Source organism: Vicinamibacterales bacterium, assembly GCA_036504215.1.
GTDB lineage: Bacteria > Acidobacteriota > Vicinamibacteria > Vicinamibacterales > Fen-181 > FEN-299.
Genome location: DASXVO010000018.1, coordinates 1 through 57,671, shown reverse-complemented (window position 1 = coordinate 57,671; position 57,671 = coordinate 1). Strand labels below are relative to the sequence as shown.

Here is a 57,671-nt window from a genome sequence, read left to right as displayed (position 1 = left end):
CAAGTAGGTGAGGTGCAGCCGCGCCTGGAGATCCATGAGCAGGTTGATGACCTGCGCCTGCACCGACACGTCGAGTGCGGAGACTGGTTCGTCCGCGACGACGAGAGAGGGATTGAGCGCGAGGGCGCGGGCGAGCCCGATGCGCTGACGCTGGCCGCCGCTGAATTCGTGCGGGTAGCGATCGAGGTGCGACGGGTCGAGGCCCACGAGGTGGAACAACTCGGCCACCCGCTCGCGCCGTTCCGCGCGCGTGCCCAGCTTGTGGATGATCAGCGGTTCCTCGACGATCGACCGGACCCGCATCCGCGGGTTGAGCGACGAGTAGGGATCCTGAAAGACGATCTGCATCTCGCGGCGCGTCCGCCGCAGGTCTCTACGGGAGAGTGCGAGCACGTCCCGGTCCTGGAACCGCACGGCGCCAGACGTCGGCTCGATCAACCGAAGGACACAGCGTCCGGTCGTCGTCTTGCCGCTGCCCGATTCGCCCACCAGCCCGAACGTCTCGCCGGCCTCGACGGTGAAGCTCACACGATCGACGGCCCGGACGATGCCCGCCCGACTCCACAGCCCGCGGCTGCGGCTGAACTCCTTCACGAGGTCACGAACATCGAGCAAGGGCATGGGCGGGCTCACGGGGCGTAATACGTTGCGCCACTGCGCCTGATACAGCGAACCGCGTGGTCGGGGCCGATGTCGCTCGACACCGGAGGCGCCTCCTCGCAGGCTGGGATTCGATCGGCGCACCGCGGCGCAAACGCGCATCCGGGAGGCAACCGATCGAGCGGCGGCACGGTTCCCTCGATGGCGGTCAGTCGCTGACCGGTCGTCGGGCGCGGGATCGACGCGAGCAACGCCCTTGTGTACGGGTGCGCGGGCGACCGAAATATCGTCCTGACCGGGCCCTGTTCCACGAGGCGCCCCGCATACATGACGGCCACGCGGTCGGCCATGCCGGCGATGACGCCGAGATCGTGGGTGATGAGCAGGAGCGACAGGTCGAATGCGGCGCGCATCTCGCGGAGCAAATCGAGGATTTGCGCCTGGATGGTCACGTCCAGCGCGGTCGTCGGCTCGTCGGCAATCACGAGCGACGGCCGGCAGGAGAGCGCCATGGCAATCAGGACGCGCTGGCGCATGCCCCCTGACAGTTGATGCGGATAGTCGCGCACCCTTCGCTCCGGATCCGGCACGCGCACGGCCTCGAGCAGCTCGACGGCGCGTCGCCTGGCCCCGGCCCGGGTTGCACGCCCGTGCACGAGCATGGCCTCGGCGATCTGATCGCCGATGGTGAAGACCGGGTTCAGCGCCGTCATTGGTTCCTGGAAGATCAGGGCGATGCGCGCCCCCCGCACCGTGCGCATCTCGCGTTCGGCCAGGTCCATCAGGTTGCGGCCCTCGAAGACGATCTTCCCCGACGCGATCCGGCCCGGAGGCTGGACGAGCCGGAGAATCGAGAGGGCCGTGACCGACTTCCCGCTGCCCGACTCCCCGACCAGACCGAGCGTCTCGCCCTTGCGCACTTCGAAGCTCACGTCGTCCACGGCGCGAAGCGGGCGGCCGTCCACATCGAAGACGGTGGTGAGGCGATCGACGGCGAGCAGCGGCGATGGCGCTGAGGTCATGGCACTACAGGTGGGGACAATTCTACCCGCCTTCGCGGCTACGCCGCTACGGCGGGGCAGGCCCGCGGACTCGGCGACGCTGCTACGGCGGGGCAGGCCGGCAGACTCGGCGACGCTGCCCCCAGTAGCCATCCTGCAGCCATGGGTGTAGGATGGCTACATCCTATGACCAAGGCCGGTCGCTACCAGAACCGCATCGAGCTGCTCCAGGGCACGCTCGACTTCCTCATCCTCCAGACGCTCCAGTGGGGACGTCAACATGGCTATGGCATCAGCCAGGCCATCCGGATCAACTCCGGTGACGTCCTGGGCGTGGAGACCGGCTCGCTGTACCCGGCTCTGCACCGGCTCGAGCGCCGCGGCTGGATTGCCGCGGAGTGGCGAGTCTCCGACAACAACCAGCGCGTCAGGACCTACGGCCTGACCGTGGCCGGCAAGAAGCAGTTGGCGACCGAGCGATCCCGCTGGACGCAACTCACCGAGGCCGTCGCCGGCATCATGGACCCGACCAGGCGAGCGAGCGAAGCATGACGCCCCTGTTCCGGCGTCGTCGCCGAGACGATGAGCTCGACGAGGAGATGCGGACGCACCTGCAGATGGCGACGCGCGAGCGGATCGAGCGCGGTGAGTCGCCCGAGAAGGCGGCTGCGGCCGCGCGGCGCGAGTTCGGCAACGTCGATCTCGTCCGGGAGGTGACCCGCGATATGTGGGGATGGCGCTGGCTCGATCAGTTCAAGCGCGACGTGCGCCATGCCTTGCGGACGATGCGTCGGAGCCCGGGATACACGGCCATCGTGATCGTGACGCTGGCGCTGGGCATCGGCGCCAACACGGCGATCTTCACGATCGTGAACGCCGTGCTCCTCGAACCGCTGCCTTTCCGAGATCCGGACCGGCTCGTCATGATGTGGGAGGAGACCGCCCGGCGGCCCGGCAAGCCAAACACCGTGGGACCCGCCAATTTCCTCCGCTGGCGCGACCGGGCAACCGCCTTCGAGCAGATGGCCGCGCTCTACGACACGCGCATGAGCCTCGCGGGTGTTGGCGAGGCCGAGGAACTGGTGGTCCAGGTCGTCACGCCAGAGTTCTTCCCGACGCTCGGCGTCGGACCCGCTCTCGGCCGGGTCTTCGCGCGAGGTGAAGGGGCCGACCAGACGCCCGCGCCGGATCGGGTGACGATCCTCAGCCATCAACTCTGGCTACGGCGGTTCGGTGGCAGCGCAGCTGTGGTCGGGCGCGCCATTCGGCTCGGCGGCCGTCTGGCGACCGTGGTCGGCGTGATGCCGCCCGATGCCCGCCTCTTCGTCCCGGCCGGTTCGCTGGTCGGCAAGCCCCCCGATGCCTGGTTGCCCTTCCAGTTCGCTGAAGAACAGCGGAAGCCGAGCGGTCGGTATCTGACAGCCGTCGGCCGACTGAAGGGCGGTGTCCCGCTCGAGCAGGCCCAGTCGCAGATGGACACGATCGCCTCGGGCCTGAGGGCCGAGTGGCCCGATTTCGACACGGGCTGGACGGCGCGGCTCGTCCCGCTCCACACGGAACTCGCGGGCGACATTCGCCCGGCGCTGCTCGTCCTGCTCGGCGCGGTGGCCTTCGTCCTGCTGATTGCCTGCGCCAACGTGGCCAACCTCCTGCTCGCGCGCGGCGCAGCCCGCCACCGGGAATTCGCCATCAGGACGGCGCTCGGCGCGGGCCGCGGGCAGATGGTGCGTCAGTTGCTCACCGAGACGCTGGTGCTGGCGCTCCTCGGCGCAGCCGGCGGGCTCGTCGTCGCCCGATGGGGGACGGCGTTTCTCGTCGCGCTCAGCCCGGTCGACCTCGTCGGTCTCGGCCGGGTTCGCATCAACCTGACCGTCCTGGGCTTCACGGCCGCAGCCTGTATCGCCACGGTCGCGATCTGCGGCTTCGCGCCGGCGATCGACGCCGCACGGTCGTACGGGCGGGGCGCGCTCGGAACCGGCGCCAGGCAGGCTGGATCGACGAGAGAGAACCGCCGTCTGCGTCACCTGTTCGTCGTCGCGGAGGTGGCGCTCGCGGTCGTCGTGCTCGTCGGAGCCATCCTGCTGATCCGCAGTTTCTGGACACTGAGCGGCGTCGAGCCGGGATTCGACCAGAAGGACGTCGTCACGATGCGCGTATCGCTGCCCTCTTCGAAGTACGGGGAGGCCGGCCAACGCCTGCGGTTCTTCCAGTCTGCGGTCGATCGGGCGTCCGCCCTGCCCGGTGTGCGCGCCGCAGGCGTGGTCAGCTTCCTGCCGTTTGCCGGACTCGGGGCCGCCACGAACTTCACCATCGAAGGGCGGCCGGCGCCGCCGCCGGGACAGGACCTCGTCACCGAGGTCCGTGTGTGCGACAACGGGTACTTCGAAGCGATGCGAATCCCACTCCTCCGCGGACGACTGTTCGAGCACCGCGAGATGCAGGAGGCGTCGAACGTCGTCATTATCAACAGCGCACTCGCCAGACAGTACTTCCCAGGCGAGGATCCGCTCGGGAAACGGCTGGTCATCAACATGACCGATCCCCTGGTACCGACCAGGATCGTCGGCGTGGCGGGTGATGTGAGACAGGCCGATCTGGCGACCGAGATTCGTCCGATGGCGTACTGGCCGCATCCGCAACTGCCCTACAGCGCAATGACGCTCACCGTGCGAACCGCCGGCGAACCGCTGACGATCGCGCCGATGGTCGAGCACGAGGTTCGCGTGCTCGACCCCGATCAGCCCGTGTCGGATGTCCGGAGCATGGAGCAGTGGATCGCGCGCTCGCTGCAGCGTGCGCGGTTCACGTGGATGATCCTCACGGTGTTTGCGGGGCTGGCGCTCTTCCTGACCTCCATTGGCATCTACGGGGTGATGTCGTACTCGGTCAGACAGCGGGCCGCGGAGATGGGCGTCCGCCTGGCGCTCGGCGCCCATGGCCGGCAGATCGTGAGAATGGTCGTGGGCACGGGGCTCCAGTTGACCGTCAGCGGTCTGGCCGTCGGCGCACCGCTGGCCCTCGTCCTCACGCAGGCGATCGACGCGCTCCTGTTCGGGGTCACGCCGACCGACCCGGTGGCGCTGACCTCGGCCATTGGCGTGGTCGGTACCGTGGCGCTTGCCGCGAGCTACATCCCGGCTCGACGAGCCGCCCGCACGAATCCCGTTGAGGTACTGCGCCAGGAGTGAGCCGGAGACACTCGACCGCCAGGCGGGTCGTGATGGACTGGCAGCCCTGCTCATCTTTGCGACTTCGCGGGACTGCGACGCGGCCTGCCCGACGACGCCTCATCGCGTGTTCACTGGACCGTTCAGCCGGGCGCCGATCCAGCCCGCCTGCGCGCCCATGCGCATGCTTGTGCCCTCGGTTCCGCGGTCGCCGGCTGGTGTCCTGCCAACGGCCGTTGCGCGCAGCACGAGTCGCTTGACGCCCGCGATGCTCACACGAACCGGAATCGGCGTGCTCCCCTTGCTCAATGAGTCGCTCGCCCACAGCTCTCGTCCATCGCCGATGACCACGAAGCGCAGGCTGCCTTCGAAACCGTCATCGACTGCCGCCTCTGCGACGACGCCGTTGTACAACCCCTTCACGTCGTACTCGACGTCGTTTCCCGCACGCGCCGGAACGACCGCTTCGTAGCGCTTGCCCGCGGCCAAGAGCGCGCCGCCACCCATCGCCTCGCGGCCGACGTCCGTCGCCGCTTTCGTCTCGAGCGACGCCAGATGATCCGGCGCATGCGCTTCCTCCAATGCAATCGGACGGGTGCGAACCGAAGGCCCCGCCATTCTGGTGGAAGCCGCTTCGCCAGGCACTTCGTCTCGCTTTGGCCGGGACTCGCTCGGCATCCCCGCGAATGTCTCGGTCGGGCGCTCCGCGGGCCGCGCGTCGAGATCAGGGAAGAGCGCATCAGGCATGCGCGACACAGTAGTGCGAAAGGGATCCGCGCGCGAGGTGTAGAACGCCTGCCGGATGGTCGTGGGCGACTCCTGCCTGGAGATACACCCTCAGCGGCTGTCACGAAGATCCTCTTCGTGAGGCGCAGCCTTCGCCTCGAAGCGCGCCGGATTTGCGGCCCCGCGACGACGAGGCTGGCGTCACTCAAACAGGTTGATTGGCGAGACAGAGACCGCGATAGACGCGTCCGTGCACGAACCCACACTCACCGATAGCGCGGGATCAGGCGGCTTCGTGTTCGGCCGTTCGTCGTGAGAGCCTGCAACAAGATCCTGGCCGGCGCGAACCACTCGAGGTCGTCGCCCGACTCGTTCGACTCGCACGTGTCCTCAGCCCATCCCAGGACACTGGGCAACAGGTCAGGACTATCCCCCAATGCTCTGCCCGTGGGGGTGCATCAACGGTAGCCGAACAGGGGCGGGAACAGGACAACCACCAGCGCCGCCCATGCGCAGTACACGGGCAGATACGTGATCTGCCATCGCTCCAGTGCGGCAAACGAACCCCGGCGACGCAGGAAGCGGGCATAGAGCCACGCCGACCACGCCAGGTTGACGAGCAGAATGAGATTCTCGCCAAGAGCCGCCACTCGGTTGGGAGTGAAGCCAAACTCGGAGATGCGGGCTGCGATCGCCGCGAGCGCCACCCCATCGACCACGAGTGCGCTGACCACGAGCAGCAGCTGCAAGCCGTCGAAGAGGTCGGGCGGTGCCTGCGGGTCGCGCGCAGACGCGGCGTAGAGCACCAGCCCGACGACCACCGCCAGCAGCAGATCGAAGCCGATCAGTACCTCCCGCTTTACGTTGATGGGGCTGCCTGTCCACGCCATCGTCGCCAGAAACGCCAGTAGCAGCACGGTGAACAGCGGCGCGAACAGCCTGGTCAGCACCGGTGCCATGTTCTCGATGACACTCTGTTTCGCCTCCACGAGCCAGGACCCGATGATGACGGCCCCCGCCGCCCCGCACGGGATCAGCCAGCCCCCGACGAACCACCCGGCGTTCATCTCGATGGCCTTGAACATCGTCATCGTAAAGCCGGTGAGGACGCCCCCACCGAGCGCGATGAGCACGTAGTAGATCGCCAGCTCGCCCGAGAACCGGACGAAGTTCATGCGTCCACCGTCGGCGAACCAGCGGCCTCGGACGTACGCGAAGCCCACGGCCATCCAGAGGGCGATTGGCAGGTGCAGACTGGTCAGCACCTCAGTGTGACTGCCCTTGGGGAAGGGGAAGACGTTGGCGAAAACAGCACCGGCCGCGAAGGGCAGCGCGAGCCAGAGGCCGCCCGCAACGCTCAACCCACGCTTCCACACGAAGTAGATCGTCAGCAGCGGCAAGACGAACAGACTGGCGTTGCGGAAGTAGAACGGTTCTCCACCACTGTCGATCCGAAGACCGAACAGCGCCGGCACCTTGACGGCCAACGCCGCGGCGACGGCGAGACTCAGGACGACGAGCGTCTCGGCGTATGAGGCGTTCGCCGGCTCATCATCGCCGGGCGCGATGACCAACTGCTTCCACAGCCGCTCGGAATGCGCGCGCGCGAACTCGCGTGACAGCGCATCGAGGCTGCCCATGCGCTTGACCGCGATCAGGAACGCTTCATCTCCTGCCAGGCCGGCGTCGGTGAGCGCCACCAGCTGGTCGCGCAGATGTCCCTCGAGCTCCTCCACGTCGGGACCGTGAACGGCCTGCCGGCGGCGTAAGTACTCCCGCCACTGCGCGATTTGTTCCTCGATCGGTTGATCGGAGAAGGTCGTCATACCGTGCACACCTGCATCCAGATACCCCGCAGGGTACCGTCCACGGCCTTCCACTGCTGCCGCTGGGCGGCGAGCTGCGCTCGGCCTTCTCTAGTGATTCGGTAGTACTTGCGCCTGCGGCCGTTCTCGGGCGCGGACCACTTCGCCGCGACATGACCTTGGCGCTCGAGCCGGTGCAGCACCGGATAGAGCATGCCGTCGGTCCACTGCAGGTGGCCGCCTGACAACTCGGCCACCCGCTTGATGATGGCGTAGCCGTAACTGTCGCCTTCGGCAAGGATGGCGAGCACGAGCGGCGTGGCGGAAGCAGCAACCAGGTCCTTGCTCACGTTCATACGTAGAAGTCTTATACATTGTTGTTCTATGTATGTCAACAGTCCAGGCTCTGACGCGTATCGCCGATCCCGGCTCCGTCACTGGGCTGGTCGCGAAATCGGGTCAGGAGCCGATCGGTGTCCCTGCCGAGCATTCCATCTGCCTCGATGGACCGAGACCAGCAGCTTCGTCCAGCTGCGGCCCACGACTGCAGGCGCGGTGGAGTGGCGTCTCCGCGCAGGATCGGCACGCCCATCGTGGTGAAGAAGTCCTCGCTCACCCGCAGGCGGCGAACCTGCATCATCCCCGCAGGCGCCGGCGGGCCGTCGACAGAGGCCGTGAAGCTCCCAGACGAGCCGCCCCGCGGGCGGGCAGAAGACCCGAGAAATTGGCGCACGCAACCAGCGGGACGAGGCCAACGGCCGACCCCATCGCGCCGTCCGCCACAAACGCCTCCCCCGCTGCCACGACGGCGGCATCGTGCGGGGGGTAGAAGCCGAGGACATCGGCCTGCGCGGCACCCTGCGCCCGCAGGCACAGGAACGCCGGGAGGTGGAACGGCAACTGGACCCCGCACGGTGCGACTGCAGCGGCGCGGGCTATAATCGCGCCGATGGTGCACCGCCGATCGCGTCTCGTCCTGGCGTACGTGGCCGTGTGGGGCCTGCTGGCCCTTCCCGGTGCGCCGATCGCGGGGCAGGCCGCGCGCGACGAGCCCCTGAGGCCTGGGTGGTGCCGGCAGTTGCCGCGTCCGGGCTACGCGTCGCTCGCGCGCGTGCCGTCTGCCGACCCCTGGTTCGAGGTCTACCGCATTCGCCCCGGCGTCTTCGCCATCTACGAACCGCGCCAGTGGGAAGAGGTCATCTCGTACGTCATCGTCGGCACGAGGCAGGCGCTGCTGTTCGACACCGGGATCGGCGTCGGGAACATGCACGAGGTCGTGTCCCGCCTGACGAGCCTGCCGGTCACCGTGCTGAACTCCCACACGCACTTCGACCACGTGGGGGGCAACGCCGACTTTCCCCGGATCCTGAACGTGGACGTGGACTACGCGCGAAAGAACGCGGCCGGCGCCACCAACGACTACGCCGCCTGGGATGCGCTCGCGCCCGAGCGGCTGTGCGGGCCGCTGCCCGCCGGCGTGACCCGCGCGTCCTACCGGATCAGGCCGTGGCGCGCGACGGGAACCGTCCGCGAGGGGCAGCGCCTCGACCTGGGCGGCCGCGAACTCGAAGTCCTGATGACGCCCGGGCACACGCCTGATTCGCTCTGCCTGCTCGACCGGGCGAACCGGCTGCTCTTCACAGGCGACACGTTCTACCTGGGTCCGATCTACCTCTACATCCCGGAGACCAACGTCCGCGCCTATTCCGCGTCCGTGGCGCGGCTTGCCGCCCTCGTGCCGACACTCGACCTGCTGCTCCCGGCGCACAACCTCCCGGTCGCCGATCCGAAGTACCTGACGCGGCTCGACGATGCGCTGCGCGACGTGGCGGCGCGCCGGGTGAAGGCCGTCCCAACCGACGGCTACCTCGAATACCGCTTCGACGGCTTTTCGCTCCTGATGTCGGCCCGCGTCAAGTAGTGACCGTGGTCCTTGCACGCTGTTTGCGACACGAGGACAATTGGAGCGCCCCGGCAAGACCACGACGAGCGCGCGGTGTCCGGCCTGCGGGTCGCGGCACCTAACTCTTCAGGTTCACTATGCCCATCCTCTACATCGTCGTCTGGATGCTGCTGATTGTCATCGTCGGCGGTGCGCTGGTCCGAAGGCAGCGGCGCAGGGCCGACGCGGGAGTCAGGCAATTGGCGGCCGCCCTGGGGTTCGAGCTCCTGGAAGGGATGGAAGCGGTCGACCGGACAATTCCAACGACACTGCGCCAGGCCGCACGCGAGGCGCGCGAGAAGATTCCTGCCGGTCTGCGCAAGTGGGCCGAACTGCCGGCAAAGGGAGCCCTGTGCATCGCCGGCACGGCCGATGGTGTCGAGGTCACCATCTACCCCGACTCTCGCGGTTCGGGAAAGACCAACACGAAGTACACGGTGGTCCGGGCCGACTACCCGAAGCCGCTGCCGTTCGACTTGCGCATCGGCTCGGAGGGTGTGTTCACACGCATGGGCAAGGCGCTGTTCGGTTTTCGCGACGTCGAGATCGGTGACGAGGAATTCGACCGGGCGGCCCGCGTCAAGGCGGCCGACGAGGCCGGCGCCAAGGTCGTCCTCGGCAAACCCGGTGCGAGAGACGCCGTACTCGGGTTGCTGGCAACGTCGGCCTATGCCACGGGCGCGTACGCGCAGTGGGAGGAGCAGGGCCGGCACTTCGACCCGGGGAAGACGCGGGAGCGCATGGCCGCGGTTGTGGCTGTCGCGCGAACGCTCGGCGGGGATTGAGGGAGGAAGACGAGTGGACCAATTCACGCAGGCACCGGTCAAGCCAACCATCGCGCTTGGTGATGTTCAGAAGCTCGATGTCAGAGTCGGCACGATCGTCACGATCGACGAAGTCCCGACGTCGAACAAGCTCCTCAGGCTCACGGTGGACTTCGGCGACCACCAGCGCACGATCCTCGCCGGCATGAAGCTGGAACGCGCCAATCCGCAGGAGATCGTCGGGCTGCAAGCGCTCTTCGTCGTCAACCTCGAGCCCAAGCGCATGGCGGGCGAGGTCTCGCAAGGCATGCTGTTCGATATCGGGTTCGCGGACGGCATCACCCCAGTCCTGGCCACACCGGAGCGAGCGGTTCCCAACGGCACCCGGGCTGGCTGACCCCGGTTCGAATCGACCGCGCGTCCGTAGCGCACGCTCATCCTGCGGCTCGGGCTTGCGCCGGACGCGGCGATCGGTTCTGATCATCACTTGCACCTCTCTCACTCGAACGTACCGGCCGCGAGTCACCCGATTGACTCGCCGAGCACCAGCGCTCCCGCCCGCACTCGCGAGGAGGAAGCGCGAAAGGGCAAGCCATGACCACCGAGCAGCACGTTCTCGACGATGCGCTCCTGCAGTTGCGGAAGCTCAAGGCGCAGGCCGACAAGGCGATCGCACAGGTTGACGATGGCCACCTGTTCGCCACGCTGGACGCCGAGACGAACAGCATCGCGCTCATCATGAAGCACCTGGCCGGGAACATGCGCTCCCGGTGGACGGACTTTCTCACGTCGGACGGCGAGAAGCCGGACCGCGAACGAGACAACGAGTTCGTCAACCAGCCGGGCGAGACGCGCGCCGCCATCACGGCCGCGTGGGAGGACGGCTGGACGCGCGTCTTCGACGCGATCACTTCGCTCGCGCCGGGAGACCTGCAGCAGACCGTGCGAATTCGGGGTGAGGCGCACTCGGTGCTCCAGGCAGTCAACCGGCAGTTGACGCACTATGCGGCTCACGTGGGCCAGATCGTTCTGCTGGCGAAGCACTATGCCGGACCGCGGTGGCAGACGCTGAGCATTCCGCGACGGAAGTCGAACGAGTTCGACGGCTCGACGCCCGGCGGTCGCCATCGTCTTCACGGCAGCCCCGCCGAGGGGCCGCCTCCAGACGAGGGCGTGTGGCAGCACTTCCTGCGTTTCCTACAGACGGCTCCCCCGCTGCCCGGGCCCGAGGAGATGCTCAAGCACTACGGGCAGGCGCTTTCGGCCGAGGGCCTGGCACAGGGCGACGTGCAGCGGCGGATTGGCGGGCTGCTCGCGCAGATGCGGCGCCGCTCCGAGGCCTGGCCGCTGCTGTTCGACCGAATCTACGCAAGCGGTGCGCCCAATGTCACCGGGCAGGCAAACGCCCTGCTGATGGCGGTGGCTGCATCACGTGCACCTGGGCGCGCGCTGGAAGTGGCGGTCGGTCACGGCCGCAACGCGGTGGCGCTGGCGGCCGCCGGGTGGGACGTGACGGGCATCGACGTGTCCGAGGAGGGACTCGCCGTCGCGCGGGCGAACGCGGAGCGGAATGGCGTTCAGTTGACGCTCTGCCGCGAGTCGGACGAGGGATTCGATTTTGGCGAGCACGCCTGGGACCTGATCGCGGTGATCTACGGTCCAGTCGCCATCACGGATCCTGCCTATGCCGGACGGCTGCATCGCGCGGTAAAGCCCGGCGGCCTCGTGGTGGTCGAGAGTTTCGCATCCGACAGCGCCGCACCCCGCCGTCGGCCGGTGGACATCGACCCGGCCGACCTCCGGCGCGCCTTCGATGCCTTTCGTCTCGTTCGATTCGAAGACGCCGAGGGGATGTCGGACTGGGACCCGCAGCCGACGCGGCTCGTCCGGATGGTGGCGGAGAAGCGGTAGCGACGGGACGACCCGAACGCTGCCTTTTGCTGCGGTGGCGCCGACGTTGCCCTCGGGGGCCGCTTGCTGGCACTCTGTTCTGGGCATGCGCGCGCCTGCAGGAGGACAGCCAGATGGCCGACCCGGCACAGTACCCGTACAAGACGTTCCTCAACGTCTACTATCAGCCGCTCGAAACCGTGGACGTGCAGAAACTGGTCGAAGCCTGCACGGACTCCTGGTACAACCAGACGCTGACCCGCGTGAACGATGCCGTCGTGCGGCTTGGCGTCCTCCACGGCGAGTATCACTGGCACAAGCACGACCACGAGGACGAGTTCTTCTACGTCGTCGAAGGTCGCCTCATCGTGGACCTCGAAGCCAGGTCCGTCGAACTCCTCCCCCGCCAGGGCATCACCGTGCCGCGCGGCGTGATGCACCGGACGCGTGCGCCCGAACGAAGCGTGATCCTGATGGTTGAGGCGGCGGGTGTCGTTCCGACGGGCGACTGAGGAGCCGCCTGCAGCAACTCGCGACAAGGTCGTTGGCGCCCCTCGTCAGGCGCCCGATCTCTCCCGACAGAGCTGTTCCACGAGCACGGAGAGGGAGGTCTCCGGGTTGCGCCTGGCTGCCGCCGGCGGCGTCGGGCAGAGTCACACGTCCCACATCAAGGGAAGATGAAGGAAAGATCGAAGACCAAATCCCCTCGAGAAGCGAGCCAGCCACCTTGACACTCCGCCGATCCCCACATAGCATGCGGCTACATCCGGCCTGTAAGGTCCCCGGTCCTCATCATGCTCGTGGCCCGCGCGGTCTGTTGCACGATCCTCATGCTGCCGGTCGTCTGGTCGGGCGGCTCGCCTGCGGACGCGGCGACGACAGACCGGCGTGTACCCGAGTGGGCCACCGTGCGGTTCGCCGGCTCGGTCGAAGCGCTGGCACGCCTGGCCGGATTCGACGCGCACGTCGAGCCGGCTCGGGTGCCGCTCGAACTGGTCCGAGTGCTCCACGGCGAGTTGCCTCAGGACGCTCCCTCGATCTCGCGTCGGGACGGGCTGCTCGCCTACCTTGGTGCGACCGCTCGCGCACAGGCGTCGACCGATATCGCGGACGACTTGCCGCTTCCGCTCACTCCCGCGATCTGGCGGGACATCATCCTGCAAGAACAGGTCAGCGAAGAGCACCTGCTGTCGGTGGTTCTCCTCGATCGGGCAGCCAGCCTCGTCTACTACGGCCTTGCGGCGCTCGACGCGGACACATTGCAGTTCATCGGCCGCAGCCGCGATCTTCTCCTGTTGGTCGACCGTGTCACGCCCGGTGCCTTCGCAGCCACCGCACCGGGCCTCCGCGTTTCGGCGGGCCGCGTGCTGGTGCCGGGCGGCCAGATCGCCGAGCCGTGGTGGGCGGCGCTGGTGGGGGCGAAACCGGACGACCCAGCGTCGTTCATCCGCCACCTCCTCACGCGCGACGCCGGCCGGCTGGCGGCCTTCTACACGACGATTGCGCAACTGAACGGCCCGCGCCTCCAGTTCGCGCTCGGTCTTCCGAATTCCGACTCGAAAAGCGGGATCAAGCACCTGCGAGAGCTCTACAATACCGCGACGACGGTCGACCCCGCGTGGTCGCTCGAAATCGGCCCCTTCTCGCGCCGCTCGGGCGACCTGCGGCTGCTGCTGTCACTCGTGGAGGTGACGCCGCAGGGACGGCTGTCTCCGCCTTCGGCCAGGCGGTTCTGGGAGGACGTGTTCGGCGAGAACCTGTCGACAGACGCCGGCGCCGGCGACGACGCGGTTGTCGATGCCGCGACGCTGGCACGCGTCGTCCTCGCTCACGAACCGCGGGTGCGTCGGCTGCGGTCCCATGCCGTCTGCTTCGCGCAGCGCCTCTTCGGCAACGCGGCGTCGGACGGATCGTCGGTCCTCCGAGCCGTCCGCAGCTACGCCCGTTTCGAAGCGCTGCACCTGACGCTCGAGCGCATCGGCGTCGTTCGGGCCGGGACTTACGTGGCGGCCGCCCGAAGGGCCGAGGCCATGTCGGCGATCGGCGACGACAAGCGGCTGGTCGTTGCGCTGTCGCAGTTCCAGGGGGCACTGGCGGTCATCGATCGGTGCTCGTTCCATGGAGTGCTCGATCACGCGGATGCTGTGAGCCTCGTCGAGTCGCTGATCGGACTGCCCTTCGAACCCGGCAAGGGATTCGGCCCGAGCGTCGCCGACTGGATCGTCACGCGCCTGCTGCCGCCGCTCCGGGAGACCGTCGGCATCGGCGCGCCGGAATCGGCCGAGGACGTCGTGCTCCACGCGCTTGCCGGCGCACGTTCAGCCGACGCGCGGGCGATGACAATCGTGCGGTGGGAGGACCAGACCTACCGAATCGATCCAGCGAGTGCCGAGTTGTCTCGGTTGCTGAAGGTTCGCGAGAAGCTCACGGGGCCGCGGCTGGACGACGGCCTCGGACTCCGGGCAAAAGCGCCCGACGACGGGCTGCTGGCCGGCGCCCTTCGCTCGCTGGCCTATGCCGCGCACATCGGCGACCCGGAGAACAATACCCTCCTCGGGCCGAACCCCGCCGATGATCACGACTTTCGCCTGCAGGGCCTGGCCGTCGGTCCGCAGGCTCCCGCCTGGACCCTTCCGGCCGAGCGCGTCGGCGGCGGCGCGCCGTGGCATCTCGAGGGATCGCTCTTGTGTCTCGACGTCGCGCTCGCCAGGTTCTCGCTCAAGCGGCTGTCGACCGAGCAGCCGCTCAGCGCGCGGCAGGTGATCCGACGCGACGAGCAGGCATTCGCCCTCACGGCGGTAAATGTCCGTCCGGCCGCCCACCTCGACGTGGATCGAGACCGCGTCATCGGCTACATCGAGCGCGGCCGGCAGCGCATCCGCGCGCTCACCGGTCCATCGCACTGGCTGGCGCTGGCTGAAACGGCGCGTCTCGATCCCCGGAGGCAGAACGCGCTCGCGTGGCTGGCCGGCCGTCAACGAGACGGCCTGACGGACCGGCTGACTCTGACCGAGTTGTTGTGGGTCGGCCTCGACGCGGGCGACCTCGTTCCAGATGCGTGGGGCGTGTGCAGACACGGTCTGGACGGTTCGTTGGCCGTCCGCTTTCCGTTGGACCCGCCCGCCGATGGCTACGGCCGCCTGTCTGCCGCGCCAACACTGCCGGCCGCCCTGCCGGACCTCACCCTGCGTCTCGCGGAACTGACCGCGCAGCTTCGTGTCCCAGCGTCGGTTGTCGCGCTGCTGTTGCCGGCGGCGACCCAGGACCTGGTGGAATTGGCGCGGCCGGCGTACCCGGACGACTGGCTGGCCTTCCCGCACGCCGCACGGATGCTTGCCTACGAGCGATACATCGACCAGGTGGCGGCGCTGACGGCCACCGGGGGCCCGCTGGTCCCGGACACGCGCCAATGAACAACGAGGGTCTTCGTTCCGCCGCCCGCCGTTCTGCGCCGAATCCGCTGGCGGCGAGGTCCGTGTGCCGCCGTGCGGCGGCAGGCCGTCGGCCGCTCGGTTGGCGGCTGCATCTGCGGGGCGCGGCGCTTGCGGTGCTGGCGCTGACCGCGTTGGTCGTGGCGCAGTCGGGTGAACCCTCCGTCAAGATCGTCTACCCGCCGGCGGGAAGTTACGTGAGCGGCATTCTCACCGTGCGCGTGGAAGTGAGGAACCCGCCCGCGGGACCCGTGCGCGTGGCGATCTACGCCGACGGCAAGCTGATCTGCTCGCTCGACCGACCGCCGTGGGAGTGCGCGTGGGATGCGGGTGACGCCGTGTCCGAACACCAGATTCGCGCGGTGGCGACGGTGGCGGGCGGCCAGCGTCTGGTGGCCACGATCCGCACGACTGACGCCGGGTACACCGAGCGCACCGATGTCGACGCGGTGCAGGTGACCGTGAGCGTGACCGACGAAAGCGGTGCGAGCGTGTCCGGCTTGCACCAGAACCAGTTCCGCATCTACGAAGACGACGTGCCGCAGAAGATCGAGTACTTCGCGGCGGGCAACGCCGCGCTCGAAGTTGCGGCGGCGCTCGACGTGAGCGGCAGCATGACACCGTCCATGTTGCAGCTGAAGCGATCAGTGACGGCGTTCCTCGGCGCGCTGCGTCCCGAGGACAAGGTGACGCTGCTGGCGTTCAACGACAACATCTTCGCGCTGACACGCGCCTCGACCGACCCGACGGTGCGCCAGAAGGCGGTGGATCGCCTCGCGGCGTGGGGCGGCACCGCGCTCTACGACGTCACGGTGAAGGCGGTGGACATGCTCGGCCGCCAGCGCGGTCGCCGCGCACTCGTCATCTTCACCGACGGCGAGGACACGGCCAGCAGGACGACGCTGCCATTCGTCGAGCGGCGCCTGGAGCGCAGTGACGCCGTGCTGTTCACGATAGGCCAGGGCCGTGGGACGAGGGACCTGGCGCTGCGGGAGATTCTCGAGCGCCTGGCGCGAAAGAGCGGCGGCCGGGCGTTCTTCACAGAAGACATCGACCGCTTGAGCGATGCGTTCAACAGCATCCTCGACGAACTCGCGCACCAGTACCTGCTCAGCTATACGCCGCCGTCCACCAGACACGACGGGGTCTGGCGCCGCATCAAGGTGCAGGTGACCGACAAGAGCTACACGGTGCGGGCGCGCGAGGGGTATCGAGCGGCTTCGGGGAGCACCCGATGAACATGACGGCCACGTGCGGCGTGGTGCTATCGATGGTGGTCGTCTGCAGCGGTGCGATGGGGGCGCAGCAGCAGGCGACCTTCAAGGCGGGCGTCGACCTGGTGGTTGTCGACGTCAACGCCGTGGACGGGCGGGGCCATCCCATCGAAGGCCTGCAGGTGGGCGAATTCACCATCATGGTGGACGGCAAGCCGCGGCGGGTCGTGTCGGCCACCTATGTGTCGTACGCCCGTCCGGCGCCCAAGAGCGTGCAGGCAGAAGCAGCCGCGCCCCCTGCGCGTCCGTTGTTCAGCTCCAACACGACGACCGAGGCGCCAGGTCGCCTGGTGTTGATTCTCGTCGACGAGGGCAACATCAGGTCTGGCAGCGGTCAGGCGGTCATCCGCGCGGCGAGCCGGTTCGTCGACCAATTGCTGCCAACCGATCGCGTGGCCATTGCCAGCATCCCCATGGGGATCCGCGTGGACGTCACCGCCAACCGGGCGGTAATCCGTGAGGCGCTCACGCGGATGGTCGGCCGGTTGACGCCATACCGTCCGCAGCGGCACGTCGCGCTCGGCGAGGCGTTCGAGATCAGGGCCGGCCAATCCGACGTGCTCGAGCGCGTCGTGACCCGCGAGTGCTCGAGCGAGCCCGACGCGGCCGCGAAGATGGCCTGCCGCACCATGATCGAGAGCGACGCGCCGATCATGGTCCAGGAGGCCAAGGAGCGGACGCGACGATCGCTGGCTGCGATCAAGGACATCCTCCGCGGCCTCCGGCGCATCGACGGTCCGAAGACGGTATTGCTGATCTCCGAGTCCATTCCCCTCGACGACCGGGGCGAGATGCTGAGCGAGATCACCGACGTCGCCGCCGAGGCATCGACCGCGCGCGCCACCGTCTACGGCCTTCGGGTCGACAATCCTGGCGTGGATCTCTCCGACGCCAGCCGATCGCTGACTTCGTCGTTTCCCGGTTCGGCGGACTCGGATCGGCAGATCCTCTCAGCGGGCTTCGAGACGCTCGTCGCCGCGAGCCGAGGCACCATCTTCACCGTCGTCGGACAGGGTGACACCATCTACTCGCGGATCGCGCTCGAGATGTCGGGTTACTACCTGCTCGGTTTCGAGGCCGAGGGCAACGACCGCGACGGCACGGCGCACCGAATCGACGTGAAGCTCGGACGCAAGGATGTCAGCCTGCGCGCGAGGCGACAGTTCGTGTTCACCGCGGAGACGGACGAGACCGATGAAGCCGCGATCGCGCGGACCCTCGGCTCGCCATTCGCGGCAAGCGATTTGCCCGTCAGCATCACCACCTTCGTGGTACGCGACCCGAAGGGGTCCAAGCCGCGGCTGATCATCGGCGCGGACATCGACAAGGATCGCGCGGAGGGCTCTCCGGTTGCGGTTGGCGTCGCCGTGATGGATCGTAAGGGACGCGTGGTCCGCAGCTTCCTGGAGAAGAGCATCATCGCGCCTCGGCACGTTCCGGGGCCGCTCGCCTACATGGGGGCGGTGGACGTGGAACCGGGCGAATACGTGGTCAAGCTGGCGGCGCGGGACAAGACCGGGCGCCGGGGGAGCGTCGAGCACGCGGTCAACGCCGCGGTGGCCAGAGTGGGCCCGCTCGAGGTCAGCGACCTGCTGATCGCCGACGAGCGAACCGGCGAGGCTGGCAAGTGGAATCCCAATGTCGATGGCGGGATCGCGACGCCGGAGTTCATCGGCTACCTCGAGATCTACTCGTCCGACCGTGCGGCGCTCGGCAAAGCGCGGGTGACGATGGAGGTGAGCGAGGAGGATCAAGGGCCGGCCGTGTTCAGCGTGGCACTGCCGTGTGAAGCTGGAGAAGGCCGACGCGTGGCGAGCGGACTCATCCGAATCGATCTGCTTCCGCCCGGCCGGTACTTCGCGCACGCCATCGTGTCGGCCGGAGATCGGGCGACGACCAGGCAGTCCCGGCCGTTCGAGGTGTTGGCGTCGGCCTCGAAGCTCGGCACCGCGCGGGCGGAAGTCGCGCGCGCGATCCCGTTTTCCGATACGGCACGTTCCTTCCAGCCCCAGCAGGTGCTCGCGCCAGAGGTGCTGGCCCCGTTCCTCGACCGCCTCCTCGGGCCATCGGGCGGGAAGTCGCTGCCGTCCGGGGTTCGTGAGGCGATCGACCAGGCTCGGCGCGGTGCGTTCGACGCAGTCCTGCAGAGCCTGCCCGCAGGACAGGACCAACTGGCCGTCACCTTCCTGCGCGGCCTGGCGCTGCTGTCGCGGCGCGACCTCGAGCGGGCGGCGGGTGAGTTCCGGGCGTCGCTGCGGAACTCGGTGGACTTCTTTCCCGCAGCCCTCTACCTTGGGGCGTGCTACGCGGCCGGACGCCGCGACCGCGAAGCGATCGGCGCGTGGCAAACGACGCTCGCGGGAGAGAACGACCTGCCGCTCGCGTACCTCATGCTGTTCGACGCGCTCGTTCGGGTGAACGACTGGGAACAGGCGCGGGACATCGCGCGCGAGGCGGCGGGGCACTGGCCCGAGGATGCCGCGGTTCAGCGGCGGTCGATTGCGGCATGGTCGATGACGGGGCAGCACGCCGAGGCACTTGCCGGCGTGCGGTCGTATCTTGAGAAACACGGCGGCGACCACGAGGCGCTGTTCCTGGCGATGCGGTTGGTGGTGCAGGCCCGGGGCGCCCAGGGAGGCGGCTCGATCGACGCCGCGCAGTTCGCCCGGTATGCCGAGATGTATGCCGCGGCCAAGGGGCCGGAACAGGTGCTGGTCTCGCTCTGGGCGCGGCACGTCGCCCGTCACTCCGGTTGATCGCGGAAGACCGGGCGCCTGCTGTCATTCCTGCTGTCAGTTCCTTGACACCCGGCCGGACGGCCCGTAGAATGCGTCGACGATCGTTCTCATTGTTCCGACAACGCAGATCCGCGGATGGGGTACCGATCGAACGCGGACGCTCAGCGCCCGTCCATTCGACCGGCGGCGGCCAGCGGCAGGAGGTAAGCGGCTGTGGATGAAGCTGTGAACCGGTACGCTCGCGAGCTCATCGACGCCATCAACGCCGCGGTCGGTCGTGATCCTGAAGTGCAGGCCTGCCGGGAACGGGCACGCGCGGCCGGATTCGAGATGAAGGTGTCACTCGAGGCTGCGGTCGGATTCGTGGACAGTAATCAGCCGGTCGCCCATGGGCGGACAACGACCGCCGTGCCGCCGTCCCGGCGTCTGATGCCCGCCGCCCACGTGTACGAAATCACCGCGGCGGATCGCCGGTTCCTGCGGTCGCTCAGGATCGCGGCGAGCGAACCCACCGGCGAGCTCAACCTGGGAGGGGACTAGCGGACGGGGATCGGGGCTCGTTCCCCTGACCCCCGATCCCTGACCCCCGATCCCTATTTCAACCGCCTGAACGATTCGCGCCCGGCGTAGCGTGCCTTCGCGCCGAGTTCCTCCTCGATCCGCAGCAACTGGTTGTATTTCGCGACGCGGTCGCTCCGGCTGGCTGAACCGGTCTTGAGCTGTCCGGCGCCGGTGCCGACGGCGAGATCGGCGATCGTCGAGTCCTCGGTTTCGCCCGAGCGATGCGAGATGACGGTGGTGTAGCCGGCGCCTCGGGCCATCTCGATGGCGTCGAGCGTCTCGGTGACTGTTCCGATCTGGTTCAGCTTGATCAGGATGCTGTTTGCGATCTTCCGCTCGATGCCGCGCCTGAAGATGGCCGGGTTGGTGACGAAGATGTCGTCGCCGACGAGCTGGACGCGCCCGCCCAGCTCGCGCGTGAGCAACTCCCACCCGTTCCAGTCGCCTTCGGCCAGGCCGTCCTCGATTGAGACGATCGGGTACTGGCCGATCCAGTCGGCGTACATCTTCACCATTTCCGCTGGGCTCTTCGTCCCGTCGCCCGACTTGTGGAACACATAGTGCCCTGTCCGGGCATCCGGTGCGCCGTTGGCGTCACCCGTGTCCTCCCACAGCTCGCTGGCGGCGACGTCGAGCGCGACGCAGACGTCCTGGCCCGGCTTGTAGCCAGCCTTCGTGATCGCCTCGAGCACCAGCTCGATGGCCTGGTGGTTTGCCTTGAGGTTTGGCGCGAAGCCGCCCTCGTCGCCCACGCCGGTCGAGAGTCCCAGCTTCTTCAGGATCGACCGCAGCGCGTGGAAGGTCTCGGCGCCGGCCCGGAGCGCCTCGCGGAACGACGGCAGGCCGACCGGAACGACCATGAACTCCTGGATGTCCACGTTGCTATCGGAGTGCGCGCCGCCGTTGAGGATGTTCATCAGCGGCACCGGCAGCGAGAACTGGTCGGCCGGCACGCGGGCCAGCGTGCCGATCGACGCGTAGAGCGGCGCGTGATTTGCCGTGGCCACGGCGCGTGCGAGCGCCATCGACACGCCGAGGATGGCGTTGGCGCCAAGCCGGCTCTTGGTCGGAGTGCCGTCGGTCGCGTTCATCAGGTTGTCGACCGCCCGCTGGTCGGCCGTCTGTCCAACCACCGCCTTGGCCAGCTCGCCGTTGACATTCGCGACGGCCTTCAGGACGCCCTTGCCGAGATAGCGGTGCTTGTCGCCGTCACGCAGTTCGAGCGCCTCGCGCACGCCCGTGGACGCGCCCGACGGGACCGCGGCCCTGCCGCGCGACCCGCTGTCCAGATCAACATCCACCTCGACCGTTGGGTTGCCCCGCGAGTCGAGAATCTCCCGGCCGTTCACCTGCGTAATCTTCACTGACATCCTCCTCGTCGACGTGTCCGACGGCACCATCGCGGTTGATGGAGTAACCAGCACGAGACCGATCTGCCATTCTACCCTTCGACTCAGTTGTGTTCATCAACGTCTCGCGCAGGGAACGCCCGTTTCACAGGGCGCGCAGGGCGCGAAACATGGTCAACACACGTGAACTCAGGGTCGAATGCGGCTGGTGTAGGCAAAGAGGTTCGGGGGGCGTTGGAAGCGCAGGAGCCTCACTCCCCGGCCGAACCTCGGCGGTCGGCTTCCATCTCGATCTGCAGTGCGTCCTCATCGATGTCCCGCACCATCGGCTCGTCGTCCCGCGTGACGACGACGACCCCCGTCTCCGTGACCGTGTGGCGGCGGCGATCCTCCTCGAGGTCGTACCCGATGGACGCGCCACGCGGGATGCACGCATCGCGGTCCACGATGACGCGCCGCAACCGGGCATGACGCCCGACGCGCACGCCGGGCATGAGGATGGCCTGCTCGATGTTGCAGAAGCTGTGCACGCGGACGTTGGGGCAGAGGATGCTGCCCGAGATGCGGCTGCCCGACACGATGCAGCCGGGCGAGATGATCGAGTCGAGCGCCTGGCCGCAGCGCCGGCCCTCTTCGGCGAAGACGAATTTCGCCGGCGGCGCCTGAGGCTGGTACGTGTGCAGTGGCCATTCGGGGTCGTACAGGTTGAACTCCGGATTGACCTGCACGAGATCCATGCTCGCCTCGAAGTACGCATCGAGCGTGCCGATGTCGCGCCAGTACTTCGCGGCCTTCTTGTTCTCGTCGTAGAAACGGTACGAGAACACCTTCTCCTCGGCGATGAGCGCTGGGATGACGTCCCTGCCGAAATCGTGCGTCGTGTCGCGGCCTGCGTCGGCCTCGAGGGCGCGGATCAGGATGTCCGCTTCGAAGATGTAGATGCCCATCGAGACGAGCGCGAGGTGGGGCGATCCCGGGATGGTAATGGGTTCGTTCGGCTTCTCCTGGAAGCCGATGACGCGGTCGCTCTCGTCCACCTGCAGGATGCCGAACCGGCGCGACTCGGCCAGGGGCATCTCGATCGTGGCAATCGTCACCGCGGACTGGCGTTCCTGGTGGAACCGCAGCATCCGCGAGTAATCCATCTTGTAGACGTGGTCACCCGCGAGGATGATGACCTGCCGCGGGTTCTCGCGCACCACCGAATACAGGTTCTGGTACACAGCGTCGGCCGTTCCGAGGTACCAGTTCTCGCCGACGCGCTTCTGCGGCGGCAGGATCTCGATGAACTCGCCGAGTTCCTCGGAGACGATGCTCCAGCCCATGCGGATGTGGCGGTTCAAGGAGAGCGACTTGTACTGTGTCGCGATGAAGACGCGGCGCAGCCCCGAGTTGATGCAGTTGCTCAGGACGAAATCGATGATGCGGTACGGGCCGCCGAAATAGACCGCCGGCTTCGCGCGATCCTGGGTGAGGGGGTTCAGGCGCTCCCCCGTTCCGCCCGCCAGCACGATCACCATGGCCTCGTCGAGCATGTCGTCCTCCGGCTCCCGGGATCAGCCGGCGGGGTCTCGGTGCGCCGTGTCACCGCGACGACGCCTCTGGCAAACAGCGAGGGGGCCCCGGCGCGGCGCGACCCGCCCGGATCAGCCGTCGGTGCACTCCGCCGAGGTCCACGGCTAGAAGGTGCTCAGCCGTGGTTGGAATCGGGCCGGTCGGGACAGATCGCCACGAAATCCACGGATTCCCCCGGGAATTCGTCATCATAGCACGCGCCGGCTTCTACCCGGTTCCGATGGGGTGGGAGGTTTTGACTTTCCAGTCTGGAGGCGACTATGATCCGACAGATGTTCGTCATTTCGACGGAGACTGGGAGTATAGTCGTCATGCATATCCGTGCCCGGGTGCTGGCCGTCGCCAGTGCTCTTATCGCCGCCCTTTTCTTCGTGGCCGCTGCCGGATCGTTCGCGCAGGACAAGAAGAAGGATGACAGGAAGTTCGACAAGCAGCAGCAGCAGGAAATCGCTGCCGCCCTCCAGACCGTGGACGGCGTGGCCGCGGGCCAGCCGGCGCCAAACGACCTCACGCTGACCTGGCAGAACCACTCGCTGAAGGCCCGGGATCAGCGCACGTTCGTGCCCTTCACGATCGCCATCGACAAGCTGACGACCCCGTCGGTGATCTACTACATCCGCGTCACCAGCAAGTCGGCAGCCGCTCCGGCCGCGCCCGCTGCTGCGGACGCGAAGAAGGACGACAAGGCCAAGAAGGAACCGGCCAAGGTCGAGTACGTGTTCGAGGACGTTCGATTCCTCGACCTGAAGGCTCCGGAAGCCGGTCAGCCGTATCGGTTGCAGCGCGCGTTCTCGGTGCCCGGAGGCGAGTACGACGTGTCGGTGCTCGTCCGTGAGCGGTCCGCGAACAGCAAGGACAAGAAGGCGCCGCCGCCGCGCACCGTCGTGGCGAAGCAGGCGGTCACCGTACCCAACTACTGGAACGACGAGCTTGCGACCAGCTCTGTGCTGATTGCCAGCAAGACCGAGCAACTCACCGCGGCGCTGCCCGAGGCGGAGATCTCCGCCAATCCGTACGTGTTCGGGTTGACCCGGCTCACGCCATCGCCCGACAACAAGTTCACGAAGAAGGATGAACTTTCGATCCTGTTCCTCGTCTACAACAACGGCATCGACAAGACGTCGAACAAGCCGAACGTGACGGTCGACTACAACTTCTACACGAAGAAAGACGGCGCCGAGAAGTTCTTCAACAAGACGAATCCGCAGAACTTCGACGCGCAGACGCTGCCGCCGCAGTTCGACGTCAACGCCGGGCATCAGCTCGTCGGTGGCCTGTCGGTGCCGCTCACGAGTTTCCCCGAAGGGGAGTACCGGCTCGAGATCAAGGTGACAGACAAGGTCACCGGCAAGTCGAAGGTCGAGAACTCGACGTTCACAGTGGTTGCAGGTTGACGACGGGCCGTCCGCGGTGCGGCCTGCCCGGACGGCAATGACGTCGTGAGCCACAAAGGCCAGTATATGAACCGCCTCTTCACGCTCGTTGGATCGACGGTCGTCGTGGGGCTGGTGGGGGCGACCCCGTTGGTCTTCGCGCAGTCCGACGGTCTTCGTCCCGGTGCGGACGACCGCGGGCGGCGCGTTGCGCGCGCGGCGTCCGGCCACATCGAAGGGGTCGTGGTGGACGAGCGCGGGGTTCCGCTCGCGGGAGCGATGATCTCTGCGCTCGGTTCGACCAGTGCCGTGGCGGTCAGCGATCGCCGTGGCTCGTTCACGCTCCGGGCGCTTCCGCCCGGAGCGTACCTGGTGCGCGCCCACCTCACCGGGTTCTCGCCTTCCCGCAGGCAGTTTGTCGAGGTGCGTCCGAGTGCGCCGTCCCGGTTCTCGGTGACGCTGCTGCGCATCAAGGCCGCCACGTCGCCGCCGCAGATGCTTGCCGCCGGCCTGGCCACCGGCGACGATCCGCTGTCCATCGAACCCCCGACCGGGGACAGCGCGGCTGGCGATGACCACAGCGAGAAGGCTTGGCGTCTGCGCCATCTCAAGCGCAGCATCCTCAAGGAAACGACGGAGCGGGCGGCGATTGACGCGGCCTCCGACCCCGACACCACCGCGACCACCGCAGCCGCGATCGGGAGGGCGCTCGACTCGTCCGCGCGGTTCCTGACGGACCTGCCGATCACTGCACAGGTGAATCTGCTGACGTCGGGCTCATTCGATCGCGTTCCCGCCACGGTCACCACCGCCGACAACATCGTTCGGAGCACGGCCTACTTCTCGTTCGCCGGCCCACTGTGGCACCACGGTGACTGGTCGGCTCGGGTCATGGCCCAGCCCGACTTGGGCGCCTGGTTCCTCGCGGCCGCTTACCACAACCGCGGCCCGTCGCCGCACGTCTACGACGTCGGGTTCTCCTACAGCGCTCAGCGGTACGACTCGGCCTCCGAGCGCTGGTCGCCGCTCTCGGGCCGGGATGCCCTCGGCAGGTCCGCAGGCTCCATCTACGGTGTGGGGCGGTGGGTGTTCTCGCCGCGCCTTGCGCTCGACTACGGCGCCAGGTACTCCCGGTACGACTACCTCCCGGGTGCGGGCCTTCTCAGCCCGAGCGTCAGCGTGACGGTCGTTCCCGTCAGACGGGTTCGCGTCTATGCCGGGCTCTCGCGACGGATGCTGGCGCCCGGCGCCGAGGAGTTCCTCGAGCCGTTGACCGTCGGCATGTGGGTTCCGCCCGACCGCACGTTCGTCGGTGACGCGCCGATGGTTGCCGAGCGGACCGGGCAGGTCGAGCTCGGGATCGAGAGCGATCTGGTGCGCGGGCTCACCCTGGCGTTCCGGAGCTTCTACCAGAAGACCTCCGACCAGCAACTGGCGTTGTTCGACGTGGGGCTGACCAGTTCGTTCGACGGCCGGCACTACTCGGTCGGCAATGCTGGCGAGGTGAATGCGCGGGGCTGGAGTATCGGGCTCTCGCACGCGCTCACGTCCCGTTTCCGTGGCTCTGTCGCATATCAGATGACAACGGCCAGGTGGCTGCCAATGGCGTCGGTCGACCGGCGCGGCTCGTTCCTTCCCGGTTTCGGCGAAGAACCCAGACAGGATGAGCGGCTCCACGACCTGATGACAGCAGTCGAGACCGACATCCCGCTCACCGCCACGCGCGTGTTCATCGCCTGCCGGATCAACACGGGCTTCGCTCGCCGCGACATCGACGCACTCAAGACAGGCCTGGACAGCCGCTTCGACGTGCAGGTGACCCAGCGACTCCCGTTCCTCGATTTCACCTCCGCACAGTGGCAGGTGCTGGTGGCGGTCAAGAACCTCTTCCGTGACCCGTCGCGCGACGGGTCCGTCTATGACGAACTGCTCGTGGTCCGACCGCCCACCCGCATCGTCGGCGGCGTGCTGGTGAGGTTCTGAGCAGGGTCGGGAAATCTCTCCCGGAGCGATATCCAAGGGGCGGGAAGCAGGCGGGCCGACCGGCCCGCTTTTTTTTCGTCCGCAATGCGATTCGACTCTTTGGATGAGTCATCCACGAGGTTGGATTAGGGTCCAAGTGCGGTTCGGATACAGACTGTAGATGACTGTAATCGAAACACTTAGCGGCGAACGGCGCGATCCGGTTCGTGGTATGCCGATTGCTATCTCGTCCAGGCATCGCCCTTCGTCTGGCCTTCGTCCGATGAGAAAGCAGAGAAAGACGGCAACCGCAGTTCCCTTCGCCGGCTGGCGCTGGCCGGGCTGGGCTCTGACCAGCCGGAATCTGCTGACGCTCGGGATCGTTGCCGCCCTCCTCGGTCTTGGCATTGCCAACATCGTCAGCCGTGCCAAATGGCACGAGGCGGACGATGGCGTCCTGTGGATGGCCGCCAGTGAAGGACTGGTGGCCAGGGAAGTCGCGCCCGGCAGTGCGGCCTACGCGGCCGGCATTCGCCCAGGCGACGTGCTGGACGCGATTGACGGGCAGGCCGTCGACAGTCCGGCGGATGTGACCGAGTGGCTGCACCGTGCGAAGGACGGCCAGTCGGCGAACTACCGCATCCTGCGGCTCGGCAGCCAGCAGGCCTTCGAGTTCAGGCTCGCCGCGCTGCCCGGCGGGAAGGGAAGCCTGTACCTTCCGCTGGCCGTGGTCGGTATCTTCACGTTGTTCGTCGGCGCGGCGGTCAGGCTCCGGCGCCCGGGCAACCCGGCGACCCTGCACTTTCTCTGGCTGGCCGGCGCGTTCTTCGGCTGTTCCGCGTTGTCGTCGAGCGGCCGGCTCGACCACCTCGACTGGGTCATCTACTGGGTGAATGCGGCGTCGGTCCTGCTTCTGCCGCCGCTGTTCCTGCACTTCACGTTGTTCTTCCCCGAACGGCCCCGGAACTGGGTCGAGACCCCGCTCGGCAGCCGCCTCTGGCCGCTGGTCTATCTCCCCGCGTTGATGCTCGGAGCGGCCCGGGTCATTGCCATCGCCCGGGCGACGCGCGACGCCCGCTTCTACATCACCGGTGTCGTGCAGAGCCTGGAGACGTACGAGCCGCTCTACTTGTCGCTGTGCCTGATCGGCGGGCTCGTGGTCGTGGGCAAGGCCTTCGGCCAGGTCCGTTCGTTGACCGCGCGCCGCCAGCTCAGATGGATTGCGTGGGGGACCGTGTTCGGCGGCCTGCCGTTCGCGTTCGGGTACGCGATCCCGTTTGCGCTCGGCATCAGCCCGTCGCTGCCGATGGAGCTGTCGTCCATCCCGCTCAGTCTGATCCCGCTCGCGTTCGCTTCGGCGATCGTCCGCTACCGGCTGATGGACGTCGAGGTGATCATCAAGCGGGCCATGGTGTGGGCGGCCGCGTTGTCGGCGATTACGGCCATTTACGCCGTGCTGTTGCGTCTGGCCGGGTGGATGTTCCTGGAGGACTCGCACCAGCACAACTCGGTGATCGCGGTGCTGGCAACGCTGGTGGTGGTGCTGCTCGCGCGACCGCTCAAGAACGCCATCCAGGCGACCGTCGATCGTGCCTTCTACCGGGACCGCTACGATTACCGTCGCGCGCTCGTGGGCTTTGCGCGCGACCTCAGTTCCGACCTCGACCTCTATCGCCTCGGGGACCGCATCGTCGCGCGGGTCACCGAGACGCTGCTCGTGGAACGGATGGCGCTCCTGCTCGGCGAGGAACGGTCGTCCCAGTTCTCGGCGATCCGGTCCGTGGGGCTCGCCGACGAGCCGATCCGGATTGCACGCGATTCCGCGCTCGGATCGCGGCTGGCGGGGGGAGAGGTCGTTGGCCTCGACGAGGCGGCGACCACGCGGAGCATCCCGCCGGACGAACTCGAGCCCTGGCGTGAACGTGAGCTGTACTATTTCATCCCCTGCGTCTCGAAGGAGACGACGATTGCGGTGCTCGCGCTCGGGCGCAAGCCGCGCGCCGAGCCTCTGAACAGCGAGGATTTCGCGCTGCTCGCCGTGGTTGCGGGGCAGGCGGCGACGGCGCTCGAAAACGGGCGGCTGTACCGTCAACTGCAGGTCAAGGCCGAGGAAGTCGGCCGGATGCGCGAGTTCAACGAGAGCGTCCTCGAGTCGCTCGATGCCGGCCTCGCGGTCGTCGATGTGAACGACCGGGTCGTTCGCTGGAACCGCGCGCTCGAAACACTGTATGGCGTGCTGCGCGGCGAGGCCGTCGGCCAGCGGCTCGACGAGCTCTTCGATCCGGCGTTCGTGGACGCCGTGCGCTCGATGCGAGCCCGCTCGCCGGAAGGCGGCAGCCTCTATCGCTACACGCTGCCCGGACGGCGGCTCGATCAGTCGGACGACAACCGGCTCCTCGTGAACGTCACGACCGTGCCGCTGCAGTCGCTGTCCGGCTCAGGATCGGACAGCGGGACGGTCATCATCGTGGACGATGTCACGGCCCGCGCCCAACTGGAAGAACAGCTGCAGATCTCGGACAAGATGGCCTCCATCGGCCTCCTGGCCGCCGGCGTGGCTCACGAGGTCAATACGCCGCTCACCGGCATCTCGAGCTTCACGCAGATGCTGCTCGAGGGGGCGGATCCTCAGGATCCCAAGACGCGGCTGCTCGAGAAGATCGAACGCCAGACGTTCCGCGCGGCGAAGATCGTCAACGGGCTGTTGAACCTGTCTCGCCCGGTGGCCGCCGGCGCGGGGCGGGGGACGGTCGACCTGAACGTCGTCATCAACGACGTGCTGTCGCTGCTGGAGCACCAGTTCAAGGTGGCGCGGATCCAGGTGCGCCGCGAGATGGCGACACAGGGTCCCGTCGTGATGGGCATCGAGTTCAAGCTTCAGCAGGTGTTCCTGAACCTGTTCCTGAACGCCCGCGACGCGATGCCGAAGGGGGGGTGGCTGTCGATCTCCACGAAGATCGCCGACGGTTCAGCCGTGGCGGAGGTCGCGGACACCGGCGCCGGCATACCGAGCGAGCACCTGGCCCGAATCTACGATCCGTTCTTCACGACCAAGGCCATCGGACAGGGGACTGGCCTCGGCCTCTCCATCACCTACGGCATCGTGCGCGAGCACGACGGCACGATTACCTGCGACAGTGACGTCGGGCAAGGCACGCGCTTCACGCTCGCGTTCCCCGTGGCGGCAGCCGCGGCGTCTTCGCGTCCCGTGCGAGCCATGTAGTCACCAACGGAAGAATAGCTGATGCCCCGTAACGGAACGATACTCGTCGTCGACGACGAAGAGATCATGCGCGAGATCCTCGAGGCGCTGCTGACGCGCGAGGGCTACGACGTTCGTCTTGCCGAAAGTGGCGTCGAGGGGCTCGACATCGCCCGCGCGATCCCGGTGGACGCCGCGATCGTGGACGTGATGATGCCGGGCATGGACGGTCTGACGATGCTCGACGAGATCAAGAAACTCGACGAGGATATCGCCGTTATCATGATCACCGCGTTCGCCTCCGTGGAGACCGCGATTGCCGCGATGAAGCGCGGGGCGTTCGACTACATCACCAAGCCGTTCAAGAACGACGAAGTGCTGGCGGTGCTGCGCAACGCGATCGAGCGCGGGCAGTTGGTCGCCGAGAATCGCGCGCTCAAGCAGAACCTCCAGGAACGCTACAGCAAGTTCGGCAACATCATCGGCCGTAGCGAGCGGATGAGACAGGTGTTCGACCTGATCATCCAGGCGGCGCCGAGTCGATCGACCATTCTGATCGGCGGCGAGAGCGGGACCGGCAAGGAACTGGTGGCACGGGCCATCCACTCGAACTCCCCGCGCGCCCCGCGCGCATTCGTCACGGTGAACTCGGGTAATCTGCCGCCGGATCTGCTCGAGTCCAACCTGTTCGGCCACGTCAAGGGCGCCTTCACCGGGGCGGTCTACCCGAAGAAGGGGCTGTTCGAGATGGCCGACAAGGGCAGCATCTTCTTCGACGAAATCGGGAACGTTCCGCTCGAGACCCAGCCCAAGCTCCTGCGCGTGATGCAGGAACGCGAGTTCATGCGGCTCGGCGGTGTCGAGAACATCAAGGTCGACGTCCGCATCATCGCCGCCACGAACGTGGATCTCCGGCAGATGATGGAGGAGCAGCGGTTCCGCGAGGATTTGTACTATCGGCTCCACGTCATCACCGTGCAGCTGCCGCCGCTTCGCGAACGCAAGGAGGACATCCCGCTGCTCGTGCAGCACTTCCTCAACAAGTACGGCGAGGAGAACGACAAGCGCGACATCGAGCTGGCGCCGTCCGCGCTCGATCTGCTGATGGAATACGACTGGCCAGGCAACGTGCGCGAGCTCGAGAACGTCATCGAGCGAGCGGTCGTGCTGTCCACCGGCGCGATGATTGGCGATGACCTGGTGCCCGATCAGGTCAGGAACCGGCCGATCTTCAAGATGCCGCAGTTCGCGCTGCCGCCCGAGGGCATCTTCTTCAACGAGGTGACGGCCGACTTCGAGAGGCGGTTGATCGAGTCGACGCTCGAAGCGGCAGGGGGAGTGCAGAAGAAAGCCGCGGAGCTGCTGCACCTGAAGCCGACCACGCTGAACGAGATGATCAAGCGCTACGACATCCGTCCCCGCCGGCGCCGCGGCGACAACGGCGATGAGCCCACCGTGCCCGCCCCGACGCCAGAACGGAAGGAAACCGAAGCGCGCTAGCAGCCCGCGCGCGGGGACGTGCCGCCCACGCACGAATCGGACCTACCAACCACCAAGGTCACCAACAACCCCAAGGGCCACACGGAACGCGGTGTGTCCCGGAGGCCTCTGCGCACACGTCTTCGTGTCCTTGGTGTCTTTGTGGTTCAAGTCGTGTCGGCGTCTTCCTACGCCGCGAACGACGGGTTCGCTGTCTGGCCAGGCCCAGCGGCCCGTCCGCGATCTGCGGCCGGCGCCTGATGCCTGATTGGTTCCGGTTCGGCAGCCGTGACCGGCGGGACCAGCGCCGGCAGGGCCGCATCGGCCGCCACCGTGTCGCTCGAACTGCCGTGCACTTCGTCGTACCAGAGCCGGTAGTGGTGGCGCGCCCACTGCCGATCGACAAACCCGGTGATCATCCCCTTGAGTCCGGCGCGGGTATCCGCGTTGACCGTCGCCATGAAGATGTGTCCAAAGACGAGCGGCGTCGCGCCCGCCGCGATCGTGAAATGAACCAGCCACGACACGAACGCGGGCTTCAGGAACCAGATCGTGAACCCGGTGACGATGTACACGGGGTAGGTCGCCATCAGGAACATGAAATTGATCTTCTCGGCGGCGTTGAACTTCCCCTGGTGTGGCAGTGACACGCGTCGACTGATGGCAGCCGGACCCATCAGCACGAGCCACTTCAGGTCGGCAAGTGTCCAGCGCCACGCTCCGTGGATGTTCTGCAGGTGGATACGAAATTCCCGGCGGTGCCAGAGGACCACCAGCAGAGGCAGAAACGCCAGGCACACGCCCGAGGTGCGGTGGATCAACGAGACGACCTGGCGCAGCGGAAGGCCCGGGTGGGCGTTGTACACCAGGACGAGGATCAACGCGGTCTGGTAGCAAATCGTAAACGGGATTGCGAGCGCCCAGTGGAGATGCCGTTCGCACGCGTGGAAGCGGAGCACCTCATCCGCATTGGGCACGGCCTCGCACGGTGGGTCCGGCGCGAAGAGACGAAGGGTGGCCACAGGACACTCCTACATAGCGACCGCGACGGTCGTCGTTGCGGGGGCCGGGAATTGGAATAGACGAGGGTTATCGTCGTTCACGCCTGCAGGGCACGTGCCAAATGGAACCATCGGCACGTTCTGCCCGCAATCGAAGGCCGCTGGCCCACTTGCATGACAGAACTGGAAGCTGTCCGACAGCTCCGTCCTCAGCTCAGCAGGAAACGGGGAAGAATGGATCCGGCTCGGCAGCCGAACCGCGCTGTCGCGATCTTGGTCGATCGGCGTTCACGGATACAGCGTGGGAAGGATGGAAGGCGTTGGGGGCAAGCGCGTGGCTGGTCGCCGTTCCGGCGACCACCCACGCCAAGTCTGAGAGCCTGCGCGGATGCGCAGGGCCTGAGGCGGCTATCGTCCGATCTGCGTTCCCGCGCCGAGCGAGGCCGGGCGCGGCCGCGAGCTCAGCCAGACGTTGCGGATTGTTGCGCCGGCGAACGACCCAGTGTCCGTGCCCAGCGCCCCGGCGTTGGAGCCCAGATACGCGACGTGCGGGGAGGGCGCGTACGGTCCGCCGCCCGCCGCGTTGATCGTGTAGTCGTAGATGACCGACCCGTTGATGCCACCCGCCTTGACCAGCACGCGGAAGCTATTCGCCGTCCACGAAGCCTGCCAGTAGTAGGTGGTCGTCGGGTTCAGGTACATCACTGAATCGTTGCGCTTACCGATGTCGGGCTCGAGCTTGTAGGCCGAGCTGCCCCACACCGCCTTGAACGAGATGCAGTTGTCCGGGTTGCCGGGCGCACCCCGGTACTGCACCGTCGCCTCGTAGCTATTGCCGGTTACCGTGCCGGTGCTCTGGGCCATCGAGAAGATGTTCAGTTTCGGCCCCGGGCCGTTTGGCGCCAGCCCTTCGACCTCCATCGAGAACTCGCCGGACGAAATCGTCTGCGGAAGCTGATAGCGCACGTAGGACTGAGTGTCGCCAAGCCGGATGCCCTTTCCGGACACGAACGTGGTGTTGCCGAACCGTTCACCGATCGTGAAGTTCTCGATCAGCGGGTCGAACAGTTCGCCGGCGCGGTTGTAGCCGCCAACTTTCGTCCGGAACTTGCCAATCACCCAATCCGAGGCCGTGCCGCCTGCGACGAGTCGAACGCGCCAGTAGTAGCGCGTGGATGGCTGCAGGTCGGTGGTGAGCGTGATGCTGGTCGTCCCCGAGCCCTCTGGCACGCTCAGCTTCGAGACCGCCACCGGCGAGAACGCCGCGTTGTCCGCAAGCTGGAAGTCGTACGTCCGGGCCGGGCCGGACCCGCCGGCGTTGCTGACGGTCAGCGTCGGCTTGACCGTGTCGAGTTGCTGGTCATCGGTCGGCGCAGTGATTGTCGGCGCGCCTATCGTGCCGGTCGGGCTCGTCGCCACTGAGGGGCTGTTCGTCCCGCACCCAATCACCACACCGGCGATGATCGCGAGCGAAACCGCAATCCACCAACCTGTTCTGTTTCCGCGTGCCAAAGTGAACTCCTTCATCGTGCATCCACCCTGATTGAGTCGACGGTTCCTACTGATTGGCCCACGCCGGCCGCGGATTCGGGGACACCCAGATCTGCCGGATGATCATGCCTACGACGGTCGAGGGGTCGCCCCGGTCACCGCTGGAGAACGGGGAGCCGGCGTAGATCATGTGCGGCGACGGCTGGTAAATGCCCTTGTAGCTCCTGGACACGTCGTACATCGACTGGCCATTCGCGCCGCCTTCGAGCACCTGAACGCGGAACGTGCCGCCCGTCCACGTCGCCTTCCAGAGGTAGGTCAGGTCTTCGTGGAACGGGTACGGAATTCGTTGGGAGGACGTCGTCTCGATGTACTGACCCGCCGCGTTGTTGCCCGAGATGAACCGCCATGCGATGGCGCCGTTGCCCCGCTTGTCCAGGCTCATGCGGTAGGGGTTGTCGTTGATGCCGTAGGTGCCTTCGCGCATCGTCATCACGCGGTTCTTCGGGTCCTCGGTCCTGCTCACGACGGAGAGGCCCGAGATGAGCGCCGAGTACTCGCACTCTGAGCACGTCTGCGGCAACTGGTACTCGACATAGGATTCGTCTGAGTCAAGTCGCAGGCCGACCCCGGGGATCCAGGTAGACGAGCCGATGATCTTGCCGATTGTCTTGCCGTTGTTGAGCGGGTCGTACAGTTCGTTGCCCTTGAGGTATCCGGTCGGGATCTGCATCGATCGGAACGTCTCGGTGGCCGACCAGGGACCGTAGGCACCCTCGAGTTCAGCGCGCACGCGCCACTTGTAGATCACATCGACGTCGAGGCCCAACTTGACCGTGTACGACAGCGCTGACCCGGTCTGGGTCTCAACGACTGTGCCGGCCGCGTTCTGGAGTTCGACGCGGTACCGGAGCGCCATGCCGGACACGTACTTCCCGGCCGCGGCCTGGAAGGCCAGCGTCGGCTGCGGAACGGTGAGGCGGATGCCGCCGATCGGAGACGTGAGCGCCGGAGCATTGACCTTCAACGTCGAACCATCGGCGGACGCGGCGGTCCCGCTGGCAGTTGACGCACTCGGAATCGTCGGGCTGACCGGCTTCTGTTCGCTGCCACCGCAGGCCACCGCGAGGGCAACCAGGGCGACCGCGCCAATCCAAAGGAGACCCTTCTGCTGCATGAACCTCTCCCACATGAAACGCAACGCTATTGGGGCCGAACGATGGGCGCAAATCTCGACCGCTGGCGACAGGGCCACCGAACAGACAGCCCTGGCCAGGAACCGGACATTTGTACACTAAGTGGGGGCAAATCGCAGCCACTATCTTTCGGCTGCCGGCCGGGTATCTCGTAGAGGAACTTTTCGATCCTGTGCTAGCATAACTCGGTTTTGTGCCTGACGGCCAGAGTAGGGATTTCCTATTGGAGACGCGAGATCGTGATGATGCAGAAGACGACAACCATGCTGTTGGTGTGCGGACTTGCGCTGGCGGGCGCGTCGGCGGTCTCGGCACAGGGAACTGACAAGCCGGACCGTGGCTTCGTGAGCGTCGCCGGCGGTTTTCAGGTGGGGGGGCGCACCACGGACGAATCCGGCACCTTCTCGCTCTACGACGAGTCGGGCACGTTCACCGGGTCCCGCAAGATCAGTAACGGCGCCTTCTTCGAGGTTGGCGGCGGCATGCACGTCTCCGGAAAGTTCTCGGTGGGCGCATCCTTCTCGCGGTTCGCCAAGGCGAGCACGGTGGTCTACACGGCCTCGATTCCGCACCCGCTGTTCTTCGACTCGCCTCGCACTGCTGCCCTCACGGTCAACGACCTCGGGCACACCGAGTCCGTCGTGCACATCCAGGCGATCTACAGGGTGATGGACACGAAGAAATACGACGTGTCGGTCGTGGGCGGGCCCTCGATCTTCAGCGTCAGCGAAGACACCGTTTCGACAATCTCCGCCACTGAAACGGGGTCGCCGTTCACCGCGCTGTCACTCGCCGCGACGTTCGGCTCAGCGTCGAAGCGCGGGATTGGTTTCAACGTCGGCGCCGATGCCAATTACACGTTGACGCGGGTCCTGGCAGCCGGACTCAACGTCAAGTACACCTACGCCTCGTTGAGCATGCCTGGAACGGGCGGCGCGACTCACGACGTCAAGGCTGGCGGCCTGCAGGTCGGCATCGGCCTCCGCTACCGCTTCTAAACCCTGAGCTCACCCGTGTGACCATGCTTCCCGCCCTGCGCACCCTATGAAACGGGTGTTCCCTGCGCGAGACGTTGGTCAGCACCACTCGGTCGAAGGGCAGGTAGCTCAGTTGGCCCCATGGGTCCTGACGAGCACCGGGCCGGGAGGCACCCGCCCTCCCGGCGGACCCTCCGGCTTTGCGCCGGCTCCCTGCGAGTCACTGGCGATCTTCCTCGCCAGGCATCTCTGCCACCCATCCAGTGCGCTGACCCAGAATGGCTTCACGCGGATGTGCCCGGCCGATGGCCGCCGCGCGATTGTGCGGGCTTCATCCCCGGTGCTAGACTCGAACATTCTGGACGTTTTTGCCACGTCAGGCCGGGACGCGCCCGTTCACCTCGAGCTCACGACAACCGCATGAAGCAACGACCAAGGTTCAAGCTGACGTGGACGACGCTCGCAGGAGCGACTGGAATTCTGGTCGCACTCGTCAGCGCGGGTTGCGGCGACAGTGGAACGCCGGCCAGTCCCTCGGTGAACGGCCCGATCCTCCAGTCGGTGTCGCCGGCAACCGGAACGACCTACGGCGGGACCGTCGTCACCATCGCGGGCACCGGATTCGTTGCGGGCGCGACGGTGACGTTCGGTGGGACCGCCGCCACCGCCGTGAACGTGGAGTCCGCACAGAAGATCACGGCCACCACACCGGCCCACGCAAGCGGGGCAGCGACCGTCGTCATATCCGGCTCGACCGGGAACGGCACGCTGGCCAATGCCTTCACGTACGTCGCGCCGGGCGTGACGAACACGCCGCCTGTGGTCAGATCGATCGCCGTGCAGGGCCGGCGCACGAATGAGCCGGCCAGCTTTGCTGACCTGTCCGAGGTCGTCGACGTCGTGGCAACGGTTGACGACGCGGAGACGTCGGCCGACAAGCTGGAATACACCTGGACGTCCGACGTCGGCACCTTCTCCGGCACCGGTGCCCGCATGACGTGGACCGCGCCGGCCAGGGTGACGGGCGCGACGCCGGTGGTCGTGACGCTGAACCTCCGCGTGACGGAACGCTACCAGGGGCCAGACCCGAACGGCCTCCCTGTGGAGAAGACCAACGTCGTGACCGCCACATCGTCGGTGTCGCTGCACGACTCGGCGAGCGAAGTCTCGACGATGGCCTACGACTTCCTGGTGGCGTTCTCGATTTCCAGCACGCCGACGTCCCAGGTGATGAAGGATTTCACGCCGACGTGCAGCGGCACCGCCGACGAAACCCACGATGTGGAGAAGCATCGTGTCGAGCGGCGGGTCACGAGCTACAACATCGGCAATCCGTCCGTGACCGTTGATTTCGGCGGTCGGTGTCCATTCAGGTCGATCCGCGGAGACGCGTGCGCGACGGTGCCGGTCGAGTGGCATTCGACCGTCCTCATCGTCGGCGATCCCCACTACCTCTGGACCGACAACACCAAGGGCTTCGACCAGGTGGCGAGCGTCTACCTGAATGGCCGCTGGTGGCTCTGTGAGAGCGACTACAACGTGAGCTGGCAGAACTTCACGCCACCCAAGTAGGCGCGTTCCTAGTGTAGTGTCCCACATATAACTAGACAACGAATCAGAAGCGTGAGATGCTGTGTGCATGACAGACACGAGCCTCACGGGCCGCGTGGCGGCCGACGATCTGCACCAGTTGGCCGAGTGGGCCCACGCGCCGAGCACGCCGCAACAGATCGCGTTGCGCTGTCGCTTGGTGTTGGACGCGACCGCGGGGATGAGCGATCTGAAGATCGCCGCGGCGCGCGGCGTGAATCGGCATACCGTGTCGCTGTGGCGCACGCGGGTGCGCCAAGAGGGCGTCGGGGCCGTGTGGGAGATTGCTGAGGGGCGGGGGCGTCGGCCGCGGTACGACCGCGACAAACGGGACCGCCTCATCACCGCGACGCTGCAGGCCCGCCCGCCCGGCCAGACGCACTGGAGTTGCCGCTCCATGGCGGCGGCGCAGGGCGTCAGCAAGAACACCGTCAACCGACTGTGGCAGTTGCACAATCTCAAGCCGCATCTGCACCGCACGTTCAAGTTGTCCCGGGACGCGAAGTTTCTGGACAAGCTGACAGATGTCGTGGGGCTCTATCTGAATCCGCCGCAGAAGGCGGTCGTCCTGTGCGTCGACGAGAAGAGCCAGATCCAGGCCTTGGATCGCACCCAGCCCGGTCTCCCCTTGAAGAAAGGGCGGTGCGGCACGATGACGCATGACTACAAACGCAATGGCACCACGACGTTATTCGCGGCGCTGAACGTGCTGGACGGCAAGGTGATCGGGCAATGTCAGGCGCGGCATCGCCACCAGGAGTGGCTGAAGTTTCTGCGGCGGTTGGATGCGGCGTACCCCGCCGATGTGGCGTTGCATGTCGTGATGGACAACTACGGCACCCACACGACCGCGGAGGTCCAGGCGTGGCTCGCGCGGCATCCCCGCTTCGTGTGTCACTTCGTGCCCACCAGTTCGAGTTGGCTGAATCTGGTGGAACGGTGGTTCCGCGAACTCACGGACAAGGCGATTCGCCGCGGGGTGTTCCCCAGCGTGCTGACGTTGATCGAGGCCATCGACGCCTATCTCGCGGCATGGAACGACGCGCCCAGGCCTTTCATTTGGACCGCCACCGTCGGCGACCTCGTCGTCAAACTCGACCGGGCGCGCCAGCGGCTCGAATCCATCCAGCCGGGGTGCACGCTGTCGCGCCGACGCAAAACACCGAAGATTGTCGCTGTATAGCTATTTCAGGGACACTACACTAGTAGAAGAAGAGCTGCAACTGTCCCAGCGCCTGCGTCCGGTCTGGCTGCCCGTCGACGTGCTGCCGGCCGGCCGTGAACTTCAGGTTGCGCTGGTGGCCCGCCATCCAATACGCAATGCCCGCCTGCCAGATGCTCTGTTCCGGCGTGAGCGGGTTGTCGAACGTCCTCCGCGAGTACTGCACCAGCGGGCTGATTCGTCCCTTCATGAAGTGGAACGCCGCCTCGATGAGCAGCGCGTCCTGCTTGACGAGCGTCGGGATGAACGTTCCCCCGTCGAAGCGCATCCAGTTGACTTGCGCGGTCACGCCCCGCTCACCCTTGTTGATCGGCTGCTCGATGAACGCGTCAACGCTGTAGGTCCCGTAGGCCTTCTGGTGATCGAACGCCGCGCCGATCCCCACGACGCGCCTGGTGGCCTGGAAGGTGCCGGAGTAGAAGAACCCGGTGTCGGCGGCAAACGGGTACCACACCGCCCGTCCGGCGACGCGGAAGTCGTTCCGCGCCTCGACGCCGCGCACGCCCTGGAACACACCCAGGCGGTACTCCAGGTGCTGCTTGAAGGGGTAGCCGCGCAGTTGCACGCCGTAGTCGCGCGCCGTCCGGCCGCCGGTCGGCCCGTTCTCGAGAAACGTGTACGGACCGTAGTCCACGGCCAGCAGCGTCGCCGCCGACTGTCCGTGGTTGTGCCCGAGCGGCACGAGGATCATCCCGGCGTCCACCTTGAACGCGTCGCTCTGGTTGTAGGTGAAATAGGCGTCCTGGATGAAGGCGCCGCCGGTATCCTTCGCGCCCGTCGGGTTTGCCGCCTTGTCGGGAGTCGCCTTCCCGAGGTTCGGGCTGTCGGTCTCGAAGAAGAACGTCCACTTCTCGGAGATCTGCCCGCCGAACACGATCCGGATTCGCCTCAGGAAGAGGTTCTTCGAAGTCCCCGTCGTGTCGGGCGTGTCGAGGACCTCGAGTTGCGGCTGCGCGAGGAAGCCAATCTTGACGTTCGTCTTCCCGTCCTTGCTGCTGATCATCCATTGCGCGCGGGCCGGCGAGGCACTCAGCGCGAGCACGAGGACGGCGATTGCGGCGGCAAGCGGCGCGGGCGGGCGCGTGGGCATTCCCTTCCTCTCCTGTTCATGATGGCGTCTCGCGAGCAACCCTCCGCGAGAGTCCCTCCGTCGGTAATCTCTCCGTGAGAGATTGTCGGCCCATCATGATACTCGTCGCCGGACGCGCCCCGCCATCATCCCGCTTCTTCCTGATACCGTGTCTTCACTCGCTGAATCGCCCCTGGATCCGCCAGAGTGGTCGTGTCGCCGAGCGCCTTCCCTTCGGCGATGTCCCTCAGCAGGCGCCGCATGATCTTGCCCGATCGGGTCTTCGGGAGGTCGGGCGTGAAGAAGATGTCGTCCGGCCTGGCGATCGCGCCGATCTTGTGCGCCACGTGCTCCTTGAGTAGCGCGGCCATCGCCGGCGTCGCGGCCACGCCGTCCTTCAGTGTCACGAACGCCGCGATGGCCTGCCCCTTGATCTCGTGCGTCTTGCCGACGACGGCGGCCTCGGCCACGTCGGGGTGATCGACGAGCGCGCTTTCGACCTCCATCGTGCCGACGCGGTGGCCCGCCACGTTGAGGACGTCGTCCACGCGGCCGAGCAGCCAGAAGTAGCCGTCGCGGTCGCGCTTGGCGCCGTCGCCCGTCACGTAGACGCTGCTGCCCCAGCGGTTCCAGTATTGGCGCACATAGCGCGTCGGGTCGTTGAAGATCGTTCGCAGCATGCCGGGCCACGGACGAGTGAGCGCAAGGTAGCCGCCGCCGACCTTCACCACGTCGCCGCGATCGTTGACGATCTCCGCCTTGATCCCCGGGAACGGCCTGGTCGCGGATCCCGGCTTGAGCGCGGTGATGCCGGGCAGGGGCGTGATCAGGATGTGCCCGGTCTCGGTCTGCCACCACGTGTCCACGACCGGGCAGCGCCGGCCGCCGATGTGGAGGTAGTACCACATCCAGGCTTCGGGATTGATCGGTTCACCCACGCTGCCGATGAGTCGGAGCGTGCGCATGTCGTGTTTCCCCGGCCATTCCGGGCCGGATCGCATGAACGCGCGGATGGCGGTGGGCGCCGTATAGAACACCGTGACGCCGTGGCGCTCGATCATGTCCCAGAAGCGATCCTTCTCGGGCCAGTCGGGCGCGCCCTCGTACATGACGACGGTGGCGCCGTTGGCGAGCGGACCGTACACGACATAGCTGTGGCCGGTCACCCAACCGATGTCCGCGGTACACCAGAAGACGTCGTCTTCCTTCAGGTCGAACACCCACTTGCTGGTGGCGTACACGCCGGTCAGATACCCGCCCGTGGTGTGGACGATGCCCTTGGGCTTCCCGGTGGTGCCGGACGTGTAGAGGATGTAGAGCATGTCCTCGGCGTCCATCGCCTCGGGCTCGCAGGTCGCGGACGCGTTCTTCATCACGTCGTGGTACCAGACGTCACGCCCCTCGACCAGGTCGGTTGGAATTTCGGTGCCGCCGCCGCGTCGAAGTACGACGACGTGCCGGATGCTCGGCGTTCCGGTCAGCGCCTCGTCCGCCATCTTCTTGAGCGGCACGATCTGGCCGCGCCGAAATCCGCCGTCCGCCGTGACGAGCACCTTGGCCTGTGCGTCGTTGATCCGATCGCGCAGCGACTCCGCGCTGAAGCCCCCGAACACGACGCTGTGGACCGCGCCGAGGCGCGCGCAGGCGAGCATGGCGACCGGAAGCTCGGGAACCATCGGCATGTAGATCGCGACGCGGTCGCCGCGGATCACACCGAGCCCCTTCAGCGCGTTGGCGAAACGACTCACCTCGCGATGAAGCTCCCAGTAGGTGAACGTCCGGGTGTCGCCCGGTTCGCCTTCCCAGATGATGGCCGCCTTGTTGCGGCGCGCCGTGCGGACGTGACGGTCGAGGCAGTTGGCGCTCACGTTGAGTTGACCGCCGACGAACCACTTCGCGTCGGGTGGATTCCACTCGAGCACCGTGTCCCAACCCTTGATCCAGTCGAGTTCGGTCGCGAATCTCGCCCAGAAGGCCTCCGGGTCTTTCTCGGCCTCGTCGTAGATGGACGCATCCTTCACGTTCGCCTGGTCGCGGAACGCCGGCGGCGGGTCGAAGATGCGGTCTTCACGCAGTAACGCGTCGATGTTTCCCTGGGGATCATCTGGGGACTGGGTCGGTTCGGTCATCGTTCCTCCTGACCGCGAGGGACAGCGAGCGACAGAAGGGTCAGCTGGCCGCTCTGTGCGTGAGGATCCGGGCACGACGTGCGGTGACTCTTCCGAAGAGGCGCCGCGGAATTGATTGGATTGACTTCAGTATACCGGATTGCACAGACCACAGAGAACACGGAGGACGGCGGCCGCTGCGATCTCTCTATGGAGACTCGTGATCCGGTGGACGGCCATCGACTGGCGACCCACGGCTGACTTATGATGCCGACGTGCGATTATTTGCCGTCGCCCTTGGCCTGAGCGTGATGGGGAGCTTCGGAAGCCTCGTGCTGGCGTCCGGCCTTCTCGTCCTGAGTCCGCAGAACCGGCTTCGCCTGGTGCCTCACCTCGTCAGCTACGCGGTCGGCACGCTGCTCGGCGTGGCCCTGCTCTCGATTCTTCCCGAGGTGCTCACCGACCTCGATCCGCCCCGGACGTTTGCCACGCTGCTCTTCGGGATCCTGACGTTCTTCGTGCTCGAGAAGCTGGTCTTGTGGCACCACTGCCACACCGAGGATTGCGAGGCGCACGGCCGGCCGGGCGCGCTCGTCCTGATCGGCCACGCGTTCCACAGCTTCGTGGACGGCGTCGCGATTGGCGCCGCCGTGCAGACGTCGTGGCCGCTCGGCCTGAGCACCGCCACGGCGGTCGCTCTCCACGAGGTGCCGCAACAGGTGGGCGACTACGCGGTCCTGCTCAACGCCGGGTACCGGCGGGCGCCTGCACTCGGACTGAGCGTGCTCTCGGCCGGCGGCGCGGTGGCGGGCACGGTCGTCTCGTTCCTGGCGTTCGATCGGCTCCCGGGCGTGCTCCCGTACGCCCTCGCGTTTGCGGCCGCCAGCTTCCTCTATATTGCGATGGCCGATCTGATTCCCGATCTCCACCGCGGCAAGGTCACCGCGGGCGCTTTCAAGCAGCTCTTGCTGCTCGGCGCGGGGATTGCGACCGCGTTCGGCCTTCGAGAGTAGCCAGGAGTCCGGAGCCAGCAGCCCGACAGCCCGGGGCCCAGAGGTCCAGACGATGACCGAGGACCAATATCTTCAATCGCTCGAGAAACTGTGGCGCCAGGAGGTCGAGGCTGCCACGACGTATCGGCTGCTCAGCGAGCGCGAGGCCGATCCGCGACGGCGGGATATCCTCGGGCGCCTGGCGGATGCGGAGGAGAAGCACGCGGCGCGGTGGGCGGAACGCATCCAGCGCGCGACTGGCCAGGCACCCGATCCCACGTTGGTCCGTGGATCTCTCAACTGGCTCCAGAAGCTCAGCGACCAGTCTGTCGTCCTCCACAAGCTCGAACAAGAGGAGAACGTCGCTGAAGCGGAGTACCAGCGCCTGCTCGCGTCGTTCAGCGATCCGGAAGACCGCGCGGTGGCCGATGAGGTGGCGCGCGAGGAACGCGACCACGCCCGAACGCTTCATGCGCTCGCTGGTCCCGCCCCGTCACCGAGGAAGGCCCTCGATTCCATCCTGGGTCGCGAACGCTGGCACGTGCGTGGAACCGGCTGGGTGGGTGACGCGATCTACGGTGTGAACGACGGACTCGGGGCCGTGTTCGGCATCGTGTCGGGCATGGCGGGCTATACCGGTGGAAGCGGCGTCGTCCTGGCGGCCGGCCTCGCGGGCACGTTGGCGAGTGCGCTGTCGATGGGCGCCGGCGCCTATCTCGCCTCCAAGTCCGAGCGCGAGGTCTACGAGTCGGAGGTTGCGCGCGAGCGGCGGGAACTGGAAGCGGACCCCGAGGAGGAACGCACCGAGCTGGAGCTGTTCTACCAGCTCAAAGGATTCACCCCGGAGGAAGCGCGGATGATGGTCGACCGGCTCCAGGCCGATTCGAAGCAGTTCCTCCGCGCACTGGTCCACGAGGAACTCGGCCTCTCGGAGGAGAGTTTTCCGAATCCGCTCCGGTCCACGATCTCGGCCACGCTCTCAACCGCGGTCGGCGGCTTCATTCCGATCATCCCCTTTTTCTTCACCGTCGGCATGCCGGCGGTCATCGCCTCGTTCATCATCAGCACGATCGCGCACTTCGCGGTCGGCGCGTCGAAGGCACTCATCACCACACGGCCGTGGTGGGCGAGCGGCACCGAGATGACACTCGTCGGCATCCTCGAGGCGGCGATCACCTACGGACTGGGCCTGGCCCTCTCCGGCCATGGGCTGCCAACGCTCTAGACTCTGAACCTGTGCTCTCGTCGCGGGCGTCCTCGCCTGAGCACACCTCATCCATGCCCATCCTTGTGGCTGCTCGATTCCGCTGAATTGCACCCGCATGAACAGCTGGCGCGTGCTTTGCAGCGAAGACCGGCAGATATGCCAGGCCGCTCATGGGACTTTGTGGGGCCAGACAGGAATCATCCAGGAGGTACAACCCATGTTGAGGAGACTGGCGATTGCGGCGGCCACGGTGCTGCTGCTTCCGGCGGCGCTCCTGGCGCAGCCGGATCGGAAAGACCTGCAGGTGTTCAACGACATCTCGAGAGCCGTCACGACCTACGCGCGGTTCTCGGTATTCGACGACGTGTCGGCGAGTATCGATCACGGGGTCGTCACGCTCACCGGCAAGGTGACGATGCCGTTCAAGGCGAAGGACCTCGAGCAGCGCGTCGCGAAGGTGGCAGGTGTGCGCCAGGTGCGCAATGGGATCACCGTCCTGCCGGCGTCGCTGTTCGACGATGACCTGCGGTATGCCATCGCCCGGGCGATCTACGGCAATCCCGCGTTCTGGCAGTATGCAGCGATGGCGAACCCACCGATTCACATCGTGGTCGAGAACGGCCATGTCACGCTGACGGGTGTGGTGAACAACAACGTCGAGCGGATGCTGGCGCGATCGCTGGCCACCGGCTTCCTGTCGTTCTCGGTGGACAGCCAACTGAAGACCGACGCCGAGATGAGGACGGCACTGGAGAAGCTGGAGGAGAGCTAGATGCTCTTCTCCATCCGTATCTCGTCCCGCACAGGTATCCCGGCGAACCCGGCGCGATCGTGGGGCTTCACGTGCTCGATCATCGCGCCGGGCACGACCTCGGTCAGCGTCCAGCCGCGACGCTGGTAGAAATAGAGAGCAGGCAGATTGTCGTTGGTCGTGGCGAAGACGAGCCGGCTCACGCCATGTCGGCGCGCGAGCGCCTCGGCCTCGATTGCGAGATGCGTGGCCACACCCGATCGCTGCCACATCGGATCGGTGGCCAGCGCCATGATGTGCAGCGCATCCGGCAGCAGCCGGTAAGCGAGCGCCCCCGCCAGTTCTCCCCGCATCTCCGCGATGATGATGGGGCAATCCTCGAGCGACATCAGTTCACCGAAAGCCAACACCGCCGCACGGCCGAAGTCGCGTCGGAACAGGGCCAATGTCTCCACCCGGTCGGCAGGGTCCGCCTGGCGGACGAGGACGGCCGGACACGTCGGACGCGACCGGCAACTGCAGACGGTCTGGAGCTGCGACTCGGCCCAGTCGACAAAACGGCCGCAGCGGGCGCAGCGTAGGGCGTGTGGCTTGGCGCCAAAGGCCAGCATGGACATGGCGAGGACTCCGGGCGTCGCGCGGTTGTCGGGGAAGCGCGGGGGACACTGTAGTGAAAAGCGGGGGGGGAGGGCAAGGGGGGACACAGGGGGGGACAGGTGCTGGAGGTGCTGGGGGTGCCAGGGGTGCTGGAGGTGCGAGTGCTGGGGGTGCTGAGGGTGCTGAGGGTGCTGAGGGTGCCAGGGTGCTGGAGGTGCGGGTGCGTTATCCGGCGCTGAATGACCGCGGGTCGGCGTCTGGCAGGACGATTTCGAATACCGTCTCGACGTTCGGTTCGCTGCGGACGGTGATGCGTCCGCCGTGGCGCTCCACGATGGTCTTCACGATCGACAGGCCGAGGCCGCTGCCGGTGCCCGTCGATTCGGCGCGCGAGGCGTCGGCCTTGTAGAACCGATCGAAAACGTGGGGCAGGTGGTCGGGTTGAATGCCGGAGCCGGTGTCGCGCACCGACAAGATCACCTCACCCAGTGACTCCGGGCCTCCGCGCGCGGTGTCGGGCTCATCGCGTCGCTCCACGGAGAGGCGCACGCGTCCGCCTGATGGCGTGTGCCGAAGCGCGTTGGCGGCCAGGTTCTGCAGTGCCTGCTCGAGTCGGAGCGGATCGCCCTGCACGAGGATGCTCTGGTCGCCCTCGGTTTCGAGCGCGACCCCCTGCTCGCGTGCCGGGTGTTCGTGTCGCGCCAGGACCCGGGCGAACAGCTGGCCCACGGCGACATCCTCGCGCGAGAACGAGCCTCCACCCGCCTCGAGCCGGGCGAGCTCGAGCAGGTCGCCGATGATCCGCTCCAGGCGCGACGTCTCCTCGCGGACGATCCCGACGTAGCGGCTGCGAGCGTCGGCATCGAGTGCGATCGACGGCATGTCGAGTGTTTCGAGGTAGCCGCGGATCGCCGTCAGCGGGGTCATCAGCTCGTGCGAGACGTCAGCCAGGAGTTGCCGGCGGAGGCGGTCCGAGGTCTGGAGCGCCTCGGCGCGCTGCACGAGGTCGATGGCCATCTGGTTGAACGCCCTGGCGACTCGCGTGATCTCGTCCCCTCCGGTTTCCGGCGCTCGGGCCGTCACGTCGCCCGCGCCCAGACGACGAGCCGTGTCGGCCAGGGCCTCGAGCCGCCGGCTGGCGGGCCGGAAGATCAGGGCCGACGCCACCGCGCCCGCCCCGACGACCAGGCCCAGCGCGATCAGCAGCAGCAACGGGCCGAATTGGCGCGCGACGACGTTGGGCGGGCGGCCCGCGAGGACGATCACCATTCCAACCGTCTGGCCGCGGACGATCACGGGGGCGAACGCGGCCGCGCGTCGGGCCCGGAAGCTCTCGATCGGGTCCAGGCCCGCGGCCGCGCCGCGTGCCATACGCTCGCCGGCCCTCCGGATCAATCCAGGGGGCGGCGGTCCCCAGTTGCCGGACACGACCCGGCGATCCTTCGTGATCACCCAGATGGGGCGCGGCAGGCTCCCGTACCGATCGACCAGGTGGCGTTCGATCTCGGCCTCACGCTGGCCCTCGATTTCCCCGGCGATGTCGTTTGCCACGACGGTCGCGAACACCGTCAGTGCGCGCGCCGGCACGTTGCGCTCACCGCGCACGATGATCCACACGAAGAACACGGCCTGCGCCACGAGCGCGATCGCCAGACAGGCGACGAACCCGATGGCGATCCGCCAGTAGAGGCTGCGATACCAGGCGCGTTCGGACATGCGGATGCTCGGCGATCCGGACGGGCGAGACGCCCGCCCCACTCCCTGCCCGGTCAGGGCACGTCGGCGAACCTGTACCCCACGCCCCACTGCGTCAGGATGAGCGCCGGGTCGGCGGGGTCGGCCTCGATCTTGTGCCGCAGACGTTTCACGAGCGTGTCCACGCTGCGCACGGTCACGTACGTGTCGCCCTTCCAGATCTTCGACAGCAGCGCTTCCCGGCTGAACACGATGCCCGGGTGCTCCGCGAACAACAGCAGCAGCTTGAACTCCTGGTTCGTCAGCTCCACGTCGGTGCCCCGGACTCTCGCGCGGCGGCGGGCCGGGTCGATCTCGACCCCGTGCATCGATATCGGTCGCATCGCCTCCTCAGCCGGTTGGGCGGCCCCCTCGCCTTCGGTCGTCGTCAGAGCCCGGCGGGCGCGACGGAGCAGCGCGTGAGCCCTGGCCACCAGCTCCCGAACGCTGAACGGCTTCGCGAGGTAGTCGTCGGCGCCACTCTCGAGGCCGAGCACCTTGTCCGACTCCTCGCGCCTGGCCGTCAGGATCAGAATCGGCACGTCGCGATTCGGCCCTTCCCGCCGCACGGCTCGACAGACGGTCAGGCCGTCGATGCCCGGGATCATCAAGTCGAGGACGATGAGGTCGAGGGGCTGCTCGCCGGCCACTCGCAGCGCCTCCCGTCCATCGCCAACCGGAATGCAGTCGTACCCTTCCAGTCCCAGGTGCAGGCACACCAATTCCCGGATGTGCGCCTCGTCCTCGACGACCAGCACTCTCGTCGCCACGGCTACACTCGGACCCGGCCGTTCCAGGGTCCGGGCCGACGGCCCGAATCCCGGAGCGGCTCTGTCATGATCACCCTCATCGCCCACGCGATCGACATCGCAGCCTCCAGTTCACACTTCTTTCACAGGTCGGTCATGAGCCTGCCACAGCGGTCCTGTCCAATCAGGCAGAAACAAACGACACCGGGGAGGAAGACGATGAGCAAGCATAACAAGGTTCGACTGGCCGCGGGATTCATCCTGGCCGCGTTGTTCGTGGCCGGCACGGCGGCTGACGTTTCGTACGCGCAACAGCAGGGTCCGCAGCGTGAAGAGCGCAAGGGCGCCGGCATGATGATGCGCGGCGGCCCCGGGCGCGCGCTTCGGCTCGGCCTGCGGCAGCTCGGTCTGAGTGACACGCAGAAGCAGCAGGTCAAGGCCATCCTGCAGGGTCACAAGGCCGATTTCAAGGGGTTCGCGGACCGGCTGGTGACCGCGCGTCGGACGCTCGGCGACGCGATCGCGGTTGACCCGATCAACGAAGCGGCCATCCGCGAGAAGAGCGCGGATCTCGCGAAGGTGCAGGCCGATCTGGCGGTATTCCGCGCGCAGGTTCGCAAGGAGGTCTTTGGCGTGCTGACGCCGGATCAGCAGCAGAAGGCCAAGGACATGAAGGCCCGCTTCCTCGATCGCGTGGACCGGTTCCGCGCCAACAGACACCGCAAGATGGGAGAGAGTTTCTAGCCCGGAGGCACAACCGCCCGAGCGAGCGCCACGACACGAAGGACGCAGGTTGGCGCCGCCACCTGCGTTCTTCGCCTTCCCGCCGTGGCGGCACTATCGATCACCGCCGCTTCGGCGGGGCAAGCCCGCCTGGCCGCCTTCCTCCTTCCTCCTTCCCCCTTCATCCTTCCCCCTTCATCCTTCCTCCGTCATCCGTCCTCCTTCCTCCTTCCTCCTTCCTCCCTGCCCCCCTGTTGCGCCTCCCGCCCAACCCGACTACCCTAGCCGCTATGCACCCCGCTATTCCCGTGGTCATGGCCGTCCTGCTTTTCCTCGGGCCGGCGGCGGCACGAGGCCAGCAGGCGAGACCTGACCGGAGCCAGCAGGTCGGGCGCGATCGGACAGGGCAAGCCGTGCGACCGACTGGCACAGCCAGCATCACCGGCAGGATTACGGCGGTCGACTCCGGCCGACCGCTCGTCCGCGCACGCGTCCAACTTTCGTCGACCGATGTCCCCGGCCTCGTCGCCGCGGTGACTGATCAGGAAGGCCGATACACATTCGCCAACCTGCCGCCCGGCACGTACACACTGGTCGCCTCGAAGCCGGGATTCGTCTCGTTGGCTCATGGCGCGCGGAGTCCGCAACGGCCTGGCGGCCGGGTTGTCCTCGCGCAGGGCCAGCAGGCCCGCGACATCGACGTTCGCCTCCCGCGGGGCGGCGTCGTGACAGGACGCATCTTCGATGAAACCGGCGAACCGCTGGTTCGGGCGATGGTGCGCGCGATGCGGTACCAATACCAGCAGGGCCAGCGGCACCTCGTGCAGTCGGGAAGCGGTGAGAGCGACGACCGTGGCGTGTACCGGATCTTCGGGCTGTCCCCGGGCACCTACCTGGTCACCGCCGCCGCGCGAATGGAGATGCCGTCGTCGTCGGATGGACAACCGGTCGATCCGTCCGTGGTGCAGACGTATGCGCCGACCTATTTCCCGGGTGTCACGAGCCTCGCCGACGCGGCACCCGTTGTCCTCGGCAGCCAGCTGGAGGCCTCCGGCCTCGACTTCATGCTGCAAGTTGTGTCCACGGTCCGCGTCAGCGGGACGGTCACGGCGGAAGCCGGAGCGGCGCAGAACCCGTTCGTCATCGTGATGACCGACGAAGGGCCCGGAGCCAGCGCCGGAACCTCGTACGCTGCCTCGGTGAAGGACGATGGGTCGTTCAGCATCGGAAATGTCCCGCCCGGGCGGTACCTCGCGATCGCACGTGCCATGGTGACGCCAGCTCCTGGCGAGCGCCAGGTGCAGATGGTCACCACCCAGGCCTTCGCGCTCGGCAGCCAGGATTTCACCGGACTCAACCTTGTCCTGTCAGCCGGGGGTGCCATCACCGGATCGATCGTCGTCCAATCGGCAATGAGCCAGCAGATCGATCTCACCCGGGTCCGCGTGAGCGTATCGCCACCGAGCCCCATCCCGTTCGTTGGCGGCGCGAACGCCCGCGTGAGTTCCGGCGGCGGGTTCCAGATCCCGAACGTCGTCCCCGGTCCCCAGGTGGTCAACGTCAGTGGTCTTCCGAAACCGTGGACGCTGAAGGGCGTCTTCCTGAACGGGCGCGACATCACGGATCGTCAGATCGACGTCCGGAACGGCATGACGACGACAGGCGTGGAGGTGGTGCTGAGCGACCGCGCCACCGAGGTCATGGGAACCGTGCTCGATGGTCAATCGAAGCCGGTGGCCGACTGCTATGTGCTCGCTTTTTCCGCCGACACGGCGGACTGGCGGCCGCGCTCGCGGGCCGTTCAAGGCGTGCGACCGGACCACTCGGGCGCGTTTCACGTCCTCAGCCTGCCGCCAGGCGACTACTACGTCATCGCGCTCGCCGATATCGAGCCTGGCTCATGGTACGAACCCGCGCTGCTCGAACAGTTGCGCAAGTCCGCGGTGAAGATCTCGCTGGCTGAAGGGGAGACGAAGGCACAGGAACTGCGGGTCCTGGGTGATGCGGGCTAGACGATCGGATCTTTGCCCTTCTTCACGACCCACCAGATGATGAGCGCCAGCACGGACAGGGCCGCCGCGACGCTGCCGAGGAAGAGCCACAATGTCCGGTACAGGATGGAGGTCGGCTCCATCCGCGCCTCCATCTCGAGGGGTTGGCCGGCCAGGCGGTCGGACAGTTTCTGTTCCCAGACGAGGATGTTGCCGCGCCGGAGGTTGTCGCGGCCCGCATTGTGGTAGGCGATCTTGCTCGGTAGATGGAGTCGGAAGGCCACCAACTCCTGCCCGGTCCAGCCGACCGACCCGACCGGCCGGTTCGGCGATGGGCCGAGATCCTCGCGGTACCGGTACATGTCCCCCGTTCGCTCGAAGCGGATCGTCGCCCAGGAGAACGCGGGGTTCGAGGGCAACTTCCGGATGTCGTCCACTTCGAGCCGGATGTGCGCGAAGCGGCGGCCGTGCTGCCGTGAACTGGTGACGCGGCTCACGCGCGTCCCAGGAACCGTGAACAGCGCGCGGATCCGGTCCCGATCGACCCTCGCGGTGGGATTCGTATCCAGCTCGAACCCGCGAAGCGCGGCAATCGCGGGCAGCGACCCGTTGACGTAGATCGTCGCCGACCCGTCGAGCGCCAGGTGGATATCCTCGTCGTACTCGAACTGCTTCAGGAAGCCGCCATCCCGGCAACCGGCCGCCGTCGCGGCCACGACCGCCAGCAGCAACACGACACGCGCGCAAGGCCCGAGCAGGCTGCGAACGAACAGCATGACGGCCAATGATATACTGACTTCCACCCACCGCGCGCGCACCGATCTCTTCCATGAATACCCAACACCTGGTCCCATCACGCCCCGTGCTGTTCCTCATCGACGGCAACTCGCAGATGTATCGCGCCTACCACGCGATTCGCGGGCTGACCGGGCCGGACGGCCGCTCGACCAATGCCGTCTACGGCTTCGTGGCGATGCTGCGAAAACTGGTGGCGGACCAGAATCCCGATCTCGTCGCCTGCGCGTTCGACCTGGCCGGCCCGACCTTCAGATCGGCGCTTGCCGCCGACTACAAGGCCAACCGCCCCGCCATGCCGGATGACCTGGCCGAGCAGATCCCCTACGTGCATCGTGCGTGCGAAGCGCTCGGCGTGCCGGTCGTCTCGTGCGAAGGCTTCGAGGCCGACGATGTCATCGGGACCATCACGGCGCGCGCGGTTGCCGAGGGCTACGACGTCGTCGTGGTCACCGGCGACAAGGACATGTACCAGCTCGTGCGCGACGAAGTCCGCGTGTTCAACCCCCGCGACGAGGGCTACTGGTACGATGCCGCCGCGGTGAAGGAGAAGTTCGGCGTCGCGCCCGACCGCGTCGTGGACGTGCTGGCGCTGATGGGCGACGCGGTGGACAACATCAAGGGAGTCCCCGGCATCGGCGAAAAAGGTGCGCGCGACCTGATTGCCGCCTTCGGCTCGCTCGATGAGTTGCTCGCGCGCGCCAGCGAGGTTCCACAGAAGAAGTACCGGGAAGCGCTGCTCGCCGGTCCCGACCTCGCACGACAGAGCCGGGAACTGGCGCAAATCAGGCTCGACGCCCCGATCTCGTTCGACATCGAGACCTTCCGGCATCGAGGCCCGAATCGCCAGGCGTGCTACGAGCTGTTCGGCGGACTTGGGTTCCGCTCGCTTCTCAGCGAATTCGCGCCGACCGCTGACACCATCGTCAAGGACTACGCCATCGTCGAGACGATCGAGGGCGTGCGCGAGCTGGCGGCCGACATGGCCCGTGCCGGCCGATGCGCCGTGCACGTGGTGACGACGAGCGAGCCGGTCGTGACGGCGGAGATCGTGGGCATCGCTGTGGCGACCGGGGCCAGACAGGCGCGTTACGTGCCGCTTGCGCACCACGCGCTCGATGGAGGGCCGCAGCCCGACCGCCGGGCGGCGCTCGACGTGGTGAAGAGCGTCCTCGAGGATCCGGCCGTACTGAAGGTCGGGCACGATCTGAAGGCGGATGCGGTCGTCCTGGCCCGGTACGGGATCGCGATGCGCGGCCTTGCCTTCGATACCATGCTGGCCAGCTACCTGCTGGACGCGACGCGCTCTGCGCATTCGCTCGAAGACAACGCGCTCGAACATCTCGGCTACAAGGCCCTCACCGAGGAGGCCGTGCGGGGACGTGGCGCGAAGGCGCTCGAACTTGGCGATCTGCCGCCAGCGGCCGTGATGGACTATGCCGGCGAGCGTGTCGACCTCGCCCTGCAGTTGGCCGAGCGCCTCGAGCCGATGCTCGGGACCGAGGCGCTGATCGATGTGTACCGGCAACTGGAACTGCCGCTGATTCCTGTGCTCGCGGAGATCGAGCAGGCCGGGGTCCAGGTGGATGGCGGCGTGCTCGGGCGGTTGTCGGAGCGGCTCGAGCGGGATCTCTCGACACGCAGCGCCCGGATCTTCGAACTCGCTGGCGAGTCGTTCAACATCAACTCGCCCAAGCAGCTTTCGGAGATTCTCTTCGAGAAGATGAAGCTGCCGGCCGGCAAGCGAACGGGCAAGACGCGCCTCGCCTCCACCGCCATGGACGTGCTGGAGGATCTCGCGCTCACGCACGATCTGCCGCGGCTCATCCTCGAGTGGCGCAGCATCCAGAAACTGAAGGGCACATACATCGACGCCCTGCCGCAGCTCATCAACCCGGCGACGGGGCGCGTGCACACCTCCTTCAACCAGGCGGTCGCCGCCACGGGACGCCTGAGCAGCAGCGACCCGAACCTTCAGAACATCCCGATTCGCACGGAACTCGGTCGGGAGATCCGGGCCGCGTTCGTTGCCGCGCCGGGTTCCGTGCTGATCTCGGCCGACTACTCGCAGATCGAGTTGCGCGTGCTGGCGCACCTGTCCGGCGACGCCACGCTCATCGAGGCGTTCAAACGTGGCGACGACATTCACGATCAGACCGCGCTCAGGGTGTTCGGCGCCGACAGCGGCCTCGACCCGCACGAACTGCGGCGGCGGGCCAAGATCATCAACTACGCGCTGCTGTACGGAAAGACGGCATTCACCCTGGCCCGCGATATCGGCGTGACACAGGCGGCGGCACAGGCGTTCATCGACGCCTATTTTTCGGGATTCCCGGAAGTGCGGCGGTTCATCGATCGCTTGCTCGACGAGGCACGGACGACCGGCGTGGTGAAGACGCTGTTCGGCCGGCGTCGGCTGGTGCCGGAGCTGACGAGCCACAACGGCCAGGTGCGTTCGGCGGCCGAGCGGGTGGCTGTCAATCTGCCGATCCAGGGAACCGCGGCCGACATCCTGAAGCGCGCGATGATCGACGTGCACGCGTCACTCGAGACGCGCCACGCGCAGGGCGGTCGCGCGAGGATGATCCTCACCGTGCACGACGAACTGCTGTTCGAGGCACCGGCGGAAGAGGCCGACGAGATCGCGACGATCGTCCGCAACGGCATGGAGCAGGCCGTCGCGCTGGCCGTGCCGCTGACCGTCGACATCGGCATCGGCAGAAACTGGACGGACGCCAAGGGATAACCTGCTACCGCCCTCCCCAGTCCTGCTTCATCGAGTCCCACGTTGCACGAAGCGACGTGGCCGCGCGCTCGCGATCGCGGTCGGCCGACGCCAACTGGCGCGCACGCTCGGGGATGATGGCCTGCATCACGAGGCGATCCAGATCGGCCCGGAGCCTCACCCCCTGGTCGTCGGCCATCCGCGCCCGCACCCATCCCGCCATGGCCGCATCCCAGGCACGTCCGAGGTCTCCCAGCGATCGCAGCGAGGTAACGAGCCAATACGCGGCAGCCGTCGATCCCGGCATCCGGGCCAGTTCGGCCTCGGCCCGACGACGAATCCGGTTGTAGACGACGTCACGATCGTCGGCATTGCCGGCCTGCACCTGCCGTTCGAGGGAGGTCGCCCACCAGTCGAACACGCGGTCCCAGGCCCGGGGTCCCATGTCTCCGATCCGATCGAGCGTCCCCTGGAGCACCTCCGCAGCCGGGCCGTAGGACTCATCGAGGAACAGCCACTCTCCGAGACCGACCAGATACTGTGTGCGGTCGGATCCCGTCAGCCGATCGGGCTGGACGTCGCGCAGCGCGTCACGTGCTGCGACGAGGTCGGCACGGTCGGCTGTCTGGCGAAATCGCTCGAGTTGCGCACGCCCGAGCACGAGATTGGCGCCGTCCGCTGTTGTCGGTGACGTGCGGAGCCGCGCCGCGGCCGCGATCGCCTGCTCGTACCGCCCCTGATTGTAGAGCTGACGCGCGAAGTCCAGGGTGCCTTGCGCCGACGCCGGCACGGCCGGAAAGGCCAGGCACAGCCCCATCAATAGGGCCGCTACGCTAACTCTTTGAGAAGCATGGACTTGTGTGTCTTGACAGCCCGGCATTTGATATAATCCTCTCGCCATGGTGGAGCCGACCGTCATTCCGCGCTCCGAACATACGCTGTCGCGGCGCGACATCGACGCCGACGCGTTGAAGGTACTGTATCGCCTCAAAGAGGCGGGCTTCATCGCGTACCTCGTCGGTGGCAGCGTGCGCGACCTGCTGCTCGGTCGGCGCCCGAAGGACTTCGACATCGGCACGTCCGCGCATCCCTACCAGGTGAAGCGCCTTTTCCGCAACTGCTGGATCATCGGCCGCCGCTTCCGCCTCGTGCACGTGAAATTCGGCCAGAAGATCATCGAAGTTGCCACATTCCGTCAGCACCTGCCGCCGAACGGAGCGCCAGACGACGCGGGCGGCGAGTCCGGCGAGGCCGCGGAGGTGACGGCGCCCCAGGATCTCGCGGCACGCGATCTCCTGATCCGGCGCGACAACACCTTCGGTACGCCGGAGGAGGACGCCTTCCGGCGCGATTTCACAATCAATGCCCTCTTCTACGATATCGCGACTTTCTCCATTATCGACTACGTCGACGGGTTGCGCGACCTGCACGAGCGGGTGATTCGCGCGATCGGGGATCCGGACGAACGATTCCGCGAAGATCCTGTCCGCATGCTGCGGGCGGTGGCGTTCGCCGAGCGACTTGATTTCACGCTCGATGCGCCCGTCGCGGACGCGATCCGACGGCATCGCGGGGAGATTGCACGAAGTGCGCCGGCTCGTCTCATCGAGGAGTACTACAAGATCCTGCGGACCGGCGCGAGCGAGCGTGTCTTCACGGCCGCCGCGAGGCTGGGCCTGCTGGAGGCGATCACTCCCGAGCTGCAGGACGCGGCGAACTCCGACGCGCTCTCGTCGTCGCTGGCACGGCTCGACGCGTATCGTCACCGGTTCCCGTCAGCGCCCGACTCGTTCACCAATCCCATTCTACTGGGCAGCCTGCTGGTCCCGCTTGGATTCAGCCTCGATGGCGGCCACCCGGCCCGCGGACCCGTCCATCCGTGGTTGGGCGCTCTACCGGTCGCGAGGCGTGATGTCGAGCGGCTCTTCCAGATCCTCGCCCTGCAGCGACGGTTGCGCGATCCGAACATCTCTCCCCGCGCGGTGCGGACGCTGATGGCCCGCGGCGCGTTCGCTGATGCCGTCACCTGGCTCGAGATCCACGGAGATGCGCCCGACACGGTTGGCCGGTGGCGCGCGCTCATCGCCGAACTGACCGCAAGCGGCGCGCTCGCCGCGCCCCTGCCGCGCGTGCCGGCCCGTCGGCGCCGACGTCGCCGGCCGCGTCGGCCGACGCCGCAGCAGTGACCGTTGGCTGGCAATCAGACGCCTGCATACTAAAGCCAGTCTTTGCATATCTTTCCGGCAACTTGACCTTCGTCGAGAGGGTGCGGTGTAATGTCCTGCTTGCAGGGTGATCGGGAGACCGGCCTCTACCGTTCACTGTTCGCAGCTGTTTGATGGAGACCTCATGAACGACTTCCTTTCGCTTCGCGACTTCACGCCGGACCAGGTGCGTCACCTGCTCGATCTGGCCGCCGATATCAAAGCCCGCCCCGCCGATTTCTCCGGCGCGCTGAAGGGCAAGACGCTGGCTATGATTTTCGAGAAACCTTCGCTGCGAACGCGCGTCACGTTCGACGTGGGCATCCAGCAACTCGGCGGGTTCTCGCTGTACTTGTCACCCGCCGAGATCAACCTCGGCAAGCGCGAATCGATTCACGACGTGGCCAAGAACCTCGAGCGGATGGTGCAGGGCATCATGATCCGCACCTTCGCGCACGGCATCGTCGAGGAGATGGCGAAGGAAGCGGGCGTGCCGATCATCAACGGCCTCACCGACTACAGCCATCCGTGCCAGGCGATGGCCGACTTCCTCACGATCCGCGAGGTCAAGGGCCGGACCGAGGTCAAGCTCGCGTTCGTCGGCGACGGCAACAACGTCGCGCACTCGCTGATGTTCGCCGGCGCGCTCCTTGGTGCGCACGTGGCCATCGTCACGCCGCCCGGATACGAGCCGAAGGCGGATGCGACGGAGTGGACCGAACGGCATGCCAAGGCGACCGGCGCGCGCCTGACCATCACGAACGACCCGGTCGAGGGCGTACGCGATGCGGACGTCATCTACACGGACGTCTGGGCGAGCATGGGCCAGGAGGGCGAGGCCGAGGCACGCAGGAAACTCTTCCTGCCGTACCAGGTGAACGAGAAACTGGTCGGCCACGCCAGGCCCGACGTGACGTTCATGCACTGCCTGCCGGCGCATCGCGGCGAGGAAGTGACAGCCGGCGTGATCGACTCGCCGCGCGCGGTCGTCTTCCAGGAGGCCGAGAACCGGCTCCACGCGCAGAAAGCGATCATGCTCGAACTGATGAAGTAAGAGTCGTGATCAAGACCGCACTCATCGCCATCGGCGGCAACTCGCTCATCCGGGCCGGAGAGAAGGGCACGATCGCGGAGCAGTTGGCCAATACCCGCCGCACGGCGCAGGCCGTCGTCGGACTCATCCAGGACGGGTTCCGGCTCGTGCTCACGCACGGCAACGGGCCGCAGGTCGGCGCGGCGCTGCTGCGGTCCGAGCGGGCATCCGACCAGGTATATGGCCAGTCGCTCGACGTGTGCGACGCGACGACACAGGGGGAGATCGGGTACCTGCTCCAGCAGTCGTTGCAGAACGAACTGGCGTCGGTGGGCCTGGACACCCCTGTGGCCACCGTGCTCACGCAGGTCGTCGTCAGCGAGGACGATCCGGCCATGCGGCATCCGACCAAGCCGATCGGGCCGTTCTACTCGCAGATCGACGCCGAGGAGCGGGCCCGTACGCTTGGCTGGCAGGTCGTCGAGGACGCGGCGCGCGGGTACCGGCGGGTCGTGCCCTCGCCCGAACCGCTCGAGCTCGTCGAAGAAGGCGTGATCCGAACGCTGCTCGATCACGGGGTCCTGGTCATCGCGGTCGGTGGCGGGGGCATCCCGGTGGTGCGCTCGGAGGCGCAGTTGAAGGGTGTGGAAGCCGTCATCGACAAGGACCGGGTCTCG

At 66.9% G+C, this 57,671-nt stretch carries 45 protein-coding genes (1 of these 45 running past the window's edge); 27 read left to right on the top strand and 18 right to left on the bottom strand.

Translation table 11 applies throughout. From position 1 onward, the window contains the following. A protein-coding gene (locus VGK32_04460; protein HEY3380995.1) for an ATP-binding cassette domain-containing protein crosses the window boundary here: on the bottom strand, positions 1-621 show its 5' portion. Its footprint begins 258 nt before the window's first position; 621 of the gene's 879 nt are visible here — the first part of the coding sequence; the start codon lies at positions 619-621; the stop codon falls past the left edge of the window. A gap of 8 nt (positions 622-629) precedes the next feature. Beyond that, a complete protein-coding gene (locus VGK32_04455) occupies positions 630-1,622 on the bottom strand; it encodes an ABC transporter ATP-binding protein (GenBank protein HEY3380994.1) in 993 nt (330 codons plus the stop codon). 165 nt (positions 1,623-1,787) lie between these two features. Between VGK32_04455 and VGK32_04450 the strand changes: the two genes are divergently transcribed. Together VGK32_04450 and VGK32_04445 are read left to right on the top strand one after the other, a co-directional pair. Further along, positions 1,788-2,153 carry a PadR family transcriptional regulator gene (locus VGK32_04450; protein HEY3380993.1) on the top strand — a complete coding sequence of 122 codons (366 nt, stop codon included), beginning with the start codon at positions 1,788-1,790 and terminating at the stop codon, positions 2,151-2,153. After that, on the top strand, positions 2,150-4,789 hold the full coding sequence (locus VGK32_04445; GenBank protein ID HEY3380992.1) for an ABC transporter permease: 2,640 nt from the start codon (positions 2,150-2,152) through the stop codon (positions 4,787-4,789). Before VGK32_04450 ends, VGK32_04445 begins: the two co-directional genes overlap by 4 nt. A gap of 99 nt (positions 4,790-4,888) precedes the next feature. Here the strand turns inward: VGK32_04445 and VGK32_04440 are convergent, their stop codons facing one another. The 4 genes from VGK32_04440 to VGK32_04425 form a co-directional block, all read right to left on the bottom strand. Then, positions 4,889-5,515 carry an NPCBM/NEW2 domain-containing protein gene (locus VGK32_04440; GenBank protein ID HEY3380991.1) on the bottom strand — a complete coding sequence of 209 codons (627 nt, stop codon included), beginning with the start codon at positions 5,513-5,515 and terminating at the stop codon, positions 4,889-4,891. Positions 5,516-5,952: 437 nt separating this feature from the next. Further along, positions 5,953-7,320 carry a permease prefix domain 1-containing protein gene (locus VGK32_04435; protein ID HEY3380990.1) on the bottom strand — a complete coding sequence of 456 codons (1,368 nt, stop codon included), beginning with the start codon at positions 7,318-7,320 and terminating at the stop codon, positions 5,953-5,955. Beyond that, positions 7,317-7,655, bottom strand: a complete 339-nt coding sequence (locus tag VGK32_04430) for a helix-turn-helix transcriptional regulator (GenBank protein ID HEY3380989.1) — start codon at positions 7,653-7,655, stop codon at positions 7,317-7,319. Before VGK32_04430 ends, VGK32_04435 begins: the two co-directional genes overlap by 4 nt. A 280-nt stretch (positions 7,656-7,935) precedes the next feature. Next, the gene (locus VGK32_04425; GenBank protein ID HEY3380988.1) at positions 7,936-8,199 is read right to left on the bottom strand and encodes a hypothetical protein; all 264 of its coding nucleotides are present in this window, start codon (positions 8,197-8,199) and stop codon (positions 7,936-7,938) included. 49 nt (positions 8,200-8,248) lie between these two features. On the opposite strand from VGK32_04425, the gene VGK32_04420 reads away from it, so the two are divergent. The 9 genes from VGK32_04420 to VGK32_04380 all read left to right on the top strand — a co-directional run bounded on the left by VGK32_04420 (position 8,249) and on the right by VGK32_04380 (position 19,878). After that, positions 8,249-9,220, top strand: coding sequence for an MBL fold metallo-hydrolase (locus VGK32_04420; protein HEY3380987.1), 972 nt, complete (start codon positions 8,249-8,251; stop codon positions 9,218-9,220). Between the two features lie 119 nt (positions 9,221-9,339). Next, positions 9,340-10,026 carry a hypothetical protein gene (locus tag VGK32_04415; protein HEY3380986.1) on the top strand — a complete coding sequence of 229 codons (687 nt, stop codon included), beginning with the start codon at positions 9,340-9,342 and terminating at the stop codon, positions 10,024-10,026. Between the two features lie 13 nt (positions 10,027-10,039). Further along, positions 10,040-10,402, top strand: coding sequence for a hypothetical protein (locus VGK32_04410; GenBank protein HEY3380985.1), 363 nt, complete (start codon positions 10,040-10,042; stop codon positions 10,400-10,402). Positions 10,403-10,599: 197 nt separating this feature from the next. Then, positions 10,600-11,916 (top strand): DUF1572 family protein, encoded by a 1,317-nt coding sequence (locus VGK32_04405; GenBank protein HEY3380984.1) that lies wholly within the window; start codon positions 10,600-10,602, stop codon positions 11,914-11,916. A gap of 113 nt (positions 11,917-12,029) precedes the next feature. After that, complete coding sequence (locus VGK32_04400) at positions 12,030-12,407, top strand: cupin domain-containing protein (GenBank protein ID HEY3380983.1); 378 nt, start codon at positions 12,030-12,032, stop codon at positions 12,405-12,407. Positions 12,408-12,689: 282 nt separating this feature from the next. After that, entirely contained in the window at positions 12,690-15,308 is a 2,619-nt protein-coding gene (locus VGK32_04395) for a hypothetical protein (protein ID HEY3380982.1), read from the top strand. Then, positions 15,305-16,564, top strand: a complete 1,260-nt coding sequence (locus VGK32_04390; GenBank protein ID HEY3380981.1) for a VWA domain-containing protein — start codon at positions 15,305-15,307, stop codon at positions 16,562-16,564. The genes VGK32_04395 and VGK32_04390 overlap by 4 nt, the downstream gene beginning before the upstream one ends. Next, positions 16,561-19,356, top strand: a complete 2,796-nt coding sequence (locus tag VGK32_04385) for a VWA domain-containing protein (GenBank protein HEY3380980.1) — start codon at positions 16,561-16,563, stop codon at positions 19,354-19,356. The genes VGK32_04390 and VGK32_04385 overlap by 4 nt, the downstream gene beginning before the upstream one ends. Before the next feature lie 207 nt (positions 19,357-19,563). Next, entirely contained in the window at positions 19,564-19,878 is a 315-nt protein-coding gene (locus tag VGK32_04380) for a hypothetical protein (GenBank protein HEY3380979.1), read from the top strand. 53 nt (positions 19,879-19,931) lie between these two features. On the opposite strand, the gene eno is transcribed toward VGK32_04380, so the two are convergent. Together eno and glgC are read right to left on the bottom strand one after the other, a co-directional pair. Continuing rightward, positions 19,932-21,269, bottom strand: a complete 1,338-nt coding sequence (gene eno / locus VGK32_04375; protein ID HEY3380978.1) for a phosphopyruvate hydratase — start codon at positions 21,267-21,269, stop codon at positions 19,932-19,934. A 230-nt stretch (positions 21,270-21,499) separates the two neighbouring features. Continuing rightward, entirely contained in the window at positions 21,500-22,783 is a 1,284-nt protein-coding gene (gene glgC, locus VGK32_04370; GenBank protein HEY3380977.1) for a glucose-1-phosphate adenylyltransferase, read from the bottom strand. A gap of 351 nt (positions 22,784-23,134) precedes the next feature. Here glgC and VGK32_04365 point away from each other — a divergent pair, with 351 nt between their 5' ends. From VGK32_04365 to VGK32_04350, 4 genes are all read left to right on the top strand, one after another. Next, positions 23,135-24,217: a hypothetical protein gene (locus VGK32_04365; GenBank protein ID HEY3380976.1), complete on the top strand. Its 1,083-nt coding sequence runs from the start codon at positions 23,135-23,137 to the stop codon at positions 24,215-24,217. 66 nt (positions 24,218-24,283) lie between these two features. Continuing rightward, positions 24,284-26,179, top strand: a complete 1,896-nt coding sequence (locus VGK32_04360) for a TonB-dependent receptor (GenBank protein ID HEY3380975.1) — start codon at positions 24,284-24,286, stop codon at positions 26,177-26,179. Between the two features lie 262 nt (positions 26,180-26,441). Then, positions 26,442-29,381, top strand: a complete 2,940-nt coding sequence (locus VGK32_04355) for an ATP-binding protein (protein HEY3380974.1) — start codon at positions 26,442-26,444, stop codon at positions 29,379-29,381. Positions 29,382-29,402: 21 nt separating this feature from the next. Continuing rightward, positions 29,403-30,860, top strand: a complete 1,458-nt coding sequence (locus VGK32_04350) for a sigma-54 dependent transcriptional regulator (protein ID HEY3380973.1) — start codon at positions 29,403-29,405, stop codon at positions 30,858-30,860. A 167-nt stretch (positions 30,861-31,027) separates the two neighbouring features. Here VGK32_04350 and VGK32_04345 read toward each other — a convergent pair whose 3' ends face one another. The 3 genes from VGK32_04345 to VGK32_04335 form a co-directional block, all read right to left on the bottom strand. Next, a complete protein-coding gene (locus VGK32_04345) occupies positions 31,028-31,861 on the bottom strand; it encodes a cytochrome b/b6 domain-containing protein (GenBank protein ID HEY3380972.1) in 834 nt (277 codons plus the stop codon). 387 nt (positions 31,862-32,248) lie between these two features. Continuing rightward, positions 32,249-33,367, bottom strand: a complete 1,119-nt coding sequence (locus tag VGK32_04340; GenBank protein HEY3380971.1) for a hypothetical protein — start codon at positions 33,365-33,367, stop codon at positions 32,249-32,251. Between the two features lie 31 nt (positions 33,368-33,398). After that, a complete protein-coding gene (locus VGK32_04335) occupies positions 33,399-34,508 on the bottom strand; it encodes a fibronectin type III domain-containing protein (protein HEY3380970.1) in 1,110 nt (369 codons plus the stop codon). A gap of 261 nt (positions 34,509-34,769) precedes the next feature. On the opposite strand from VGK32_04335, the gene VGK32_04330 reads away from it, so the two are divergent. From VGK32_04330 to VGK32_04320, 3 genes are all read left to right on the top strand, one after another. Then, entirely contained in the window at positions 34,770-35,525 is a 756-nt protein-coding gene (locus VGK32_04330; protein HEY3380969.1) for an outer membrane beta-barrel protein, read from the top strand. Between the two features lie 399 nt (positions 35,526-35,924). After that, on the top strand, positions 35,925-37,076 hold the full coding sequence (locus tag VGK32_04325; GenBank protein HEY3380968.1) for an IPT/TIG domain-containing protein: 1,152 nt from the start codon (positions 35,925-35,927) through the stop codon (positions 37,074-37,076). Between the two features lie 67 nt (positions 37,077-37,143). Then, on the top strand, positions 37,144-38,277 hold the full coding sequence (locus VGK32_04320; protein ID HEY3380967.1) for an IS630 family transposase: 1,134 nt from the start codon (positions 37,144-37,146) through the stop codon (positions 38,275-38,277). 19 nt (positions 38,278-38,296) lie between these two features. On the opposite strand, the gene VGK32_04315 is transcribed toward VGK32_04320, so the two are convergent. Both VGK32_04315 and acs read right to left on the bottom strand, forming a co-directional pair. After that, on the bottom strand, positions 38,297-39,406 hold the full coding sequence (locus VGK32_04315; protein HEY3380966.1) for a porin: 1,110 nt from the start codon (positions 39,404-39,406) through the stop codon (positions 38,297-38,299). A 125-nt stretch (positions 39,407-39,531) separates the two neighbouring features. Beyond that, positions 39,532-41,514: an acetate--CoA ligase gene (gene acs / locus VGK32_04310; GenBank protein ID HEY3380965.1), complete on the bottom strand. Its 1,983-nt coding sequence runs from the start codon at positions 41,512-41,514 to the stop codon at positions 39,532-39,534. 254 nt (positions 41,515-41,768) lie between these two features. Between acs and VGK32_04305 the strand changes: the two genes are divergently transcribed. From VGK32_04305 to VGK32_04295, 3 genes are all read left to right on the top strand, one after another. Then, positions 41,769-42,506, top strand: coding sequence for a ZIP family metal transporter (locus VGK32_04305; GenBank protein ID HEY3380964.1), 738 nt, complete (start codon positions 41,769-41,771; stop codon positions 42,504-42,506). Between the two features lie 52 nt (positions 42,507-42,558). After that, positions 42,559-43,710, top strand: a complete 1,152-nt coding sequence (locus VGK32_04300) for a VIT1/CCC1 transporter family protein (GenBank protein ID HEY3380963.1) — start codon at positions 42,559-42,561, stop codon at positions 43,708-43,710. Between the two features lie 199 nt (positions 43,711-43,909). Further along, complete coding sequence (locus tag VGK32_04295) at positions 43,910-44,464, top strand: BON domain-containing protein (protein HEY3380962.1); 555 nt, start codon at positions 43,910-43,912, stop codon at positions 44,462-44,464. Here the strand turns inward: VGK32_04295 and VGK32_04290 are convergent. The 3 genes from VGK32_04290 to VGK32_04280 all read right to left on the bottom strand — a co-directional run bounded on the left by VGK32_04290 (position 44,461) and on the right by VGK32_04280 (position 47,544). Continuing rightward, complete coding sequence (locus VGK32_04290) at positions 44,461-45,060, bottom strand: GNAT family N-acetyltransferase (protein HEY3380961.1); 600 nt, start codon at positions 45,058-45,060, stop codon at positions 44,461-44,463. The two genes, VGK32_04295 and VGK32_04290, sit on opposite strands and share 4 nt — an antisense overlap. 205 nt (positions 45,061-45,265) lie before the next feature. Further along, positions 45,266-46,756 (bottom strand): HAMP domain-containing sensor histidine kinase, encoded by a 1,491-nt coding sequence (locus VGK32_04285; GenBank protein ID HEY3380960.1) that lies wholly within the window; start codon positions 46,754-46,756, stop codon positions 45,266-45,268. Positions 46,757-46,809: 53 nt separating this feature from the next. Next, the gene (locus tag VGK32_04280; protein HEY3380959.1) at positions 46,810-47,544 is read right to left on the bottom strand and encodes a response regulator transcription factor; all 735 of its coding nucleotides are present in this window, start codon (positions 47,542-47,544) and stop codon (positions 46,810-46,812) included. Between the two features lie 198 nt (positions 47,545-47,742). Here VGK32_04280 and VGK32_04275 point away from each other — a divergent pair, with 198 nt between their 5' ends. Together VGK32_04275 and VGK32_04270 are read left to right on the top strand one after the other, a co-directional pair. After that, positions 47,743-48,267 (top strand): Spy/CpxP family protein refolding chaperone, encoded by a 525-nt coding sequence (locus VGK32_04275; GenBank protein ID HEY3380958.1) that lies wholly within the window; start codon positions 47,743-47,745, stop codon positions 48,265-48,267. A 392-nt stretch (positions 48,268-48,659) separates the two neighbouring features. After that, positions 48,660-50,258, top strand: a complete 1,599-nt coding sequence (locus tag VGK32_04270) for a carboxypeptidase-like regulatory domain-containing protein (protein HEY3380957.1) — start codon at positions 48,660-48,662, stop codon at positions 50,256-50,258. Here VGK32_04270 and VGK32_04265 read toward each other — a convergent pair. Next, on the bottom strand, positions 50,255-51,013 hold the full coding sequence (locus VGK32_04265) for a hypothetical protein (protein HEY3380956.1): 759 nt from the start codon (positions 51,011-51,013) through the stop codon (positions 50,255-50,257). The genes VGK32_04270 and VGK32_04265 overlap by 4 nt on opposite strands. Before the next feature lie 53 nt (positions 51,014-51,066). Between VGK32_04265 and polA the strand changes: the two genes are divergently transcribed. Continuing rightward, positions 51,067-53,778 (top strand): DNA polymerase I, encoded by a 2,712-nt coding sequence (polA, locus tag VGK32_04260; GenBank protein ID HEY3380955.1) that lies wholly within the window; start codon positions 51,067-51,069, stop codon positions 53,776-53,778. Positions 53,779-53,782: 4 nt separating this feature from the next. Here polA and VGK32_04255 read toward each other — a convergent pair whose 3' ends face one another. Next, complete coding sequence (locus VGK32_04255; protein HEY3380954.1) at positions 53,783-54,574, bottom strand: hypothetical protein; 792 nt, start codon at positions 54,572-54,574, stop codon at positions 53,783-53,785. Between the two features lie 82 nt (positions 54,575-54,656). On the opposite strand from VGK32_04255, the gene pcnB reads away from it, so the two are divergent. From pcnB to VGK32_04240, 3 genes are all read left to right on the top strand, one after another. Further along, the gene (gene pcnB / locus VGK32_04250; GenBank protein HEY3380953.1) at positions 54,657-55,943 is read left to right on the top strand and encodes a polynucleotide adenylyltransferase PcnB; all 1,287 of its coding nucleotides are present in this window, start codon (positions 54,657-54,659) and stop codon (positions 55,941-55,943) included. A 163-nt stretch (positions 55,944-56,106) separates the two neighbouring features. Continuing rightward, positions 56,107-57,015, top strand: a complete 909-nt coding sequence (gene argF, locus VGK32_04245; protein ID HEY3380952.1) for an ornithine carbamoyltransferase — start codon at positions 56,107-56,109, stop codon at positions 57,013-57,015. Between the two features lie 5 nt (positions 57,016-57,020). Then, positions 57,021-57,671, top strand: a 651-nt coding sequence (locus VGK32_04240) for a carbamate kinase (GenBank protein HEY3380951.1), incomplete at its 3' end; no start/stop codon positions are given.

Bases quoted from the DNA above. Each gene is read 5' to 3' on its own strand.
- VGK32_04395 (HEY3380982.1), top strand. From the start codon at position 12,690: ATGCTCGTGGCCCGCGCGGTCTGTTGCACGATCCTCATGCTGCCGGTC.
- VGK32_04360 (HEY3380975.1), top strand. From the start codon at position 24,284: ATGAACCGCCTCTTCACGCTCGTTGGATCGACGGTCGTCGTGGGGCTG.
- acs (HEY3380965.1), bottom strand. From the start codon at position 41,514: ATGACCGAACCGACCCAGTCCCCAGATGATCCCCAGGGAAACATCGAC.
- glgC (HEY3380977.1), bottom strand. From the start codon at position 22,783: ATGCTCGACGAGGCCATGGTGATCGTGCTGGCGGGCGGAACGGGGGAG.
- VGK32_04390 (HEY3380981.1), top strand. From the start codon at position 15,305: ATGAACAACGAGGGTCTTCGTTCCGCCGCCCGCCGTTCTGCGCCGAAT.
- VGK32_04440 (HEY3380991.1), bottom strand. From the start codon at position 5,515: ATGCCTGATGCGCTCTTCCCTGATCTCGACGCGCGGCCCGCGGAGCGC.
- polA (HEY3380955.1), top strand. From the start codon at position 51,067: ATGAATACCCAACACCTGGTCCCATCACGCCCCGTGCTGTTCCTCATC.
- VGK32_04300 (HEY3380963.1), top strand. From the start codon at position 42,559: ATGACCGAGGACCAATATCTTCAATCGCTCGAGAAACTGTGGCGCCAG.
- VGK32_04405 (HEY3380984.1), top strand. From the start codon at position 10,600: ATGACCACCGAGCAGCACGTTCTCGACGATGCGCTCCTGCAGTTGCGG.
- VGK32_04350 (HEY3380973.1), top strand. From the start codon at position 29,403: ATGCCCCGTAACGGAACGATACTCGTCGTCGACGACGAAGAGATCATG.
- VGK32_04315 (HEY3380966.1), bottom strand. From the start codon at position 39,406: ATGCCCACGCGCCCGCCCGCGCCGCTTGCCGCCGCAATCGCCGTCCTC.
- VGK32_04340 (HEY3380971.1), bottom strand. From the start codon at position 33,367: ATGAAGGAGTTCACTTTGGCACGCGGAAACAGAACAGGTTGGTGGATT.
- VGK32_04445 (HEY3380992.1), top strand. From the start codon at position 2,150: ATGACGCCCCTGTTCCGGCGTCGTCGCCGAGACGATGAGCTCGACGAG.
- pcnB (HEY3380953.1), top strand. From the start codon at position 54,657: ATGGTGGAGCCGACCGTCATTCCGCGCTCCGAACATACGCTGTCGCGG.
- VGK32_04365 (HEY3380976.1), top strand. From the start codon at position 23,135: ATGCATATCCGTGCCCGGGTGCTGGCCGTCGCCAGTGCTCTTATCGCC.
- VGK32_04265 (HEY3380956.1), bottom strand. From the start codon at position 51,013: ATGCTGTTCGTTCGCAGCCTGCTCGGGCCTTGCGCGCGTGTCGTGTTG.
- VGK32_04330 (HEY3380969.1), top strand. From the start codon at position 34,770: ATGATGCAGAAGACGACAACCATGCTGTTGGTGTGCGGACTTGCGCTG.
- VGK32_04415 (HEY3380986.1), top strand. From the start codon at position 9,340: ATGCCCATCCTCTACATCGTCGTCTGGATGCTGCTGATTGTCATCGTC.
- VGK32_04455 (HEY3380994.1), bottom strand. From the start codon at position 1,622: ATGACCTCAGCGCCATCGCCGCTGCTCGCCGTCGATCGCCTCACCACC.
- eno (HEY3380978.1), bottom strand. From the start codon at position 21,269: ATGTCAGTGAAGATTACGCAGGTGAACGGCCGGGAGATTCTCGACTCG.
- argF (HEY3380952.1), top strand. From the start codon at position 56,107: ATGAACGACTTCCTTTCGCTTCGCGACTTCACGCCGGACCAGGTGCGT.
- VGK32_04355 (HEY3380974.1), top strand. From the start codon at position 26,442: ATGAGAAAGCAGAGAAAGACGGCAACCGCAGTTCCCTTCGCCGGCTGG.
- VGK32_04295 (HEY3380962.1), top strand. From the start codon at position 43,910: ATGTTGAGGAGACTGGCGATTGCGGCGGCCACGGTGCTGCTGCTTCCG.
- VGK32_04335 (HEY3380970.1), bottom strand. From the start codon at position 34,508: ATGCAGCAGAAGGGTCTCCTTTGGATTGGCGCGGTCGCCCTGGTTGCC.
- VGK32_04325 (HEY3380968.1), top strand. From the start codon at position 35,925: ATGAAGCAACGACCAAGGTTCAAGCTGACGTGGACGACGCTCGCAGGA.
- VGK32_04275 (HEY3380958.1), top strand. From the start codon at position 47,743: ATGAGCAAGCATAACAAGGTTCGACTGGCCGCGGGATTCATCCTGGCC.
- VGK32_04420 (HEY3380987.1), top strand. From the start codon at position 8,249: ATGGTGCACCGCCGATCGCGTCTCGTCCTGGCGTACGTGGCCGTGTGG.
- VGK32_04385 (HEY3380980.1), top strand. From the start codon at position 16,561: ATGAACATGACGGCCACGTGCGGCGTGGTGCTATCGATGGTGGTCGTC.
- VGK32_04435 (HEY3380990.1), bottom strand. From the start codon at position 7,320: ATGACGACCTTCTCCGATCAACCGATCGAGGAACAAATCGCGCAGTGG.
- VGK32_04290 (HEY3380961.1), bottom strand. From the start codon at position 45,060: ATGTCCATGCTGGCCTTTGGCGCCAAGCCACACGCCCTACGCTGCGCC.
- VGK32_04285 (HEY3380960.1), bottom strand. From the start codon at position 46,756: ATGTCCGAACGCGCCTGGTATCGCAGCCTCTACTGGCGGATCGCCATC.
- VGK32_04450 (HEY3380993.1), top strand. From the start codon at position 1,788: ATGACCAAGGCCGGTCGCTACCAGAACCGCATCGAGCTGCTCCAGGGC.
- VGK32_04430 (HEY3380989.1), bottom strand. From the start codon at position 7,655: ATGAACGTGAGCAAGGACCTGGTTGCTGCTTCCGCCACGCCGCTCGTG.
- VGK32_04320 (HEY3380967.1), top strand. From the start codon at position 37,144: ATGACAGACACGAGCCTCACGGGCCGCGTGGCGGCCGACGATCTGCAC.
- VGK32_04400 (HEY3380983.1), top strand. From the start codon at position 12,030: ATGGCCGACCCGGCACAGTACCCGTACAAGACGTTCCTCAACGTCTAC.
- VGK32_04255 (HEY3380954.1), bottom strand. From the start codon at position 54,574: ATGGGGCTGTGCCTGGCCTTTCCGGCCGTGCCGGCGTCGGCGCAAGGC.